The following is a 57671-nucleotide window of genomic DNA, read 5'->3' on the forward strand; positions in this document are numbered from 1 at the left end:
CGTCTGTAGTTGCTAGAATCGAGGGGCTGGGGCGTAGAGCGATTGCAATTCAAGCCGACAGTTCTGATGCTGCCGCAGTGAAACGTTCAATTGAGCAGACCGTTGAGACGCTCGGGGGGCTGGACATTCTGGTAAACAATGCCGGGATCGCACTCTACAATCTGATCGCGGATATCACGCTTGAACAAATCGACGCCATGCTGAAGGTCAACGTGCGAGGCCCGATCTTAGCAGCTCAGGCAGCCATTCCGCACCTGAAAGAAGGGGGCCGCATCATCTCGATTGGTTCGGCTGGCGCAGATCGTATCGTAGGCGAGCCAGGATCGGTCTACTATATGACCAAGTCGGCGCTCCAGTCTATGACACGTGGCCTTGCTCGCGAACTCGGGCCGCGTGACATCACTGTCAATCTTGTTCAGCCGGGATCGACCAACACGGACATGAACCCATCGGACGGGGAGTATTCGGACTGGCAGCGCTCTTTGATGCCGCTTGGACGTTATGGTGATCCATCCGATGTCGCGGCCGCGGTAACTTTCTTGGCTTCTCCTTCAGCGAAGCACATTAGCGGCGTGATCCTCAACGTGGACGGGGGGTTAAACACCTAAAGTAGTGAAAATGAAGCTGTCCGAAGCGCTCCATCGGGGGCGGTTCGGGCAGCATCCGCGCGACAGGGCAACTGGTTCTGCCGCAGCCTTCCCGCCTGTAACACTCGAAGCTGCGTTTACTCACCCTCATACGGTCGTGAGAGTCCGGTGCGATCGGTGGCGCGGCGGCGCGCTTAGAGGCGCATCGACGTGTCTGCACAGCGCCAGATGCGCTCCTAGATCGTAGCCCCGAATGATGTCATGCTGCACCTTTGACGCCAGCTAGCTGCGATTAGAGAGGCACTATGACAACAAACTCTGTGAAGGGTCCTGCTTCCTACTTTCCGTCTATTGAAGCTAAATATGGGCGCCCGATTTCTGAGTGGAAAAGCCTCATTCGTAGTCAGAGTGGGAAGAAGCACATGGAGCTGGTTGCTTGGCTCAAGCAAGAGCACGGCTTGGGCCACGGTCATGCCAATGCCCTTGTCGCAGACACCCTTCGCGAGTGACTGTCTGAAAGTTCGTATGCCGTTTGAAGACTTTGCGACGTCAATGCTCTTGAGCGGATACGAACCCGCGACGTATACGTTCACGAAACAAGCAAGCCACTGAAATCCTAGAGCCGACAGCATAGGTATCTCGCAACTTGGCTGAAAGGTTGACTGCAACTACTCACCACGACCACAGAGTTCTCCTCCTGCAGCCACTAGGTCCTGAACGGTATCAATGTCCTGTAGCGCAGTTTTCCCAATGTCGTCCCCAATTTAATAGGGCACGGCATTTGCTGCGACGCTCGAGCGCCTGTACGCGCATTTCAAGCAAAATCAGCATAGACGTCATAAACCCGCTGTGAAAAAAACATATTAGAACTGTCAGTATCAATGGGAATGAGCTGTAGATCGCAACTCTCAGAGTGCATTGTCGTGTTCCACCGCAGAACATTAAATCGCTCCGTCAAATGCTGGCAAGGTTTGCACTGGCAATCTAACGAAGTAGAAAACAGTCGTGAAAGCGCTCTCTCTGCGTCAACCGATGGGTGAGAGCGACTATTGTGTCTGCTGGTGCGTTTGATCTAACCATGGAATGTTACAAGCTTCCACTGATTCTGTCGCGTTTGGAATGGTCACCGGAATGGGTCTTCGCAGTCTTCCAACTCATCCTCATCTGGCGACTTCGACTCATTTCCTATTGGAAAGCTTTTACGTTCCGGCACTGGCACAATCTACGTCCTATGACCGCGGTGTCGGCTATTTCACATCGGCTTGGCTGCGGCTGACCGCGACAGGCCTCGCCAAATTGGCGGAAAACGGTGGAAAAGCGCGGATAATTGCCAGTCCCATCCTTCATCCCGCAGATATCGCGGCCTTGCATCAGGGAAGCCAAGCAAGAGAAAATGCCGCATTGAAAGATGCGTTGACGGTTGCCATCGAAGCCTTGGAAGCGGAGCTTGCCAATGACACACTGGCTGCGCTCGCTTGGATGATCGCGGATGGAATACTGGATTTCAGGATTGCAATCCCCGCAGTCGGATTGGATGGAGACTTTCACGACAAATTCGGAATCTTCCGCGATGAAGGTGGCGATGCCGTCGCGTTTCATGGGTCCCCAAATGATAGCGAGCGCGCCTTCCGAAACTACGAGTCAATCAGTATTTACTACTCGTGGGTCGACGACCGTGAGTTTGCACGGGTGCGCAACGAACAGGCTCGTTTCGACGCGCTCTGGGACAATCGCGAGATCAATGTCCGGGTCTACAATTTACCCGATGCGGTGCGCCGGAATTTACTATCATTTACATCGCGCTTCGCCCGCCCCTACGCGTTGCAGCCGGCCAGAGAGCGTCGGAAGGAGGATCGCTGGCGTCACCAAAAGGAAGCCGCCGGCGCCTTTCTCTCGCAAGGGCATGGCATTCTCGAAATGGCCACGGGCACCGGCAAGACAAGAACCGCCCTGTCGGTGCTCAACGAACTGTTGGAACGGGGCCTGATCGATACCGCTATTGTGAGCGCCAGCGGACATGATCTGCTTGACCAGTGGTATGGTGAACTCCTTGCCCATACGACATTGCCCGTCTACCGTGCTTATGAAACCCACCGCGGGGCGCAGTCATTTCTAAACGCCCCCGAGAACGCGATACTGCTCACTTCGCCGCAGAATTTAATCCAGGTCGTACCGAGATTAAAGGCAGACACAAAAAAACGTGCGCTGCTTATATGTGATGAAGTTCATAGGCTTGGTTCCCCCGCCCTTGTTGCTGGTTTGTCAGGCAGGCTGAAACCGATCGCATACCGACTCGGATTGAGCGCCACGCCGGAGCGAACCTATGATCCGGTCGGCTCGGCCTTTATCCTCGATGAGATTGGTTCAGTCGTCTTCAGCTTCGGACTTGAGGAGGCTATCGAGCGTGGCATTTTATGCCCCCTCGACTACATCGACCTCCCCTACCAGCTGTCGCCGGACGATAAGACTGCGATCCGCAAAGCAATCCGCCGCCACCACGCGAAAACGCGATCGGCACAACCTGCTGCCGTCGAAGCCCTTTATCGGGAGATCGCTTTTATAAGGAAGACAACAGTCGAGAAAATTACGCCCTTTCGCGATCTCGTTACGGGCCGGCCGGAACTGCTAAAACGTTGCCTGATTTTTGTCGAGACAGCCGAGTATGGGGCTCTGATCCAGCCGATCTTGATGGATCTCAGATGTGACTACCATACGTATTATCAGGATGACGATCGTCAAAATCTTAAGCGCTTCGCTCGCGGGGATCTCGAGTGTCTCATCGCCTGCCACCGCATTTCCGAAGGCATAGACATTCGATCGGTCAACAATATTATCCTTTTTGCCTCAGCGCGCGCACGACTTGAAACGGTACAGCGGCTGGGTCGCTGTTTGCGAACCGATCCGGACAACGAAGAAAAACGCGCCGTGGTGGTCGATTTCATCGATGATCGTGATAAGGAAATTGACGATCCGAGCGGCGAAATGAGCGCCGATGAGGAGCGACGCGCCTGGTTCATTAACCTGGCCTCGATAAAAAAGGAAAGTAAGGGGATCAAAGGAGGGGGCAATGGCGATTGATCCAGCAATTCTCGATGCCCTTGATGCCGTTCTTGCACGTCACCCAGAGCAAAGCGAGGATTTCAGAAAGCGGTTTCGCACGCTTGTGCAACTCGTCGTAGAAGGCAATTTCAAGGATGCCGACATTCGCCGCGTGATGGACCTAGTTGCCGTCGATCTGGAGCGTGAGGACTAATATGGACATACGCCTCACTGGCTGGCGAAGCAAAAACATCCGCGGCGGTCTCCGCGACATCGACATAGACTTGGGCAGTGACCCCGCCCGATGGACCCTAGTGCAGATGCCCAACGGCACGGGCAAGACGACCACGATGGATCTCTTGCGCTGGACCCTTGCGAGCGAGGGGCTTCCTTCGTCGGTCGTCCGGTCATTACGCGCCGATGATGACGTCGAAACGGGTTTGTTCGAGGTCCGCCTTCTTATCAACGGACGTCCGCTGCGGCTGCAACTGGAACTCGACTTTCGCGACGGTTCGGCAACTTACTGGACTGTGCGCGAGCAGGAACGCGGCGGCGGACGCGAAGAAGGTCGTGCGCTTCCAAATGATCTACGGGACTTGCTGAAGCCGGCCCTCACAGAACTGTTTGTCTTCAACGGCGAATTGGCGACACAGATACTCGACCTTAAAAAGGACAAGGCGGCAAGCGCCGTGCGCGCATTATATCGGCTCGACACCCTCGATGCAGTCGAGAGCGTGATCAGGCGTCTTGTCGAGCAAGAACAACGGCGCGCCGCGTCAATCACTACGGCTAAGGAAAAGCGCGGAATAACACAGCTACAGACCGCCTACGACGAAATCCGCACAGTGTACGCTCGTCTGGAACAGCAGGAGAGCGTCACGTCGGCTCGATTAGCCGCGCTTGAGCAGGAACGCCAGAGACTGCGGGCCGAGTTCGAGCGTCGGATCTCGCAGGACGCCGAAATCCGTGGGCAACTTGAAATCATCGACGCAAGCCGAATTGAAGTTGACGCGATTGCCAACGACTTCAGCGGGCGCGCAATGGAGATATTGCGGCGACCGACGCAGCTGCACCAAAGGCTGTTTGACCGGTTGAGCCTGCTTGGAGGCAAGCTCTACGAGTTGAAGCTGCCCGAAACGATTTCCCGTGAGTTTTTCAACGAGCTCGCAGAAAGGAACCTCTGCATTTGTGGCAGGCCAATCGGCCATGAGGAAAAACACACGATCCTAAGGGACGCAGACCGCTTCCTTGCCCAGGATCAGATTGCGGTGATCAACCAGATGAAGTTGGCTTTGCGGGCGAGCACGGATACTCCGGAGGCTCTGTCTGATACCATCGCCGAGCTGCAAAAGCAGTTGAGCGAACGTCAAAGGTTGCTAGCCGAGCGTGATCGGCTGACGGCGAGTAAGGATGGCGAGGACGATGAGATCCTGCAAAGCCTGCAGCAGAAGATCCGAGAATGTGAAGACGAAATCGGACCTCTGTCGACCCTTCTCGAGCGACTGACGACGAAGGACCCCGCGCGCCGTGTTTTGCTGAAACTAAGCTGGGAGAACAATCTGGCGCTCTGTGACGGCGAGGTGAAGCAGCGAAAGCTAAAACTAGAAACTGCGACGAAGACGCGAACTTTTGGACTACAAGGTGAGAGACTTGCTGCCATCATCGACGAGACGGCGGATGCCGCCCTCGACATCCTTCGTGAGCGGGTGCGATTGTCGACCAATGACAAGCTGCACAAAATTCTGAAGAATGAGAAGATTGTTGTAGCCAAGATCGGCGGCGGTCTGGAGCTTCGTTCTGAAACTCTAGGGTCTAAGCGTGGCGCGAGCGAAGGACAAAAACTATCCATCGCCTACGCTTTTTTGACGTCCCTACTCGCAGAGGCACCCTATAAATTGCCTTTCATCGTCGACAGTCCGGCCGTCTCTCTTGATACAGAAGTACGCCGCGAGGTCGGGGACCTGATCCCGGACTTCTTCGGGCAAATGGTGATGTTCGTGATTTCCAGCGAGCGTGCTGGCTTCGCCGATGCCTTTTATGCCCGTCCAGGCGATGTGCACTACCTGACGGTCGTTCCGCAGGGGGGCGGAACCGTGCGTATCGCTGAAGGGATCGATGCCTTCAAGGCGTTTCATGGGCGGGAGAACTAAATGGCGTTCATTCTCCCCAAGGGGGTCCGCGACTACTTTGGCTTCGACAATCAGCGGGCCTTTGCTCGCTCGAGAGGAGCAAGCCGCGATGCCGTGCCGCGATTCTTGATGTTTGATGCATACTATTGCTGTTTGATGCTCGGCCTCGACACAGCAATGCTCGGTGATGAAAGCGCCCTTGAGCCGGTTTCTTTCCTTCCGATTTATCCGGAAACGTATCGCGGACAGGTCGAGTTAATCGCCGCTCTGCTGGTTGATGCCGAACTTCGCCGGCTGCGGATCGATACCGATGACCGAGACGATATTGAAAGACAGATGGTTCAGCTTCTCGACCTCTCTTCCGTGACCCGGCTGAGCAGCGAAGGAGACAGTCTGCTGAACCGCTACGCTGCCTCCGGGTTCAACCGCCTGCGAGACGGTATTCTCAAGGTCGACAATTTGGAAGACTTTCTGGTCGCGTATCACGCGCTTTGGAATGGAGAGACGTGATGCAGGAAGACAATAGCGATCGCTCGCCGGCTTCGATGGTGATCCGCCCATCGCACATCACCGTCGGTTCCCTCCTTTCGAGCACGGGTACATTCCAGGTCCCTCGCTACCAAAGAAACTACGCGTGGCGCGACGACGAGGTGAGCGCCTTCCTCAAGGATCTTGATCTGTGTCTGGCAGGTCGGCACGACAAGCATCGCCGCCATCATTTTTTCGGGGGCGTTGTTACGGCACTATTGCCTGTTGCGGGCAGCACACGGCAGAATTACGAATTGATTGACGGCCAGCAACGCTTGGCGACTTTTCAGATGCTGATCATGCAAGCGCGAAGCACCATGCTACGATTGGCGCATCAGCTGGGCGATGCTTCCCCGGTTCATCAATTTTTGACAGCGAATGCGGAGTTGCTACGGAACCGTTACCATACCTTTCAGGATACGATCGACCTTCGGGTGGTCGCCGTACCGCGCCTGCAGCTCTCGACACCGGACGATGCCTTCTTTGACGCTTTGCTGCGTGAAACACCGATTGTGGGTGATCGGCAGTCGCATCTGCGCCTACAGTCGGCTTTCGACGCGATTGGCGGACACCTCCAAGGGATCATCGATCGCGCGCTGGATGACAATGCCAAGGCAAAAGCGCTTGAGAGCGTGGTGCATATCGTCGAGCAGGACTGGACCATCATCCATATGGCAGCGCAGGAGCGAACTGACGCTTATATGCTGTTTCAGGTTTTGAACGACCGTGGACTAAACCTGACAGAAGGCGAACTTCTGCGTTCGGGGACGCTCGAAACGCTCGATCCGGTGCTGACCGCCAACGAGATGCGGAGAGTGGAAGAATCGTGGGATGAGATCCTGAGTGGCAAACAGCTCGACATTCGGGACGGTCTCAAGTGGGTCTATACGTCGCAAATAGGGGAATGGCCGGGAAAGGCCACCTTCCTTCAGGATCTGATCAAGAACCTTTTTCCAGAACTAAACAGTGGAACATTCGACAAGCAGGCAGCGGAGAGCGTTGTCGGCGCTATCAGGTCGCTGGAAAGTGATTTCGACATTCTTTCCAAGCTATGCGAGGGCGAGTGGCCACTTGCGCCCAATAGCGCAGTGACATCTTGGCAAAAAGACCGTCTGCGCCTGCTCCTGCGACATCTCGGCCAGGAAGACTGCCTGCCGTTGCTCGTTTCCGGTGCGCTGTTGAAAGCTGCCGATTTCGCCGAGCTCGTTCAGCTTCTCGAGCGTTTCTGCTTCCGCTATTTTATCATCGTTGACGGGCCCAAGCTGGATGCGGTCAACATCCTTAACCAGCACGCTGTCACCATTCGCCGCTCGCCAGCGGCATACAGGCTGGCAAGCTTGGTCACCGAGCTGCGCGACCTTGTTGCCCGACATGCTCCGGACGACGTATTCGGAAACCGGCTATCCGAGTTGCGGTATCCGCGTTCTTCAAGCAAAAAGCCACTGAAATACTTTCTGATGACGCTTGAGCATTTCGTCCGTTGGCATGACGAAGGAGCTCAGGGCCGACCTGTTTGCCGCGACCTAATGCGCGTTCTTGATTTTGAGAATGCGACCATTGAACACATCTATCCCGAGAACTTCGCCGACCCCGACCCCGCTCTTGAGCCTCTGATCGATACTCTCGGCAATCTTACGATCCTGAGCCCCAAGGAGAACGACGCAGCAGGTGCTAAGCCTTTCGAGGAAAAGCGGCGGTATCTTGCGGAATCGACGAGTACCCTCAACAACCAGATCGCCGCGGAACCGGCTTGGAATGCCGCGGCAATCGGGCGGCGGCAAAGTCGATTGATCGACGTTGCCTTGAAGGTCTTTGCGATCTAGATGCCGGCACATCAGGCGTGACCTGTTCCAACTCGTAGCCTGTTGATCTCGCTAATCAAAAGCTCAGCAGCGTCGTCAAGATCGCTTTCCGTCGTGAACCGTCCAGGGGCAATCCGGAACGCCTGGCGCGCACGTGCGGTCTCCCCGAACATCGCCAATAACACGTGGGAGGTCTGGATCTTCTCTGTCGCGCAAGCGCTGGAAGCAGAAAAGCTGAGGTCTTGGTTTAGTCTTCGAATCAGCGCCAGGGGCTCGATGCCTGCGATCGACAGTGAGATGTTGTTGGCTAGCCTTGCATCCTCAGGTCCATTTAGGCATACGCCTTCAACATTCGACCTCATCTTGTCCAGAAACCGGCGGCAAAGGCCGCGCAGCCGCTCGCTTTCCGTCGCAGCAGACGAGCGAGCAATCACCATCGCTTCTCCCATACCGACGATCGCGGTGGTGTTGAGAGTCCCGGGCCTAAGCCCGCGCTCCTGCCCTCCGCCGAACATAATGGGAGCGAGCCGCACGCGGGGCTTACGCGATCGGACGTAGAGCGCGCCAATCCCCTTAGGGCCATATGCCTTATGACCCGATATACTGGCGAGATGAATGTTGTCGCGTTCGACATCGATCTCCTGATAGGCCACGACCTGTGCAAGATCGACGTGAAACAGCACCCCTCGTTCGGCGCAAACCTTGCCGATCGCTTGGATGGGTTGTATTGCGCCCACCTCGTTGTTGGCGGCCATGATCGAGACAAGCGCCGTGTTATCCCGGATCGCCGCACCGACGGCGGCGACGCTAACCTGCCCATTCTTGTCTACCGGCAGAAAGCTGACGTTCCAACCCTCTCGTTCCAACATCCGCAAGGGTTCAAGCACTGCGGGATGTTCAATGGCACTGGCGATGATATGGCGCCTTTCCGGGTTGGCTCGCGCCACGCCCAAGACCGCCATGTTATCGGCTTCAGTGCAGCTACCGGTAAATACAATCTCGTTTGGCCGGGCTCCGATGGCAGCAGCTGTCTGCTCGCGCGCCCGTTCTATTGCAATGGACGCGTCGTGCCCATGCTGGTGCTCGACGCTGGAAGGGTTGCCAAAGATTTCATAAAGATAAGGCCGCATGACTTCAATCACGCGAGGATCGATAGGGGTCGTGGCATTGTGGTCAAGATAGATGGCCATGTCGTACCTATCCAGCCGCCGGGACGAGCCGCAAGATGTCGGCTGGAGACTTGGCCCGAACCGACAGCGTTCCAACGCCCCGATGAATGTGAGCCCGCATACGGGCGAGGAGCTCCTCGTTGGCCAAACTTTGCGTTGGGTTTGGTCCTTCCTCCACGAAGCGCAACATGGCTGAAAACATTGCTTCATACTCGCCGGTCAACGTGTAGGCATTAAATTCCGAACCGTCTTCGTCGGGTATGAGTGCGCCGCCAATAGGGCCCTCCTCCAAAGACATTGTCAACGCGATGCGGCAAAGCAAATTGGGTGTAAGACCCGTTCGCTGGCGCAGCGAGCGCAGCTTGCTTGTCGCATCGCCAGATATTCTAAGCTTGCTGTAATGCATTGGCTTCTGCCATTTCCTTGTCGTCAAAATATCCGCGGGAGACCCGGGTGACCCCGGCGGGCGCATCGAAATCGAGCCGATAGGTATGCGAAATCTCCGACCCCAGCTCGTCCCTCATTTCTCCACTGACCTCAGTATCCGTCGACAGAAGGATGACCTGATGGGAGGCCGCACCGAAATACCGTTCGATCAGCCGGGCGCGGTGCTCCGAATCCAGCCTACCCAAAGGTGTGTCGATGATCATCGGCAAAGGTCGCCCGCTTGTTCGGGCAAGCGCCCACAACATTGCAACAGCATAGATTTGCTTTTCTCCCGCCGACAGGGACTGCTTTTCGAGAACCCTTCCATTTGCGTCGAACAGCGTCACCGCGAATGAGGCGGGGTCGATCCGCAAATCCCCAATGATCTGCTCTTTGCGCATCAGGAGCTCCAGGCAAGCCAAAAATTCCGCGCGCAACTGCCCGAGCTTACGTGCCAACAACTGGCCCTCGTAGTCGGCGAGCGCCTCGGCCGCCCGGGCCGCAAGATTGATGCGTTCGTTTTGCTTGGCAGCCTGCGCTTGCGCTGACAACAGGTGCTGACGCTCCCGCATCAGTGTCGTCAGCTGCCCGCGCACAAGCTTGTGCTCTTCTTCAAGCGCATTGAGCCTAGCCTCGGTTACACCAAATTCTCGGTCGGCCACCCGCAATTCTTCGAGCAGGACGCTCGAATCAGCGCTGTCGGCACGCGCCAGCGCTGCTTCGAGTTCACGCGAAAGTTGATGGAGGCGGTCCATCTCGCCAAGCAACGCCAGGGCGCGGGGTCGCACGACAACCTCGACGTCCGCTAGGCGTTCCAACGCGACCGAGCCGTCGCCAAGATCGCGCAGAGCCGTCACTGTTGCCGGCTTCTTGCCGGTCTCCAGAAATTTTCCGATGAACGCTTCCAGGTCAGCCCAATGTTCGCGGCTCCAAGGTGCTGTTCTCTCAGCATCTGTCGCCAAGCGCCAAGCTTGGGCCGACTGCCGGACCTCATCAGCAATTCCGGTCTGAGGACCGGCGGTGGATGCCGAGAGAGCCCCCCGAAACCGAGTGACGAGTTTGGGCGCCATCGCAAAAGGCAGGAGCCGATTGGCCATGTCCCGCAACTCCTGGTCAGCTCGTCCGATAGACTTGCGGATCTCGTCGCGCTCGGCTTCTAGCCTCGAGCGCTGCATCGCCGCGTCGCCGCCTTCGGAAACGAACTGACGGCGGATCCGCTCGCCATGGCGCGCCTGTGATTCACGCTGTGAGCGCAGTTCCGCAACTTTTTCTGCAAGCGCATCAGCGCGCCGCTCGCCACTTTGAATATCCATGGTCACGGTCTCAAGCCGCGAGCCGACCTCCGTGCTCTGGGGATCCTGATGGCGCGCCAGATAAAGGCCAAGGTCGATGCGTAGGCGACCGACGAGCTCTATGCCCAGTAGCCCGCGCATCGCATCGGGGAGCTGGTCTGCATCGTCGGCAGCGTCTGCAATCTCACTAATCCTCTCGCCGTCAAAGAAGAACAGCTGCGAGACCCCAGGCGGAATGAGCTCCTGAAGGAAGGACTGCCACTCGTCCCTGGGCACGGACGTTACGGGCGCGCCGTCTTTTTCCAGTATCAGGCTTTCGACAACGCCCTTGCCTCGCGCGGTCCACTGCCGTCGAACCTCGTACTGATGAACGATGCCGCCTTCTGCGTAATCAAATGTCAGCGAAACCTCGGCCGAGGCGGAAACCGAATTTTTGTTAATGCGCGACTTCAGATAGTCTTCGTATTCGACCTGCGCCACCCTCGTGCCAAGCGCGCGCTTGCCATACAGGGCAAGTCGCACCGCTTCCAGAAGTGTGGTCTTGCCAGCGCCGTTCTTGCCGCCGATCAGGATGATCGGTCGCAGCTTGCCACGACGCTCGCGGGGAATGAGATCGATTGCATTTATCCCGCCGTAAAGTCCAAAGTCGCAAAGTTTCAATTCTCGAAGGATCATGCCTGGTGGCTCTCGCCATACTGCAGCAGCGGCATGTCGTCGGTTATCTCGTCATCAAGACTATCTTCAAGCGGTTCGCGGCCGGCAAGTCGCTCCGCGATGACGCTTTCAAGGTCGCGCCACTCCTGGGTGAACAGTTCTTCGATGCGGGTATGGACCGCGTGACGCCGCTTGAGGCCATGGGCCGCGCGTTCGATATCCAGCAATCGGACGACAAGCTCGGCAGGTACATCATGACTTTCGCATGTGCGGGCAAGCAGAGCCCCATCGTCACCGTCGAAATGGACGGTATCGTCTTTAACCCAGTCAAGATCACGCCCCAAGACGTCTTTGACGATCATAGGAACGCTATCGATCCAATCACCGCGTTCGGTGCGCCAGATCCGGCGGATTTCGTGAAGCTCAGCTTCGTGGATAAGAGGAGTGTCCTCCCCGGGCGGGGCCTCACGCCAAACCTTGATTTGCGTTTCCAGCAGCCTGCGAAGAAGGGTGCGGCTGAATTCCATTGTGTAAGGCCCCGGCACTGGGGTGTCGGTACCGCGAATAAACGAGACCTGACCGCTGCGGCGACGAAAATCGCGATAAAGCCGCTTTTTTTCTGGATCTTGGGTTTCGGCCAGAAGATCGCGATATTCCAACAGAGGTTCTAACCAGTCCTCGCCCGAATCGATCATTGCCTCCATCGAGCGGTCGCGATCTACGACGGTGCATACCCAGCATCCAAACCGAGAATTGCCACAGCTCGGCGTCGTCGTATCGACGACCAGCGGGCATTCGCCGGCTTGCGCATTGCGGTACATAGCGACGAGGTCGCGGTTATCATTCCCCCACGGGGACTGGTGCTGAAGAAGATACGTCCACACGTCATCGGTCGTAAAGGCTTCGATCGGCGGGTATACATACGCATTGGCCAAAAGCGAGTGGCGAGACAGGGGCGAGCCCTTGATCTTATGGAAAGACATCACCTGGGCGCGCGTGGCGCTTTCGGAAGACCGTACCCCGAGGACCATCACAACCTCTCCAAACTCCGCGACGCGGTCCTTGATGAAGTTGTTGGCAGGCTCGATCTTTAGCCGCTCGGTGCACCAGCGAAACCGCCGCGAGGGCGCCGGATAGCCACGGCCGATCAAATTAACCCAGAAGCTTCGGTCCACATTGGGACTTACCTTTTCTGTAGTGAACGGAAGACCTTGCTCCTTTGCAGCACGTGCAATGCGCTCCAGCGTCACGTCGATGTACCGGACGATCACCGGCGTCTCGACGAGCGTGTCAGAACTGATGACATAAATCGGCTTGGTGCGCTGCTCAGGCTTGAGCGCGGCAATTGCGGTCCACACCAGTTGCAAGGCGCAGGTCGAATCCTTGCCGCCGGAATAACCAACCACCCATGGGCGGTTGTCGGAGAGATAGACCTCTCGAATTTCTTGATAACGCTCATCAAGACCACGATCTAAGACGGAGGGAGTAACCATCAGCTGGCGACCTTCATTGGCGGTGCATCTGGAGAATACAAATCTTCCACGCGCTGTGCTTCGACATCGAGGGGCAATTCGAAGGCGCGCATGATGACGTTTGTAATCAGGATAATATTGTTTCGTGACTTGTTGAGCTTGCCGGCCACAAGCGCACGATTGTCCCAAAGCGCCCGATTTCCTCTTGACCAATCGATGTCACGAAGACGAGCCAACCATTGTTTCCAGGTGTCGGGGCGAGCCGCAATCAGCTGCGCTCCGGCTGACGCGATTGCTTGAACCGCTACGCCATGCGCGTGAATATAGTCGCGGCGCATTTCGAAAGCGGTGACGTCCCGCGTACCAATTCGCTGCCAGTCAGGCATCTCCTGAATGACGGCCGTCCAGAAGTCGATCGCAAAGGCCGCGTCCTTCTTTTCGATTTTGCCGGCTTTTTTCTTGCCGATCAGTTCCGCCGTTGCTTGGTGGATGCTGCTCAGCGTAAAGAACTTTACCTCGCGATTGGACAGGCTCGTCCGGTCGAAGCTCGTGAAGTCACGCAACAGCGGCACTGCAGCGACAAGGTCACGTGACAGCCCCGCCAAGGCGTCACGATGATTGTAAAGCAGTTTGATCGACTTTGTCGGCCGGACCGCATGCATGTTGAGATCGGCAAACATCTGTTGCGATCTCTTCAGTCCATGGTCGGCAAAAACCACGACCGAGATGGTTTCATCTCCGAGAGCCGGTCGCTCGCGTATCGCCTCTTCGATCGCGGCTCTGCGATGCTGGCCGTCATTGATGAGAATTGTGGCACCCATATCAATACGGAGCTTCCCGACCCGCCTCAACGGGCCGTCAGCCGCAACCGGCTCAAAAACAATTTCGCCGTCGATAGAAGCGCAAAGTGACGAGAGGATATAATCCGATGGATTATCGACAATATAGCCAGCGATCGACGGAATGCGTGCCTTGTTGAGGATCCTCTGCGCGCGCAGGTCGGGCGGCATACTTTCATCGTCGAACGTGAAAAGACGCGGCACCGTCTTCAGCGGAACCATGATCACATAGTAAGCGCTGCCTGCCTGTATTCCGCGTATAGCCGTAAAGTCAAAACTGTTTCCGTCCATGCAGGGCCTCCATATCGGGTATGGATAGCGACAGAGGGCATGGAAGTCAATTTTTTTGTTTTGGAAGTCTATTCCGGAGAGGTGGCGTTTTGAGTAACTTCCATTTCAGTGCATAACCGATTCGCAAAGGCGTGCTGAGCCTGGCTACGACCTTTTCCCCAGTTGACGCGAACCACGGTCGCGCCGATTGAATCTCGGGCAACGCAGCACCATTATCGGCTGAAGTGGCTAGCTCCAGGAGTCCGGTTGTCCATGATCGGCACTCGATCCACACAAACAGCAGTCAATTCCTTCAGCAGAACTGCTATTTCACGCTTCCGGTGCGGTGTCCGCAGTCGATAAACAGGAGAAGAGAGTGGAAAAAATGGGGCGCTCGGCTGGGTATAGCCACCTGTTAGAATTCCTCAGCGAGAAGATGTCGATGAGCCACATCTATCAGCCGGTTATGCTGAAGACTCTGCTAGAAGGCAATGGCGCTGCCTCTCGCCGAGAAATAGCTGCGGCATTTCTAGCGCAGGACCAAAGCCAGCTCGAATATTACGACGAGATCGTCAAACGTTATCCGACCCAAACCCTGATGCGACACGGGATCGTCGAGCATCGCCGAGGCGAATATAGGCTTCGGGATATTTATGCCGATCTAAATCAGGACGAGTGCGCCACGTTAATTGCCCTGTGCGACGCAAAACTGGTAGAGTTTATCGCGCGCCGCGAGAAAATGATCTGGAAGCACCGCTCTCAGAATTTCGATCCCGTTCCCGGATCAGTCCGGTGGCAAATTCTTCGGCGCGCCATGGGGCGCTGCGAAGCGTGTGGCATAGGTGCAGGCGAACGCGCGCTCCATGTCGATCACATCATTCCGCGCTCCTGGGGCGGCTCAAACGACGTATCCAACTATCAAGCGCTGTGCAGCAAGTGCAATGTCCAGAAGCTCAATAACGACGCAACGGATTTTCGTGGTGCGGCCGAGGCTCTTGCCCATAGAGCCCAAAACTGCCCATTTTGCAATCCGCCTGGGCATATTGCAGCCGAGAATGACCTCGCTTTTGCGATGCCCGTGCCGGGAGAAGTGGGCTGCTTCCAGATCGCCCCTAGGCGCCACGGCGTTGGCTTTTTTTCGCTCTTCCAACCCGAAATCAACGCCATTCGAGCGCTTGAGCTCAAGCTTGCGGACAATGCGCTAGCATGGGGGCTAGACGGCCGCACAGCGTCAATAACCATTGTCACATCGCCGCAATCACATCACTGCGTCATTCGTTGCCTTTTCAACCGCCTGATCACACCGCCAGAATGAAACCGATTTGCACTATGGCTGCGATAACACGACAGTCTGCCATTTTATTTCCGACCTGCCGAGTAAATCCTCACGTTCGCCGAACTCTTGAAGCTCCAACCCTAGGGGCCGGCCAATGTTGCGAAGCTCTTCAACTGTGACTGGGTAGATCTCGCGGATCGGCTCTGGCGGTCCGAGGCGCAGAGTGATGTAAATCTTGCCAACGGGCGCGAGCAAGGTTTTGAGCCGTGTTAGTGCTGCAGGCCGATCTTTGGGATGGACATGCATCCACATCGCGCTGAGCACAATCCAGTCGAATCGTTGTACCGTCATTTTCTCCAGTTTCGGGAGTCGGTCGTCGACCCATTGCACCGGTGAGTTGGGGTGGAGATGAGTAGCGAGGACGCGGAACGAAGCTGTCGGCTCGACTGCGATGACGCTGTGCCCGTTGATCGCCATCCAGTTAACGTCTCGGCCCGTACCAGCTCCCACGTCCAGGATTGACATCGGTGGCTTGCCACCAAGTTCGTTAAACAGCAAGGGATGAGCGTGTTCAAAAGGAATTAGCTCGTAGTTCTCAGCGAGATCTTTCGCTTGACGTTCATAGAACGCGACGGCACGTGAACTACTCGCATCTCCGATCCAGCCAGTGCCTATCATCGTTCCAATCATCAAAACACAACTTGTCGCAGCAGCGAGAAACAGAAGCATCTGGAAAATCGAACGTACCATAAAAGGTCTGGTAAGAAAGCCCCTGCCCGGCGCGTCCACAAACCCATCAGCGTTGAATGTCTCAAGCCATTCAAGATGTCTCTGCATTACATAACGCAGTCTGAATAGTACGGCTAGTAATCCGAGATTTGCTATGGCGGCTAAAGCCAGCAGGCAGACCTGAAAGAGTGGTACGGTCTCAGACTTGGATACTCCAAACCAAAGCCCACCTGTGAGTGTCATGGAAATTAGCGGGATTTGCCACATCTGCTGGTTTTAAAGAGCGGAAGCTCTCGCTGTTTTGGCCATATGCAGCAAGGAGTCTTTGTTCTCCGGGATCAGACAATGGTACGCTCTTCCAAGTTACGCTCTTCCAAAAAGTCGGAATCGCTTGCTCGCCCTGCTGCCATTTATCAGGCCACTCACGCGTTTGGGAAGAAAAAGTGCAAAAGTCACGTCGGCAGCCCAGGTGGTTAGTCGATTCATAGATGAATCAGTCAGAGGGTGAGATGATGAGCGAAGATGACGAAGTAATTGAACACGATATTGAAGCATGGTTTACGCTTGACGGAAAGTTCGCCATTGAGGAGGCCGATGTTTACGCCGGCGGAATGAAATGGAGGGTTCATAAGAATGATGCGGATCCGTTCCCATCTTCCCCGCATGCGCATTGCATCGCGGGACAAGAACGACACGTTGGTTGTAAGCTTCACCTCGGAACAGGCGTGCTTTTCAAAGGCCGTAGCTCGTGGAAGAAGATGGGCGAAGCCGATTTCAATTATCTCATCGGAAAGATCAGGCCCAAATTTCCCGGTGTCGAGTTACCAATTCCCCAAGAGGACAGCTGATCAAAAACGTACCTAGGCGTCGTCAGCGAGGGGCTCAGGGCTCACCTTCCGGTCCGCTCTCAATCTCATCTGAGGCGCCGATGTTCTTTTGAGTTCCAGTTCGGCTGAACAGTCCTGCATCCTCGAGCGCTTCGATGTTCGGAAGATCGCGCAGCGTCTCCATGCCGAAGGCCGAGAGGAAGTGTAGCGTCGTCACATAGGTATAAGGTGCACCCGGCGTTGGACTACGCGGCCCGGAGCCATTGAATCCAGCGCTGCGTGGATTGCCAACGGTGTCGCGGCTGACCTCATTGCCAGAGATCTTCGACAGCTCGCCGCGGGTGACCGGCTGGAAATATCCTACCGCCATCAGCACCATCGCCTCGAATTCAGGCAGTGCCGCCGCCGCCCCTCCCGCGTCGGCGCGGCCGAAGCCCGGATCGTCTCTGCGAACCGCGGGCGCGTTCTATGCTGCCAGCCGCCGGCGACCGACACCAGTTCGTACGGTCGGGAACTTAGTTCCTCCCGCGGATCATCGACGAGCAGATCGATACTGCAGTCTTTCCCCACCCACCCGGGCCAATGACTCGCGGGAGACCGGTTCAGCCGAGGAAAAAATCACCGCCTCGACCCGCAGCATCCATTCCCGCCAACGCATCTCCAGCGGGAACTGATCCAGTTCACGATCAAAAAGTGGCTCCTCTGCAGCGTTTGTCTTTCGACGGGATGGTTTGGTTGCAGCTGATCCCCCCATGATCACAACCCAAAAATCCGGAAGGAGCGGCCGGACAACTCGCGCACTGCCTCGAAACTTTTAAGGCGCTCGAGCAGCCGGTTTGCCGCCCAGCGCGACAGATTGCTGCCGGACACCGATGCAGGCACGGCGTCCTCGTTCAAGAGCTTGCGGATCACCGGCTCGGCGCCCTTTGTCCGGACCTTCGACGCGACCGCCAGCAGCCGTGACGCCCGCCGATCGATCTCGACAGCGGAGCGCAGAGCGGCATCGACCCCGTCAACCAATGCCAGGCAGACCGCTTTCGGATTAGCCGGCTCGCCCGGTCGAACGCGGCCGCGGCCCCCGATCACGCGGAAGGCAGTCCCACAGCGCTAGGGCATCAGCAGTGGTACGGGTTTCGCCCAGTTCAGCTTGTGCGCTAATACTGCTTCTGCAAGCCCGAGCGCCATCGCCTCGGCGTCCGGGCGAATGGTCGTAATTACCGATACAACCTCGGCAAAAGCGAGGGGTGCCGCACGCCCGGACTGGATCGCCGTATCGATCATGTCAGGGACTGAAGCAAGGCCATCCTCCCACCTAAGGCCCAAGAGCGCGGCCAGTTCCTTGACGAATGGTGTGCCGGTTGTCTCCGAACGAGGCGTCAGCATTCGTGCGGCCAAAAACACCTTTCCGGCCGGCCCGGGTTTTTTCAGCGTGGTGCCGGCGGTCGAACCTCACTCCCCTCCCCCCGCATCCGCAAACCGTCGGGCTTTACATTAACGCCTGCGCTTCCGGCACGGCTGAACGGGGTGCAAAAACGAATTCAGTCTCGACCATCGAACGCCGCCTCTCCTCGCTCTCCTGGAACTATGCCCAACGTGGCCTCTCGCTCGATCGCAAAGACCGGCATATCGCCACCGTGATGGCCGGCATCCGCAACAGCCATTCCAAGCCTCCGGTCCAGAAGGAAGCGGTCATGGCTGAGGATATCATTGCTATGGTCGAAACGCTCGATCGCGGCTCCCTGCGCGGCCTACGGGATCGGGCCATGTTGCTCATCGGCTTTGCTGGCGGCCTGCGACGTTCCGAGATCGTAGGCCTCGATCTCAAGGCCGACCAGACTGGGGACGGTCGCGGTTGGATCGAGATCCTCGACAAGGGCATGCTCATTACCCTGCGTGGTAAAACCGGATGGCGAGAGGTCGAGGTCGGCCGCGGCTCGGCTGATGCGACCTGCCCGGTTGCCGCGATCGAGACCTGGATCAGGTTCGCCAAGCTGGCTCACGGCCCCCTCTTCCGCCGTGTGACGGGGCAAGGGAAGGCTGTGGGGTCGGAGCGGCTGAACGACAAGGAAGTGGCGCGGCTGGTGAAACGGGCAGCTATGGCTGCCGGAGTGCGCGGCGATCTCAGCGAGATCGAGCGGGCGTTCAAGTTCTCAGGTCATTCTCTTCGCGCTGGCCTTGCCTCCTCCGCCGAGGTCGACGAACGCTACGTCCAGAAACAGTTGGGGCACGCGTCAGCCGAGATGACGCGGCGGTATCAGCGGCGAAGGGATCTGTTTTTAGTGACCTTAACCAAAGCTGCGGGGCTCTGAAATTTTACTCTACTCTTTAATAGATTGCCTTCGAGATTTGCTGAACTGCCTCCGAAAAAGCGAGACCATGGCAGTCCCTGCACATCAGGTTAGTTGTTGATATTTATTTTATTGTTTCTGCCCGCGGAGTGAATGCCGTATTGATTTTGTGCGCCCGCCCTGAATAGATAAATACAACTGATCCGAGTGGGTGGTGAGCGCATATGCGTGGAAGATATGGTCGCGAAAGGTCTAGCTTTCGAACCGGCGGCGCAACACACGTACCCGCTATCGACAACTGGTTAAACCGCAACATTATTTCTGTGCTCAACAGAAGTGCGCTGGTGAAGCTCGTCGGCTTGGCGATTGCTTCATATTCGCTTCACAGCCTGTACATCACCAACGAAGCTCTCCGGGACGAACTCAATGACCGGATCGAAGAGCGGGAAATGAGAGCTGATGAAAAGCTCCTTCGCGCTGAGGAGAGGATTGAGAGAGCATGGAATTCGCTACTTTTACGTTCAGGCGGGAATACAGGGAAAGGCGAACACATTTCCTTCCTCATAAAAAGTGGGAGAGGCCTGGAAGGTGTTGATCTTTCCTGCGAAGCAATTGGTCAATACAACAGCGAAAATCGCGCTTGCATTAAAGAGCCAATTTTTTCCAACGTCGATATAGCGCGACCTGACAGTATGACGCGCGTGATGATGGAGTCGATGTACACGATGGTCAAGCGTGTAGGCGCAATTCCCGAGATCTCGCAGCCCCCAAGTCCTGTTCAGGCGGAGATAGGTAAGAGCACATTTATAGAATTGAAAGCATTGAGTGCGATCTGGAATCTCGACAGACTCAAGAGCACCACTTTCTTGGGAAGTAGCTTGGATGAAAATTTCTTTTACAATAAACCTGTCGATCTGAATATCGGCTATTCTGATCTGTCATTCTCTTACATGACCACAGATATAATCAATCCAAATGTCTTTAAAACGAATGTGTCCGGCGTCGTATACGAGATTGACATATCGGACGCGCCGAGAAGGTTCGCGCGTCTGGTCAAGTGGAACGCCGCCGGGAACTGGGCATGGGCTGACGTCCCTCCCCTGCAATTTTCGGAAAACGGGCTGACGGCGTCTCCGGCCGGGTTGTTGCGCGGTATAGTTCTTTGTGATCCAGCGTTTCGTGAAAACAAAAGCGCGGTTGAAATTAATAGCGTAGGCACTGGTTATATGGAGCGCCAGGACGTGAAGGGGCATCTGCGACATATGGGTGATCCAGTGTGCGAGCATCAGCTCTCTTTCGCTGATGCAGCGAAGCAATTCCCCAATGTTTATCCCGTAGACGAACTCGCTGGCGAGTAGATGCTGCGCGTTAGGTAAAATTTCCCAGGCTGTGCGTCAGAATTCAAACCCCACGACTTTTGGCGGCATAATGAGCGACTAATCCCCTACCTTGAGAAAAGGGGATACAGGATAGTCGGCGCCGGCGGTAACGAACCCGACATCTGCATGTTTACTGCCGGATGCAGGCATTTGAAAGATGGCGGATGCAAGCTGTTACCCCTCGCCTCCTCCGAACATGGGTGAAATGATTAGCTGGCAATTTCGTTCAGTTTTCAGCCGCTTCAATTGAAGTCGGGAGCAGAAAGCCACAACCGGCGTCGAAGGCCGGCCGCATTAGGGCTGTCATGCTTGTTTTCTCGAGATCGTAAGCCATTGATTTTATGGTAAATGATTTCATATGCGAACTCTATATGAATATTATGGTTCTTCACATGGCATGATTGCTGGATGGTGCTATAACCATCGATAAGTACCTCTTATCGACGCATTGGGCCCTCTAGATGGGGTCATGCCCGTTCTCCATGAGACGGCCGGCACATTGTTGATAATTCCTGATCGTGCACGATCTCAACCAGTTCGCGGGCACTCAGGTCATGAAGTGGCAAGGCAGTGTTGTTCCCAGTCCAACATCATTGCCCGTCTCTGGTCGATGAGGTCGGTTCGGTGATAAGCGGCTTCGACTGCATTTCTGACTGTATGCGCCAGTGCCCTTTCCGCGACATCTCTAGGATAACCAGCCTCAGACGCCCAGTCGCGGAAGCTTGAGCGGAAACCATGTGCTGTCGCAATGCGCCCCGCAGCATCGCTGGCGACGTTCCGGTCGCGCAGAAACTTTGTCAAAGTCATATCGCTGATCGGCGTATTCTTGCGTGACGGAAACACCAGCCCACGGCGATCATCCGAGTGCTGCAGTTGAGTCTCGAGTATGTGTACGGCTCGAGGCGTCAACGGCACCCTATGCTGTGCCTTTGCCTTCATGCGAGCGGCTGGAACAATCCAGGTCGCCCCGCCGAAGTCAATTTCTTCCCATGTCATCTGACGCAGCTCTCCAGAGCGGCACGCCGTTAGAATCAGTAGCTCAAGCATCAGCTTTGTTCTTGTAACCTCTCCTGCGTGCAGGAGATCACGAAAGAGCTTGGGTAGCTCACGCCAGGGCACCGCGGGTTGATGCTCGACGCGCTCGCGTTTGCCTGGTTGCTTGGGCAGCAGCTTTTCCACCACCCGAACCGGGCTAGCCATGATGAACCCGTGAGCAGCACACCACTCCATGACAGCCTCACAGCGCTGCTTAACTCGGGAGGCTGTTTCGGGCGTCTTCAGCCAAATCGGCTTAAGACAGGCAGCGAAGTCGCCCGGACCAAGCTCATCAACCCGCCGCTCGCCCAGCTTCGGAAAGACGGTCGCCTCAAGCGTACTAATCCATTGGCGCGCGTGTTTTGCATTCCTATAACCTGGTGAGAGGTCGGAGTGGACTGAGCGCGCTGCTTCCTCGAAAGTCGGGATGCAAGCTTCTTTCCTGGCGTTCCTCGCCTCTGCACGCCGATCGTCTAAAGGATCGGCACCTTCTTCGATCTTTGTCCGGGCCTCGAAAGCCTTTGTCCGTGCATCACGTATGGATACGGCGGGATAGCTACCCAGGCCCATGTCACGACGCTTTGAGCTCTTTGGTGACACATATCGAAGTATCCATTTCCCGGTACCAGGTGTTTGCGCCGGGAAAAGGTAGAGCCCTTTTACCGTACCATCGAGCACAGGCTTGTCATCCGGCTTGAGCTTCCGGGCCTTTGCATCACTCAGCATCTGGTCTCCTCGCGTTCCTTACGAGGCACCCCTAGCCCATCATTCAGCCCATCACAATACGTGAGATAGCCTGAGATAAGATGCGACCAATTGAGACCTTCTTCTCTTACAGAGATCATATTTTATCATTGTAATCAAATACTTATTACATCCCATACAGGATCATGCAGGAACTTCAATAGCGGACGCTCTGTCCGCCATACCCTGTGACCAGGCCCGGTTATGCCGCAGCCGTTCTGATTTGTCTCCGAGCTCACCCTGCAGCAATGCCCTGAACAGATCCCGCTCCGGGAGCTGCGCGTTACCGCATGGTGCGCTGGTCGAAGGGCGATACCGCGATGCGAATGAACTCGACGAGCTTTTCCGAGGCGAGGGATGGCGGGCGACTGCCAGGCGTCAGCAGCCACACGTCCATGAAGGTTTCCGGCAACAATGGCCGGCGGACCAGGCGGCTGTCCGGATAGTCAAGGCCGACGAAGGGCGGCACGATGGAGATCCCCACACCATTGGCAACGAGGCTGCACGCCGTCTCCGACAGCGGCACCTCGATACGATTCCGCTTCTGGACGCCGCGCATCTGAAATGCCCGGTCGACCGTCATCAGCGAGCAGTCGTCTCGCGGCAATGAGACGAAGGACTCGTTTCGAAGGTCATCGATCTCGATCACCTGCTTTTCGGCCAGTCGATGAGCGGCGGGAAGAACGCAGATCATCGCGAACCGCATGATGATCTCGGAGCGGACGTTCGACTGTTCGAACGGCAAGACGCTCAGGCCGATATCCACTTGGCCGGCCGCCACCAGTTCTCCAATGCGCGGCGAGTTGCGGCTTTGCAGTGTCAGGTGAATGTCCGGCTGTTCAGCGAGAAACGGTGAAAGCGCCTGCGTCAGGTAGCGGGTCGCCAGCGCCGCAGGTGCCGCCATCGTCACCTCACCCCATTCGCGGTTGCGGACGGCTTCCGCCAGCCTGGCAATGCGCTTGGTACCGGCAAACATCCGATCGACCTCGACGGCCAGCATCCGCGCTTCCAGGGTCGGCACCAGTCTGCCGCCGGCGCGGGTAAACAGCTGGAACCCGCACGTTTCCGAAAAGCTCCGCAGCAGCTTGCTGACCGCCGGCTGCGATATACCCAGACGTTCACCGGCAAGCGTCACCGATCCCGTTTCGATCGTCGTGTGGAAGGCTTCTAGCTGCCGAATGTTCATCGTGCGTCCCTCATTCGAGGCGGCGGGGTCATGAGTTTTGGTTATAATGATCGGACAAGAAGCAATTTGACAATCATGTTGTCAAGACGCTCTATTCGTCGGGCAGTGCTCCCCAGCACCCGCGCGGAAGATGCAAATCCGCCGACGGAACCGGGTGGGCGCTCCGAAATCAAAACCTATCTCGCTGGGCAAACGCCCTGCGGACGGTCTCGTCGAGGCCGGCTGGAGAGTATCCGCGCCAAGGCTGCAGAAAGCAGCCAGCAAAAAAGGGAACGACGACATGAACAAGACATTCGCCCTCTGCCTCCTTGCGTTAGCGGCGGCGTCAGCGCCCGCCAAGGCATCGATGTTGTCCGTCTGCATCGAGGGCTCCCCGGAAGTCTTCAATCCGCAGCTGACCAGCAATGGCACCACATCCTATGTGCTTGGGCAGATCTACGATGGGCTGGTGTCGGTCAAAGCAGGTTCTTCCGACATCGAGCCGGCGCTTGCCGAGAGCTGGACCATCTCCGAGGACGCCAGGACCTACACGTTCAAGCTGCGTCGCGGCGTCAAGTGGCAAGCAAATGACCTGTTCACGCCGAGCCGGGATTTCAATGCCGACGACGTGATGTTCACGTTCGAGCGGATGATGAAGAAGGATCACCCCTTCGCCAAGATCAACGGCGGCACCTTCATCACCTTCAACACCAAGCTTGCCGATGCCCTGGAGGGGCTGAAGAAGGTGGACGACTATACGGTCGCCTTCACCCTCAAGCAGCCGCTTGCTCCCTTCATCGGCATCATGGCGCATCAGTCCCTGGCGATCACCTCTAGTGAATACGCCGATACGCTGATGAAGGCCGGAACCGCGGAACTCATCGATCGCCAGCCGATCGGGACCGGGCCGTTTCAGCTGCAGGCCTATCAGCAGGACGCGGTGGTCCGGCTGGTCCCGTTTGCCGAAACCTGGGGTGCTGCTGCCGGCCAACCGGCTCGCACTCCAATGGTCGACAGCATCGCGATGGCGATCAGCGCCGATGCTTCGGTGCGACTGCAGCGGGCGATGGCCGGCGAGTGCCAGATTGCCCTCTACCCGAACCTCGCGGATCGGGCGATGATTGAAAAAAGCGGCGCGCTTCAGGCAGTTCGCACGCCTGTCGCTTCGACCGGCTTCATCACCTTCAACTTCCGGGACGAGAAGTTCAAGGACAAGCGGGTGCGGGAAGCCCTCGCTCACGCCATCAACATCAAGCCGCTCGTCGACCTCGTCTACGACGGAATGGGGACAGTGACCGGCGCGGTCATCCCGCCTTCGCTCTGGGGCCATGACAAGGACGCGGGCGGTTACAGCTACGATCCGGAACTGGCAAAGAAGCTGCTCGCCGAAGCCGGCTACAAGGACGGATTTTCGACGCAGCTTTGGGCGATCCCCGTGGCACGTCCCTACATGCCGAACGGCCGCCGCGCGGCCGAGATGATCCAGTCTGACTGGGCCCGGATTGGGGTTAAAGCCGAAGTCATCTCCTACGAGTGGGGCGAGTACATCACCCGCGCCCGCAACGGTGAGGCACAGGTTGGAATGTTCGGCGGGATCTACGATTTCCCGGATCCGAGCCAGATCCCGAACAACTACTTCACCTGCGATTCAGCCGGCAAACCGAGCCCCTCCAACATCGGCGCCTGGTGCGACAAGGAGTTCATCGGGCTGATGAACCAGGCCGGCACCGTCACCGGACAGGCAGAGCGCATTGACCTCTACAAGAAGGCGCAGGAGGAGTTCCATGCCGAAGTGCCGGCGGTGATCCTCGGCGGCGCCGATACGATCACCGCCGTTGCCAAGACCGTCAAAGGCTATGTGCCGGCGATCTTCGGCACCAGCCGGCTGTCGGGCGTCACTGTCGAATAAGTGTGATGAGCCGGCCGCAGTCAGCACCTGTGGACTGCGGCCCTGGCTGTTGGAAATGCAATCCAGGAACTATGAAATGCGTGTCTTGATCATTGGCGCCGGTATCCTCGGCTCCAGCACCGCCTATCACCTTGCCCGTCAGGGTGTGGATGTGGAAATCGTCGATGAAGCTCATCCGGGCAAGGCCACGATGGCCGGCGCCGGCATCGTCTGCCCCTGGGCCACCAAGGCCGACGAGCCGGAATGGTACCGGCTCTATGCCGCCGGGGCCCGTTTCTACGACGAACTGATCTCCGGGCTGCAGGCGAGTGGAGAAACTGATCTCGGATTCGGCAAGGTCGGCGCGCTCGTCGTCGCCGAGGACCGTGTCGAGTTTGACGCTGCGGCCGAGCGCATCGCACGCCGCGTCAAGGACGCGCCCGAAGCCGGCGACGTGCGTCACCTGACGCCGGCCGAAGCACGCGCACTCTTTCCGCCGTTGCGTGAGGATTTCGACGCCATCTACATCCCAGGTGCCGCCCGTGTCGATGCCCGGCTTCTGTCGGCCGCAATGGTGCGCGCGGCAGTCGCCATGGGCGCCAGGTTCCGCAGCGACTACGTGACGTTGAAGACGGACGGCGATCGCGTCCGCTGCCTCGACAGTACCGGATCGGACATCGCGGCCGACGAGATCGTCGTCACGGCGGGCGCCTGGGCATCGCAGATCCTTCGACCGCTTGGCCTTGATCATCCGATCGTGCCGCAGAAGGGCCAGATCGTCCACCTGCGTCTTCCCGGCATTGCCACGGCAAGATGGCCGGTGGTCCTGCCGATGAGCAGCCATTACATGCTCGCCTTCGATGACAGCCGTGTCGTCATCGGCGCGACGCGGGAGAGCGGTTCAGGCTTCGACTACCGGGTCACAGCCGCCGGCGAGCTCGAGGTGCTGGCTGCCGGGCTCAACATTGCACCAGGCCTTGCCAATGCGACGCTGATCGAGACGCGTATCGGCTTCCGACCGGCCGGGGACACGATGAACCCCATTCTCGGTCGCATGCCCGGCTACGCGAACCTGACGATCGGCAACGGCCTGGGGGCTGGTGGACTGACGATCGGACCCTTTGCCGGCAGCCAGCTGGCAAAGCTTGCGATCGGACAGCCAACCGATCAGCCGCTCGACCAGTACGCCCCGAAAGCCGTCTGACCCACCTCTCTGCTCAACGGCCGCACATCCCGTCCGTTGCAACCCGCGACGGCCAACTCTCCTATCTCGCAAAGGAAAAACGATCATGATTACCCGCCACCGCAAGCACCGCATCATGCACGGCGTCGTCGAACACAACGGCGTCCTTTATGTCGGCGGGCATGCCGCCTCCGATATTTCGGTCGGCATGAAGGAGCAGACCGAGCAGACATGCGCAAAGCTCGAAGACGTGCTGAACGAGTGTGGCTCCGACAAGCATCATATCCTGTCCGCCCGCATCTATCTGTCCGACATGTCCGGCAAGGAAGCCATGAACGAGGCCTGGCTCGCTTGGCTGGACGGCGACGACTTGCCATCGCGTGCCACGATCGGCGTCGCCGACCTTGGCGATCCGAAGCGGCTGATCGAGATCGTGCTGATCGCGGCCAAGAAGGACGCTTAATCGAAGGCGCGGGCGGGCGCCACGGCGCCTGCCCCTTTCGCAGGGGGGACGGGGATGACGGACAAGCCAGAGCGGATCGACGACCGGTACGCAACACCCGAGAAGTACACGACGCTGCGCGGCATCTACCATGACGCAAGACGCCGGCTTTCGGACATCGACTGGAACTACCTCTCCTGCGGCACCGGGGATGAAGTGACGCTCCGGGAAAATACGGCCGTCTTCGACCGGATCAGATTTGAAGTGCCGCTGTTTGCCGGAATTGACAATCCGGATACGCGGACAAACGTGCTCGGCTTCGACCTCAGCTTTCCTGCCTTCATCGCGCCGTTCGGCGGGGGTGAAGCAGTCTTTCACCCGGAGGGCCACCTCGCGATTGGCCGGGCCGCATCCTCGGCTGGCATTCAGCAGATGGTGCCGGTGGCTGCCTCCCATTCCCTCGAGGATATCGCCAAGGCATCTCCCGTCGCGTCGGTATTCCAGATGACTTTCGTCGGAGAGGAAGCTGCGGCGCTCGACATGATCGAGCGGGCCAAGGCCGCTGGATACTCGTATATATGTGCGACCTACTCACCGATCCGCCAGTGGCGCGAGCGCATGATGGAAGACCGCTTTTCCTTGCGTAACGAAAACGGTCCATCCAATTTTGGCCCGGGTCGATCCGATCCGGCGGCACTGAAGGAGCTTCTGGCTTTCACGAAGCCGCGCTGGACATGGGCGCAGGCGGCGGATGTCATCAAGCGATCTCCCCTTCCCTGCATCGTCAAGGGCGTCTCAAGCGTCCGCGACGCTCAGGCAGCGCTCGATGCCGGCGCCGTTGGCCTCTACGTCTCGAACTATGGGGGGCGCACCATCGACCGTACGCCGACAGCACTTGAGACGCTTCCTGCCATTCGCAAGGCCGTCGGCAAGCAGGTGCCGATCATCCTCGACTCCGGCATCCGGCGTGGCAGCGATATCGCGGCCTCGATCGCGCTTGGCGCCAATGCGGTCGCCCTCGGTCGTCTGATCGCCTACGGCATGGCCGCCGACGGCGAAGACGGCGTACGGCGAACCCTTGAGCTGCTCCGGCAGGAATTCTGGACGACGCTGGGTCATCTCGGTTGCTCTTCGGTGGACGACCTATGCGAGGCGGTTCTGTCAGACGGCGGGACGAGCCTCAACCTTCAGACATAGCTCTTGAGGTCCAGAGGCAGGATCGACGCGTGCCGGGAGACAACCCGGCAGCTGCAAGGGTTTGCCTCGGCGGACTGCAGCGGCCCTTCCGCCCAGGCGCTAAAGGGAGGGCATTTCCTACAGCGAAGCTGCAGCGCGAGCCGCTTGATCGTAGTGGCCGGACAGCGCCCGAAGCCTTGCCGCCACTTCGGACAAGCTGTCGATCGAGACCTCGGTTGCCAGGACCGATTTGACCAACAGGCTTTCACGCGTCGCTTTGTACCGCACGCACGCCTCGGCGCCGGCCTCGGTCACCATCACCAGCTTTTCCTTGCCGCGTCGGCCGGACTTGATCAGCTTCAGCCGCTCCAGCTTCTTCAGAGCATAGGTCACGACATGGGTATCCTCGATGTTGAGCACGAGCGTGATGTCGGCAAGCGTCTTGGCCTTGTTGCGGCTATTGATGTTGTGCAGGACGAGGATATCGACCGGTGACAGGTCCGGCACGCCGGCCGCCGCCATGCAGCGGACCATCCAGCGACTGAAGGCGTGGTTCAGCATTACGAGGCCGAACTCTATCTCCGAGAGGGCAGGAAGCGCGCCGCTCGCCAGATGCTCCGACGAGACGATCGGACCGAGGCCTTTGTCTTCTTGTGACATGATATCCTCCGGGAACGGAGCGCCGCGGACAAAAGCCGCGGCGCTCTCGCCTCACATCTTCTTGTAGGCGTCGAGGATAGCCTTGCCGTCGGCGCCGGCCTTCTTCGACCAGTCATCGGTCAGCTTGGCGCCGACGTCCGACAGGCCGGTCTTCAGCTCGGCGCTTGGCTCCAGCACCTGCATGCCGTTCTTCTTCAGCGTCTCCATGTAGGAGGCGGTCTTTTCGACAGCGAGCGTCCAGCCGCGCGTTTCCGCTGCCGCGGCGGAATCAGTCACGGCTTTCTGGACGGCCGGATCAAGCGCTGCGAAGGCAGCCTTGTTGACGAAGATGACGTTCTTCGGGATCCAGGCCTGGGTGTCGTAGTAATGAGTGAGCGATTCCCAGATCTTCGAATCCACGCCGGTGGCGCTGGAGGTCATCAGGCCATCGACCACGCCTGTCGCCAGCGCCTGAGGCAGTTCGGCCGCCTGCACGGTGACAGGCTGGGCGCCGACGAGTTCGGCGATGCGCGAGGTGCCGACATTGTAGGCGCGCCACTTGAGACCCTTGAGATCGGCAACGCTGTTGACGTCCTTCTTGGTATAGACGCCCTGCGGCGGCCAGGGCGTGGTGTAGAGAAGCTTCAGGCCCTGCTTGTCGAGCGCCTGCTCGATGGCAGGCTTCGATGCTTCCCACAGCTTCTTCGACTGCTCGAAGCTCGTTGCCAGGAAGGGTACGACGTCGAGGCCGAAGATGGGGTTCTCGTTCTCGTGCAGCGACAGCAGCACTTCACCCGCCTGCGCCTGGCCGGTCTGGACGGCGCGCTTGATCTCCGGTGCCTTGAACAGCGAGGCATTGGGATGAACGGTGATCTTCAGCTCGCCCTTGGTCGCCGCATCGACGTCCTTGGCGAACTGGTTGAGGTTCTCGACATGGTAGTTTGCCGGCGGATAGGCGGAGGGCAGGACCCAGGCGGTCTGTGCAAGCGCGGCACCGGCGCCGGCGACAATGGCTACGGCACTCAGGCCGAGGCGCGCGATGGTTTTGAAATGCATGGTCATATTTTTATTCCCCTTTTCACGTCGTTATCCCGGGTAAACCATTCGTGGCAGGACCAGCACGATTTCCGGGAAAATCGTGAGGATGGCGACCGTCGCCAAGAGCAGGAAGAAGAACGGCAGTGCGGCTCTCGCCACCGTCAGGCTGTCGCGTCCGCTCATCGTCTGGAGAACGAAGAGATTGAACCCGACCGGCGGCGTGATCTGGGCCATTTCGACCATCAGCACCAGGAAGATGCCGAACCAGACGAGATCGAAACCCGCCTGCTGAACCATCGGCAGCACGACGACCGTCGTCAGCACGATCATCGACAGGCCGTCGATCGCGCAGCCAAGCAGGACATACATCAGGGTCAGCACGGCGATCAGCGCGAAGGGGCTGAGCTGGAAACTGTCGACCCAGGCGGCCAGCGCATTGGGAATACCGGTATAGCCCATGGCAATCGACATATAGCCGGCGCCGGTGAGGATCAGCATGATCATCGACGTCATGCGGGTCGCGCCCATGACGCTGTCGATAAAGCTTTTCCAGGTCAGCGCCTTCTGGCAGAGCGCGATGACCAGCGCGCCAAGCACGCCCCAGGCGGCGCATTCGGTGGCCGTTGCCCAACCGAGCATGAGCGCACCGAAGACGGTGAGGATCAGCAGCGCAAGTGGAATGAGGTTCAGCGTCTGCCTGAGCTTTTCCCGCAGAGACATGCGCGGTTCCGGCGGCGGGCTCTGGTCAGGATTGGCAAGATGCCAGACGATGATGGCGCCCATATAGAGACCCATGACGATCACGGCGGGGATGAGGCCCGCCATGAACATCTGGATGATCGAGACATTGGCCGCGACGGCATAGACGATCATCGGGATGGACGGCGGCACGAGAAAGCCGAGCGTACCGGCGCCAGCCAGCGAGCCGAGGCTGATCTTTTCGTTATAGCCGCGCTTCTTGAGCTCCGGCAGGGTGATCTTGGCGACCATGGCTGTGGTTGCGGCAGACGATCCCGAAACCGCGCCGAACAGGCCGCAGCCGAGGACGTTAACATGCACAAGCCGACCCGGCACCCAGTTCAGCCACGGCGAGAGACCGCGGAACATTTCGTCCGACAGCCTCGTCCGATAGAGGATCTCGCCCATCCAGATGAACAGCGGCAGGGCGGCCAGGCTCCAGGAGGCCGAACCACTCCAGGCATTGGTGGCAAGGGCCGCGCCGAGCTGAATCCCGGCGGGGGCGAACTGCATGGCGAGGAAGCCGCAGATCAGAAGCGTGAGGCCGATCCAGACGCCGCCGATGAGCAGCAGGAGCATGGCAGCGAGAATGAGACCCGAGATCTCCACAAGGTGGCTGGCATCCATGGTTACACCCCGCTTTCCATGACGCGTTCGATGATTTCCTCGTCGGTGGTCGCAGGCGGCTTTTCGTATCGCGGGCTGCCGCCGAAGGTCACGTGCAGCAGTTCATCGATGAAGGCGATGGCGAGAATGACGAGGCCGAGCGACATGCCGACCTGCGGTATCCACAAGGGAACAGCGATCACGCCCTGCGAGACGTCGTTGAACACCCAAGAGGTCCAGGTCATGTCGACGGCAAACCAGGCGAAATAGAGCACCGCCACGGTGCCGATAAGCGTGCAAACGATCTCGATGACCTGCCTCGGCTTGCCGGTGATCCGGTCGATTACCAGGCCCATGCGGATCAGCTCGGCTGAACGGAACGTATGGGCGAGCGCCAGGAAGGCGCATGCAGCCATGCACCAGGCGGTAAAATCATCGCCGGCCGGAATGTCGAGGCCGAGCGGCCGCCCGGCGGACAGGGACAGCATGATGACGAAGATGGCGACGAGGAACACGCCGCCGAGATAGCCGGCGCCGAGATACAGCGCGTCCAGCCCCCTGCGGAGCCCATCGGGGAAGACGCTATGGTGCGGATCAGCGGTGGACATGGCTTGCCCTCCGCTCGAACATGCGGAAATCGCTCATGTGGCTTCCCCTCGGTTGCCGTTGCGGGTCCGGCTCTTGCGGCCGTTGTTGCCCGTTCGATAGGCATGATGCAGCAGTAGGCATTTTCCGTCAATCAATCATTGACGTTTTGTCGACGAACTGTTTTCGTTGACACCTTGAGCAAAAAGGGATGGCGGATGTCTGGCAGTGCAACCGGGTCAAGCGACGGCAAATGGGACTTCTGGATCGACCGCGGCGGCACGTTCACGGATATCGTCGGCCGTAAGCCGAATGGCACGCTCGTCGCCCGCAAGGTTCTGTCGGAAAACCCGGAGGCCTATCGCGATGCCGCCGTTCAGGGGATCCGCGAGCTACTCGAAGTTCCGGTTGGTCAGCCCATCGCATCGAGCCTGATCGGCGCGGTGAAGATGGGCACCACGGTTGCGACGAACGCACTTCTGGAACGCAAGGGCGAAAAGACGCTGCTGGTGACGACCAAGGGTTTTCGCGACGCCCTGGCTATCGGTTACCAGGCGCGCGCCGACATCTTTGCCAAGAAGATCATCAAGCCGGAACTGCTGTATTCGGCCGTCGTTGAAGTGGACGAGCGTGTCCGCGCCGACGGTACGGTCGAGGCGGCGCCACGGGAAGCAGCCGTTCGCGCCGACCTGCAGGCGCAGTTCGACGCCGGCATCCGTGCTCTGGCGATCGTCTTCATGCATGCCTACCGCTACCCGGCGCACGAACAGCTTGTCGCGCGGCTGGCGCGCGGGATCGGCTTCACCCAGATTTCCGTCAGCCACGAGGTTTCGCCGCTGATCAAGCTGGTCGGCCGTGGCGATACAACCGTGGTCGACGCCTATCTGTCGCCGATTTTGCGCCGCTATGTCGAGCAGGTTGCGAGCGAACTCGGCGCCGACGCCAATGACGCCGGAGAGGACGGCCCGCAGCTGATGTTCATGCAGTCTTCCGGTGGCCTCACCGCCGCCCGGCTGTTCCAGGGCAAGGACGCCATCCTGTCCGGCCCGGCGGGCGGCGTTGTCGGTGCCGTCGAAACGTCGCGGCTTGCCGGTTTCGAGAAGATGGTCGGCTTCGACATGGGCGGCACGTCGACGGACGTCTCCCACTACGACGGCGAACTCGAGCGCTCGTTCGAGACCGAGGTTGCGGGCGTTCGCATGCGCGCACCGATGATGTCGATCCACACGGTTGCGGCGGGCGGCGGCTCGATCCTGCATTTCGAGAACGGCCGTTTCCGCGTTGGCCCTGACTCGGCTGGCGCCAATCCCGGTCCGAAAGCCTATCGTCGCGGCGGGCCGCTGACCGTTACCGATGCGAATGTCATGCTCGGCAAGCTTTCGCCCGCGCTCTTCCCGAAGATCTTCGGTCCGAACGGCGACCAGCCGCTCGATGCGGATGCGGTGCGGACAGCCTTCGAAGAGATGGCGAAAGTGGTGGGCGACGGTCGCACGCCCGAACAGGTGGCCGACGGATTTCTGGCCATCGCGGTCGAGAACATGGCCAATGCGGTGAAGAAGATCAGCGTCCAGCGCGGTTACGACGTCACCCACTATGCGCTGACATGCTTCGGCGGCGCCGGCGGGCAGCATGCCTGCCTGACCGCCGACGCGCTCGGCATCTCGACAGTGCTGATCCACCCGTTTTCCGGCATCCTGTCGGCCTATGGCATGGGTCTGGCCGACATCCGCGCCACCCGCCAGCGCACGGTCTCCGAGGCGCTAGAAAGCGCGCTCGCGGCGCTTTCCCCGGTGCGCGACGAGCTGACCGCCAGCGTGCTTGCCGAAATGAAGAGCCAGGGCGTGGCCGCGACCGATACTGACATCGCTCACCGGGCTCATCTACGCTATCAGGGGACAGACACGACTTTGTCCGTAACCGTGACCGATGCGAAAGAGATGACCGCCGCGTTTGAGACGGCACACCGCAAGCAGTTCGGTTTCATCTTCGACAACCGCGAGATCATCTTTGAAGCCTACGAGGTTGAAGCCATCGGCGGCGGCGCGGATTCCTCCGAACCCGAGTTCCCGCTGGAGACTGCAGCACCGAAGTCCGACGAAGAGACCAGGTTTTTCTCGAGCGGCGCATGGCGCCACGCACCCATCTACCGCCGCGCCGACATCGCGCCGGGCGCGCGCGCCAACGGCCCCTGCCTGATCATCGAACCGCACCAGACCATCGTCGTGGAAGATGGCTGGGCCTTCGAGATCACCCGGCTGAACCATGTCGTGCTGAAGCGCGTCACCGCACTCTCCCGCGCCATGGCAGTGGGCACGCAGGCCGATCCGGTACTGCTGGAGGTCTTCAACAACCTGTTCATGTCCATCGCCGAGCAGATGGGGGTGACGCTGCAGAACACCGCCTCCTCGGTTAACATCAAGGAGCGGCTGGACTTCTCCTGCGCGGTCTTCGACGAGAGCGGCGCGCTGGTCGCCAACGCCCCGCATATGCCGGTGCATCTCGGCTCGATGGACCGGTCGGTGGAAAGCATCATCGCCCAGAACAGGGGCAGGATCCGCCCCGGCGACGTGTTTGCTCTGAACGCGCCCTATAATGGCGGCACGCATCTGCCGGACATCACTGTGGTCACCCCTGTCTTCGACGAGGCCGGCGAAAAAATCCTGTTCTACGTCGCCTCGCGCGGCCACCATGCCGATGTCGGCGGCACGGCACCCGGCTCGATGACGCCGCTTGCGACCACCGTCGACGAGGAAGGCGTGTTGTTCGACAATGTGCTGCTGGTCGATCGCGGACGGTTCGACGAGGCGGGGATCACCAGACTGCTCTCCGAGCACCCCTACCCCGCCCGCAACGTTGCCCAGAATGTCGCCGACCTTCGCGCCCAGATCGCCGCCAACGAAAAGGGCGTGCACGAGATGCGCAAGATGATCGGCCAGTTCGGCCTCGATGTCGTGCAGGCCTATATGGGCCATGTGCAGGACAATGCGGAAGAAAGCGTTCGCCGCGTGCTGGAAAAGCTCAACGATGCCGAATTCGCCTATGTGACCGACCAGGGCAGCACGATCCAGGTGAAGATCACGGTCGACAAGCAAAAGCGCGAGGCGACCGTCGATTTCACCGGCACTTCGGCTCAGCAGAAGAACAACTTCAACGCCCCCGAACCGGTGACCCGCGCGGCGGTTCTCTATGTCTTCCGGGTCATGGTCGAAAGCTCCATCCCGATGAATGCCGGCTGCCTGAAGCCGATCCGCATCATCGTGCCGGAGGGCTCGATGCTGAAGCCTCAGTATCCGGCCGCCGTGGTTGCCGGCAATGTCGAGACCTCGCAGCATGTCACCAACGCGCTGTTCGGCGCCTTGGGTGCGATCGCCGCAAGCCAGGGCACGATGAACAACCTTACCTTCGGCAACGCCACCTACCAGTACTACGAAACCTTGTGCTCTGGTTCGCCGGCAGGTCAGTTCAACGACGGCACAGGCTTTGCCGGAACTGATGCGGTCCACGTCCACATGACCAATTCGCGCCTCACCGATCCGGAGATCCTGGAAACGCGTTATCCGGTGCTGCTCGAGGATTTCCACATCCGCAGGGATTCCGGCGGCAAGGGCATGTTTTCGGCAGGGGACGGCACGACGAGGACGATCCGCTTCCTCGAAGGCATGGACTGCGCCATCCTCTCCTCGCACCGGACGATCCGGCCGCACGGACTGGACGGCGGCGGTGAAGGCGAACTCGGCCTCACCACCGTGCGCCGTCTCGATGGCACTCTAGAGGAACTTCGCGGTTGCGATCAGACCTTTATCCACTCCGGCGAAGCGGTAAAGGTCGTGACGCCTACGGGAGGAGGCTACCGAAAAACGGCCTAGCGGCGTTGGAGCCGGCGGGCCGAACAAGGGAACTCCTCAGCTGCCAAGCATGCAGTGCCCGCTTCCCAGCAGGTATCAAATCTCGGCCAGTATCATCCAAACCTCATCCGTCCCCACGCCCCGAGATTTGGCGGGACAGCACGGATGGGCTCAAAGGGGGGTACCGGACCGAGCCTGCAACTTCCGGCTCCGGCCGAAGTTGCAGAACCTGTAGACTTTCCACCCCGCTGGCGAACCAAGGACGGTGCGTATGGATGACGAGTTGGCCGACACCCGCACGCACCTTGCTGCCGCGATCCAGCATGCTCGATCCCTGCGCGCGGAACTTCGACAGCAGACGGCAAGAACCCGGACGACAATGGAGAAGATCGAGATCGAGCGCGACCGACTTCGCGACCTGATCAGGACCAGCAACGTTCTGTTGAACTATCGTGACGGCGAGTAAGCGCAGAACCGCGCGGGTCGCGTTTCGACCACCAGTGCCAACGCAGCGATCCTTGATCGAGGAGACCAGCACCGCAGGCCGGAAGGTCACCTTTTCAGCAGGATCAGACGGCCAGTCGACGAGCGTCGATCTTGAGGCTCACCAGCGCGCCCGCCGGCGTCCAGTCATAGGCGATCGAGCCGCCCAGATGTCCCGCCATGGTGCGCTCCAGGAGCTTGCTGCCATAGCCGCCCGGCCCTGTCGGCGGGACGACACTCGGGCCACCCTGCTCGATCCATGAAAGAGTGACATAATGCTCGTCGACGGTCCCGGAGACGTTCAAGGTGCCGGCCGCGGATGACAATGCACCATACTTGAGGGAATTGGTGGCGAGCTCGTGGATAACCAGCGCAAGCCCGGTTGCCGCGGCCTCACCGACGCCCATTCTCGGCACAGCGACCCGGACGCGTCCCGAATAGGCAGCAGTTTCGTCATAGGGAGCGAGCAGGATGGTGATCAGATCGCCGAGCAAAGCTGCGGTTCCCTGGCCTCCGGGCAAAGGTCGAACAAGGTCGTGGGCACGGCCAAGCGCGGTGAGCCGCTCCGTCAGTTGCGAGGTCATGTCGGCAATCGAACTCGATGAGCGGGAGGTCATCTGCGTCAGCCCCGACGCAATGGCGAGCAGGTTCTTCACCCGGTGGCTCATCTCGCCTGCCAGGAGCTCGTGTCCCTCTTCAGCCTGCTTGCGGCCTGTGACATCGAGGAAGATGCCGGTCATCAGGCGCGCAATAATATCCTCGTCACTTCCCTGGCCGCGGGCCGACACCCATCGGACATCTAGGTCGCTCAAGATCCGGAAATCGATCTCGTAGGGACCGACGACGGCGCGCGTCGCTGCAAAGGCCGCCCGTACCCGATCCCGGTCAGCGGGGTGGATCTTGTCCGAAAGATCCTCAAAAGCGAGAACGCCTTCGCTGGTGATGTCCCAGAGCTCGTAGCCGCGCTGGTCCATCCGGAACGCGTCCGTATCGACGTTCCACGTCCAAAGAGACACGCCGGCGGCCTTGATGGCGCGGCGCAACTGGGTGAGGTTCCACTCAGCCATCCCTGGATGATCGGGCACTGGATTTTCCTTACTTCAGGCTTTTCGAGCTCGCCTTGCGATCAGACCGGCGGAGGCCGTCGCGATCGCCTTGGCTTCTTTCGACAGGCGTGCTTCGCGCAGTCGCATCGTCTTTGCATCACGTGCCTGGGTGATGGAGTCCATCTCTTCTACGGCGTGACCGCGGGCGAAGAACTGCGTCTGTGTCAATGCGAGGGCAAGCTCGGCCTTCTGCCGAGATTTGGACTGTGTTTGCGTCATGTGAATTCCGATCCATTCGCGTGCGGAGCATCAAAAAAGGCCAGGCAATTTGCCCGGCCTCGTAGCTGAATAACGTGTTCCGTCAGTGCCGGTACATCCATGGTCAAGGACGGAACCAGTTAGGATCAGGCTGCCTGCAGGTTGCAGGCCGACATCTTGCCCGACTTGTTGTCGCGCTCAAGTTCGTAGCCGAGCTTCTGGCCTTCGACGATTTCGCGCATTCCAGCACGCTCGACGGCCGAGATGTGAACGAAGGCGTCAGCGCCGCCGTCGTCAGGCTGAATGAAGCCGAAGCCCTTGGTGGAATTGAACCATTTTACTGTGCCGGTGGTCATGATGATGAACCCTCTCAAAGCATTGTTGATCGACCGCGCAGCGGGAGCGGCGCGGATGGTGACAGCGATGTTTTTGAAAGGAAGGTTCGTTCAAGGCACGGATGAAACCGCGCGGTAACCAAAGCTCAGCAAGCAAAATATCGATAAACCATAAATAGAAACTGCCCCACGCAAAGTCAACCTTTAGTTTTTTACCGGGCATTGAAGGTGGCAGCCACGCTGCCGTATCAATTATATGGAAAAAACTCAGATAGACGACATCAACGCCCAGATCATCAAGCTTCGCGCGGCCCGGCCGATCTGGGGCGTCGAGGCAAACGACCTGGTGGAGCTTGCCCAGAATGCAGAGCGGGCAGCGGCCAAGCCGGATGAGCGAACGATGCAGCGCGTTCGCGGCCTGATTGAGACGACGACCGGGTGGCACAATACGCTTCTCTATTGGGAGGAGCAGGATGCGGCTCCCGCGCTCAGCGCTGAATTCCGGGTCCTGCGCGGTTCCCTGGATGCGATGCGCTCCGAAGTGGCGAATGCCACGGGCATGTTTCACTCGGAGTGATTATCGACTGCTTTTGACCATGTCGAAGGCAGGTTAGCGGTGCGGAGTCGTCATGCGTACGGATGACAGTCATGTGCGGATGATTTCCGGCTCAAGGCACGCGAGGCGGCTTACGTATCGCTCCATTCGGCCCGTGCCGGATGTCGAGCACTGGTCACGACGCAGTCCGATGAAGCTGCCCTTCATCAACACCAGACTGGATGCGGCTGTCACCTACCGGCTCCACCCGATTACGCCCCTGACACTCTGTGATTGCGAGAGATCAGCGCGGGCAGCGCTGCAGGAACTTATTTTGCGCTGGAGCATTCTTTGCGCGTCGCAAGGAGGCTTTTTCTATGACCCAGACCAAGCAGAAGCCCACGCAAGAAACAGTCAACTACACTGTCGAAACGTTCCAGGCTGCCTATGATCTGCCGCTCGCCAAAGCGGCCGAACTCTTCAGCAGATTTGGGCCGTCGTCGCATGACCTCGATCCGCTTATGAAGGCCTTCAAGAACAGGCGTGCCTTCGATCCCTGATGCCTGAGGCCACGCCGCCTTCTGCAAGCCCCCCTGCCCGCATCCAAAGAGACGGGCAGGGATCAAGTCGTTAAGCAACTACCTTTTGGAAGAGGGTTTTGCCTTGCTGCCCTGGCTGTGTGCGCCGGTGGTCTTAGCGTCGTAACCTTGGCCGTGGTTCGTCCCGCCGAGATGGCCGCCGCCGCTCGTGTTGGCAACCTGCCGCTCGGCCCGCTTGATCTGCTGGGTCGCATCTGTCTTTTTCATGGTGTGCTTTCATCGTGGCAGAGATGAGAAAAGGCCGGGCGTTGCCGCACCGACCTCAATCATCGCCGTCTTCAACTGGTCAGATCACATGTGATCGACGGTGAAGCGACGGCGGCACTTGCGAACATCGAGTATTTTCAACGTTCATCAGCAATGCCGATGTCATCGATATAGGACCAATCGCCGGCCAAACAAGCGCAGCACAAGCGCCACACTGTGGCGCCTCGACCTGCCATGGGACGCAGCGTGTCGTGATGCGAGGCCCCGGTTCGTCTGGGGGCCTCGTTCCGTTTCTTGCTTCTGGTCGAGTTATCTCGACTTCTTGTAGAGCTTCTGGGCGATCTCGAACATTTCTTCCGGCGCGTAGTCGGGCGTAAATGCCGAGGGGACGCCGACGAGCTGATGGATTTTTCCGCCTTCGGGCATTCCGTCAATAACTTCAAGTTCGCCCGGCGGATCATTCGGAAGAGCGACTTCGCCATTGCCCCAGATGCCCGACATCTCCTTGTAGTCGTTCGGGCTGAAGGTGTAGAGGCGGCGGTGCGATCCTTCGTCCAGATATTTCTGGCACTCCGGGATCTTGCTCAGCGGGATGTTCGGCGTCGGCAGAAATTTTTCGATCTCGACGCCGGTGATCTTCTTGAGAGCCAGCGCATAGGCATGGGCGTGAACCGAGCCGCGCACCAGAAGATAGCCGCAGACTTCGCGGCCGGTCGGATCGGTCAGGGTCTCGTAGACGCGCAGCTTATGCAGCCGCGCCCCGCACTCCAGATGGAAATTGTGCAGGAGATCGATCACGACGTTGCCGGTCGTGGTGATGAAGTCGTTGTTCCAGGAGATGCCGTTGCTGTTGACCGGCATGGCACCGCCGCCGCCCGACAGGAAGGCTGCAGCCAGGCGTATGTCCTTCATGTCCTCGAACGGCGCTCCGGAAATATCGCCGCCGTCACCCGTATCGCCCTTCGGCTTGTCTGGACCGTTGTTGAGCATGGCGACACCATTGCTGACAAGCTCCACATGGCCGAGTTCCTCGGCGGTGATGCTCGCGACGAGGCTGTAGAAAGGCTTCAGTTTCTCCTTCGATCGGAAGTTGAAGCTTTGAAACATGTAGTTTCCAAGCGTCGACATCTCACCATACTTGCCGCCGAGGAGCTCCTGCAGCGCGGCTGCGGCATTTGGGTCTGCACGTTTGGGAGCCGGCAGGGAAGCCTGCAGCTGGTCGACTCGCATAAACATATTGATGTCCTTTGGTTGGAGGCGAACTACAACCCTCGTACAGAGCCATTGTTCCTGGATGCTCCGAACGCCTTCGGTGTCACACCGCAGCACAACTCCCGCCAAATAACGGCGCTGCTCAGCCCTCGCGACCCCGAAAACGGCGTCTTCTTTTTGCTCCCTAGGGTTGTGTCTCCTTGGTTTTGGCTCTGCGACTGAGATCATCAGGCACAGAGCCCGCTGCCGCGTTGGACTAGGCGGATAAGGCTGCCATGACGGTCAGTGTCGTGGATGCAGACGGCAGGACCGTCAGCCGCGCAGCCTCGCTCGAGCCGATGATCGGCTCTTCACTTGCAGTCTGACCGATCGGAAGGAAGCCTTCCTTTAGAGGCCGGAGCCCTTATGCGAGGCGGTAGATGTCGGCATTGTCCTGCCTGTCGCGCAACCCCTTGTAGGACGCGTGGCGCAGGCTGCCGTCATTCGTCCAGCCGCGATACTCGATCTCGGCAATCAGCGTCGGGCTGGTCAGCACCAGCTGCTTTCCCGGCAGCCGGATCGCCGGTGTCCTGGTCTTCAGCAGGTCCAGCGTCTGCTTGAGCTCGCGCGCAACAGCCCGTGTGAAGCCGGTGCCGACGCTTCCGACATGCACATAGTCCGAGCCACGCAGAGCCGCCAGCACAAGACTACCGACGGCTCCCCTGTCGGTCGTTGATGGTTCGTAGCCGACGACCACGAAGGCGTCGCTCTCGACGCACTTGATCTTCAACCAATCGCCCGTGCGGCCCGACCGGTAGGGTCGGTCGCGATGCTTGGCGATGATGCCTTCAAGACCGTGCTGGCAGGCTGCCTTTAGGAAGGTCTCCGGGTCCGCTTCGATCTCATGCGAAAAGCGGATCGCGCCATCATCGTCGGTCAGCATCCCCTCGAGCAGCTTTCGACGTGAACTGCATTCCACGCCGGTCAGATCGTGACCGTCGAGATAGAGCAGGTCGAAGGCATAAAGGATCGCAGCGCCCGCCGGCTTCTTGCCGCCTCGACCACCCAGCGAGTTCTGCAGCATGCCGAAGTCCGATCGTCCCTGATCGTCCAGGACAACCGCTTCGCCATCGAGGATGGCCGAGAGCGGCAGCATCTCTTGCGCGGCTGCGACGATCGATGGGAACCGGTGGGTCCAGTCATGGCCGCCGCGCGTCAGGATACGGATCCTGTTCGTCTCGAAGTGGATGGCAAGGCGATAACCATCCCACTTGATCTCGTAGGACCAATCGTCGCCGGCAGGAGGCTGGCTGACAAGTTTGGCGAGGCACGGTTCGATGCGATCGGGCATCGGATCGAAGGCAAGCTCGGGCTGACGGGGATCGCGCCGCCGGATCCGGCGGCTCTGGACCGGTGCATCGTCGGTAAGCAGCGGGCGGCTGGGCTTGCGAGGACGTTTCGTCATCCGCGCACTTCAGCAGGCAGGTCTTAACAAGTCGTAGGCTGCACGTCACTTTGAAGCTGCGTCCGGCACATCCAGGTTCCGGTCTCCAGATAGGTGCGTCCACGCCCGCATTCGCAGGCGATCCCGATCACCTTCGACTACAGGAAGATCCTGAGCTCAAAGCGGTCTGATTCATTCGTCTTTTGCGGGAGTACCTGATAAAGCAGACTGCTGGGCATGACGGTCGACATCATCTTCAGAGTTCCGGAACCATCGATCGACACTGGAGAGCATCTTGGGTTGGAAATCGCCGAAGTTTGAATATGTGAACGGATACAAGATCGTCGAAATCGACGGGCCCGCTTTCCAGGTCTACGATGGCGTACGTCAGATTGGCGAACAGTTCCCCTATTCAGGCGAGGCTGCTGCTTACGCAAACTCGCTTCCGAAGCGCAGCTAGTCCGGCGTCTTGGCGCATCATGATCAAAGTCTGTAAGCCAATGCGAGCGCGAATTTGACGAACGTCCGTCCTCACTCCCCTTTGGAACTGCTGGGTTGGTCCGATTTTTTCGCAGATCAGATCAAGCAGGGCCAGGCGGACCTGATTCCGATGCGCATTGCTTCGGTTCACCGGGCGCGCATCGACACGATCGGCGTTGCGGGGCCGATCGAGCTGCAGCTCGCATCCGACGCCAACACGGGTGATTTTGCGGTCGGTGACTGGGTGCTTGCCGATCCACAGTCGGATATGCTTCTCAGCCGGCTCGAACGGAAGACCGTGTTCCGGCGGCGCCCGGAAGTCGGACGCGGGCAGCAGCTTGTGGCTGCCAATATCGACACCCTGTTGATTGTGACGTCGTGCAATGCCGACTTCAATGTCGAGCGACTGGAACGTTACCTGATCATGGCCAATGAGGCCGGCTGCACGCCAGTTATCGTGCTGACCAAGGCTGACACCGCTGAAGACGTCGGCTCATTCCAGGCCCAGGCGGAGGCATTGCAACGCGATCTGCCAGTTGTTGCCCTGAACGGGCAATCCGCCGATGCGATCACATCCCTGCGTTCGTGGTGCGGCGTTGGACAGACGATCGCGCTTGTGGGATCCTCCGGGGTCGGGAAGTCGACGCTGGTCAACACTCTGACTGGAGCTGCAGCTGGTTCGGAGCAGAAGACCGGGACTATCCGTGAACATGACGCGCAGGGTCGCCACACGACGACTGCGCGGTCGCTGCACGCCATTCCGGGCGGTGGCTGGGTGATCGATACGCCCGGGATCCGAACGCTCTATGTCAGCGACGTCACGGACGGGATCGACACGCTGTTTGCCGACATAACCGAACTGGCACCGCTCTGCCGCTTTCGCGACTGCACCCATGCGCATGAGCCGGGCTGCGCGGTTCAGGCCGCCGTCAAGACGGGTAGTCTTGCCGCCGACCGGCTTGAACGGTGGCGCAACCTCGTATCCGAGAATCGTGATCGAACACCAGTGCTCAGCGGCCCTCGTGGCAACAAGACCTTTCGCAAGAAGAAATACTGACGGTTGGCACGTCAGGATTAGGTCGACGGTTCGGCGAACGGCGGAACATTCGGTATCCAAGCGGATTGACCCGTGCGTTCGCCGCTATCTCCTGCAGCCCAGCTGAAGCGCGCCCTGAAGTGTGACGCTGGGTCTTCATAACGGCGCCCACCGCGTGTCAGAAACGCCGGCAACGTCCCCTCGCATCGCCCCGACACAATAGGCTCGTCAGGCGCTTGAAGCCTGGCTTCACTACCCTAGATTCCACGCGTTGGAAGGGCGCCGGCAACAGCGTATCTACGGCCTGCAAGGTGCAGAACCGGGAATGATGTCGAAGGTTCCATCCCCAGTCGCAATACTGAGGCTCAAGTCAACCTGATACCGTCGTCGTCATCCATTCTGCTTTCCTCTTCCATCGGGATCCTTATGAACAAGCGCATAGCACCGGCATCCAGCCGGCGTACAATCGGCCTCGACCCGGCCGTCCTGTTTGGCCTCCTGGGCGCCACGGCATTTTTCCTGCTGAGTGGCGCTATCGCCTATTTCAACCTCGATACGCTGCGCACCAACAATAGCCGCGTCATTCATTCGCACGAGGTGATCGTCGCGCTCGACGGGCTGATCTCGAGCGCCCAGGATGCCGAAACCGGGCAACGAGGGTTCCTGCTGACCAACAGCGAGCGCTACCTCGACCCCTTCGAGGCCGCACGGATGGCGATCCCCAGGCAGCTGGAGAAGATTGCCCAGCTCACCCAGGACAATCCTTCGCAGCAGGAGCGGATCGCGCTGCTGAAGACCCATGTCGAAGGAAAGCTCGCCGAACTCAACGAGACGATCGTGCTTCGGCGCACGCAGGGCGTCGAGGCAGCGCTGGCGGTCGTCAACTCGGATCGCGGCAAGGCGGAGATGGACGCGATCCGCACGCAGCTGAACGCGATGCGCCAGGAAGAAGCCAAGCTGCGCGCCCAGCGGCTGCTCGAAATGGACGGCGCCTACAAGACCGCCTTCGTCAGCAGCGTTCTTGCCGCCTTGCTCGGTGTGTCGCTGACGCTCGCCATAGGCTTCCTGATGCGTCAGGCGACGATCAGCCGTCGGCGCGAGGATTGGCTGCAGTCGGGACAGGTCGGGCTCAGCGCGGCGTTGATGGGCGACCAGCGAACCGAACAGCTGGGTGAGAGCATCCTGCAGTTCCTGTCCCGCTATGCCGGTGCAGTCGCGGGCACGATCTACGTCAAGGAGCTGGACGATTTCAGCCGCGCCGCCGCCTATGGCGTGCCTGACAGCGCTGCCATTCCCGCCCGCTTCGGGCCGAAGGAAGGGCTTCTCGCCCAGGCCGTTGCCGAAGCACGCACCGTTCTCATCAACGACGTTCCGGACGGCTATCTGACGTTCGGCTCGTCGCTCGGCCGCGACAAGCCGAGGCACCTGGTCATCTCGCCGGGGATCGTCGACGAAGGCGTGAACTCCGTAATCGAGCTCGGATTCCTGCAGCCGGTCGACGAAAGCATCCTCAGCCTGCTTGAGCAGGCGTCTGCGTCGATCGCCACCGCCATCCGCTCGGCAAAGTACCGCAGCGATCTCCAGAACCTGCTGGAGGAGACGCAGCGTCAATCCGAGGAACTCCAGGTACAGGGCGAAGAACTGCGCGTCTCCAACGAGGAGCTGGAGGAGCAGGGTCGTGCGCTGAAGGAATCCCAGGCGCGGCTGGAGCAGCAACAGGTCGAGCTGGAACAGACCAACTCGCAGCTGGAAGAGCAGGCGCAGCAGCTGGAGGCGCAGCGCGACGATCTGGAGCGCGTCAACTCGTCGGTGCAGCTGAAGGCGCGCGAACTGGAACAGGCAAGCCGCTACAAGTCGGACTTCCTTGCCAACATGTCGCACGAACTGCGCACGCCGCTCAATTCGTCGCTGATCCTGGCAAAGCTTCTTGCCGACAATCCGGACGACAACCTGACGCCGGAACAGGTGAAATATGCGCTGACGATCCAGTCGTCCGGCAACGATCTCCTGAACCTCATCAACGACATTCTCGACCTCTCGAAAATCGAGGCCGGCCATGTCGACATCCGCCCCGAACCGGTTTCGATCGAGCGGATGACCAATGGCCTGCGTCAGCTGTTCGAACCGATCGCGCAGAACAAGTCGCTGTCGTTCGAGGTGACAAGCGCGCCGGACCTGCAGCCGATCATCGAGACCGATCCCCAGCGCCTGGAGCAGGTGTTGAAGAACCTGCTGTCGAACGCCTTCAAGTTTACCGAACGCGGCAAGGTGACCCTGTCGCTCGGCCGGGCCGCGGATGGCCGTATCGCCTTTGCCGTTTCCGACACCGGGATCGGCATCGCCGAAGAACAGCAACGCAAGATCTTCGAGGCCTTCCATCAGGCCGACGGCACGATCAGCCGCCGCTATGGCGGCACCGGTCTCGGCCTGTCGATCTCGCGGGAACTGGTCCGGCTGCTTGGCGGCTCGATCGAGGTTGAAAGCCGGCACGGCCAGGGAAGCACGTTCACCGTCATCCTTCCCGAGGCCTATGATCCGTCGAAGGTCGAATCCCGCGACATCCTCAGCGCAAGTGCCCCGACCGTTGCTGCAGCGGCACCGGCCGCGGAAGACAAGCAGCCGCGTCGCGCCGATCGCCACCGCATCGTCGAAGACGATCGCGCGGCCGCCTCGGACGACAAGCGAATCCTGCTGGTGGTGGAGGACGATGATACGTTCGCCGCGATCCTGCGCGACGTGGCGCGGGAAATGGGTTTCCGCACGCTGGTGGCCGGAACCGCCCAGGAGGCACTGGAACTCGCCCAGCAGTTCATGCCGAGCGCGATGGTGCTCGACGTCGGTCTTCCAGACCAGTCCGGCCTGTCGGTTCTTGACCGGCTGAAGCGCGACGTGCGTACGCGGCACATCCCGATCCACATCGTTTCGGCCGACGACTACACCGAAACGGCACTGTCGCTCGGCGCCGTCGGCTACATGCTGAAGCCCGTACAGCGCGAGCAACTCGTCGAGGTGCTGCAGCGGCTTGAGGCAAAGCTGATGCAGGGCGTCCACCGCGTCCTGATCGTCGAGGACAACGAGGTGCAGCGCGAAGCGGTAGCCAAGCTTCTGACCTCGCACGACGTCCAGACCGTCAGCGCCGGAACCGCTGCCGAGTGCCTGACGCTTCTGAAGGAACAGACGTTCGACTGCATGGTGCTCGACCTGTCGCTTCCGGACGCCTCGGGATACTCGCTGCTCGAGACGATCAGCCAGGACAACAGCCATTCCTTCCCGCCGGTGATCGTCTATACCGGACGGGTGCTATCCGCCGATGAGGAGCAGCGGCTGCGCCGCTATTCCAAGTCGATCATCATCAAGGGCGCCAAGTCGCCCGAGCGGCTGCTCGACGAAGTGACCCTGTTCCTCCACCAGGTGGTTTCCGAACTGCCGGCCGAACAGCAGAAGATGATCCGCAAGGCGCGCAACCGGGATGCGCTGCTCGAGGGCCGCAAGATCCTCATCGTCGAGGACGATGTGCGCAACGTCTACGCTCTCACCAACATCCTTGAGCCGCGCGGCGCGATCATCGAGATCGCCCGCAACGGCCAGGAGGCGCTTGACAAGCTTGCCAAGTCGCAGGGCGAGCCGGATGCGGCGATCGATCTGGTGCTGATGGACGTGATGATGCCGGTGATGGACGGCCTGACCGCTACGCGTGAGATCCGCAAGAAGCCCGAGTGGCGCAAACTGCCGATTATCACGCTGACGGCGAAGGCGATGCCCGACGACCAAAGACGCTGTATCGAAGCCGGTGCCAACGACTACATGGCCAAGCCTCTCGACGTCGAAAAGTTGCTTTCTCTGGTTCGAGTCTGGATGCCGCGGTGACCGAAACATTCGAAAAGATCGAGGACATCGAGATCCGGCTTCTGCTGGAGGCTCTGTATGTCCGTTACCACTACGACTTCCGCAACTATGCGATGGCGTCGGTGAAACGCCGTCTTCGGCAGGCACGCGAGCACCTGGGCTTCCCGACCATCTCGGCGCTCCAGGAACGGGTGCTGCACGACGAGACCATGCTGCCGCGCCTGCTCGGCTACCTGACCGTGCAGGTGAGCGAGATGTTCCGGGATCCCAGCTATTTTCGCGCCATCCGCGAGACGGTCGTGCCACATTTGAAGACCTATCCGTCGCTGAAGATCTGGATTGCCGGCTGCAGCGGCGGCGAAGAGCTCTACTCGTTCGTCATCCTGTTCCGCGAGGAAGGGCTGGAAGAACGGACCATCTTCTATGCGACCGACATCAATCAGGATGCCCTGCGCACCGCCGAGGCCGGCGTCTACGGTCTCGACCGGCTGCAGCTGTTCACCGAGAACCACCGGAAGTCGGGCGGCAAGTCCTCGCTGTCCGACTATTACTCGACGGGGTATAACCGGGCGACGTTTGACCGTTCGCTGAGGGAACGGGTGGTATTTTCCGACCACAGCCTGGTGACGGACGCCGTGTTCGGCGAGATGCATCTCGTCTCGTGCCGCAATGTGATGATCTACTTCGATCGGCCCCTGCAGGATCGCGCCATCGGCCTGTTCAAGGACTCCCTGTCCCGGAAGGGGTTCCTCGGCCTCGGCGCCAAGGAGAGCCTGCGGTTTTCCGACCATGCCGGCGCATTCAACGAGTTCGTCCGCGAGGAGAAGATCTATCAGAGGATCGGCAAATGACGGGTCCGCGCACGAGCGCCATCGTCATCGGCGCGTCCGCCGGCGCCCTGGACGCGCTGTCGGTCATCCTGCCCCGGCTTCCCGCCGACTTTCCGCATCCGCTGATGATCGTCGTGCATGTGCCGCCGGACAAGCGAAGCGTGCTCGCCGACCTGTTCGGCAAGAAAAGCAGGATCAGCGCCGTCGAAGCGGAAGACAAAGAGCCGATCAAGCCGGGAACGGCCTATTTTGCACCCCCGGACTATCATCTTCTGGTCGAGGCGGATATGACACTGGCACTGACGAACGAGGAGCCCGTCCTCTTCTCTCGCCCCTCTATCGACGTGTTGTTCGAGAGCGCGGCAGACGTATTCGGGACGGCGCTTACGGCGATCATCCTGACCGGAGCCAACCAGGATGGCTCGCAAGGTTCGAAAGCAGTCGCCGCGGCGGGCGGCAATGTCATTGTTCAGGATCCCGAGGAGGCGTTCGCGTCAGCCATGCCGGAGGCAGCCATCAAAGCGTGTCCGGGCGCCAGAGTCATGTCGCTCGATGCGATCGCTGACCATCTACGGAGCATCGTATGATCATGAGCCCAGTCACGTTTCTATTGGTCGACGACCTTGAGGAAAATCTGCTGTCGCTCGAGGCGCTGCTGCGCCGCGACGATCTGAAGCTGCTGAAAGCCCGCTCCGGCGATCAGGCACTGGAACTGCTGCTCGAGCACGACGTAGCGCTGGCGCTCATCGACGTGCAGATGCCGGGCCTCAACGGCTTCGAACTCGCGGAACTGCTGCGCGGCAACGAACGAACGCGCCGGGTACCGATCATTTTCGTCACCGCCGGCAGCACCGACAGCAAGCGGCGGTTCCAGGGGTACGAAGCGGGTGCCGTCGACTTCATCCAGAAGCCGATCGAGGCGGATATCCTGCGCAGCAAGGCTGACGTGTTCTTCGAACTCTACCGCCAGCGACAGCAGATTGCCGCACAGCGCGACGAACTGCAGCTGCAGGCCGAAGCCTTGAAGGACGCCGATCGGCGCAAGGATGAATTCCTGGCGACCCTCGCCCACGAGCTTCGCAACCCGCTGGCCCCTCTGCGCAACGGTCTCGACATCCTGCGCCGCAGCCCCGACGGCGAAAACGCTTCCGACATCCGCGAGATGATGGACCGCCAACTCGTGCATCTCGTGCGGCTGATCGATGACCTGCTCGACGTGTCGCGCGTCAGTCAGGGCAAGATCGAGCTGCGCAAGGAGCCGATCATGCTGGCAGATGTCATCCGGTCGGCGGTCGAAGCGAGCCGGCCGTCCATCGATTCGGCGGGGCATTCCCTCACCGTCGACGTCGCCGACGACCAGCTCTATGTCGACGGCGATCAGGTGCGTCTATCACAGGCGATCTCCAATCTCCTGAACAATGCTGCAAAGTACACGCCGCCAAAGGGCAGGATAAACCTCGCCGTCAACCTGCAGGGAGAGACGGCCGTCATTGCGGTTTCAGACAACGGCTTCGGGATCCCGCCCGACATGCAGTCGAAGGTCTTCCACCTGTTTACGCAGATCGACGATCACCTGCAGAAGGCACAGGGAGGGCTCGGCATCGGCCTTGCGCTGGTGAAGCAGCTGATCGAGCTTCACGGCGGCACCGTCACGGCCTACAGCGCCGGCCAGGGTCGAGGCAGCACGTTCACCATTCGGCTGCCCGTCATCGCCTCGCCGCGACTGGCGGAGACAGCCGAAACGACAACACCGACGGGTCCATTGAGACACAGCCTGCGAGTACTCGTCGTCGAGGACAATCCGATCATCGCCGACACGCTCGGCATGCTGCTTGAAGATATCGGGCACCAGTTCGAGGCTGTGCATGACGGCCGCCAGGCGCTCGACGCCGCGCGGCATTATCGACCCGATGTGATCCTTTTGGATATCGGGCTCCCCGGCATGGACGGCTACGAGGTTTGCCGGGCGCTGCGCAACGACCCGGAGTTCGAGAAAACCACCATCATCGCGCAGACCGGATGGGGCCAGAGCCGCGACAAGGATCTGGCGTCGGAAGCCGGATTCGACTTCCATCTCACCAAGCCGGTTCCGCTCGAGCATCTTCAGAAAGTCCTGGCGACCGTCACGTCGCAGGGCTGATCCAGCCCGTCCCGCATCGACAGCGGCGCTCGCCATCCTGCAACCGGAAGCGGTCGGCTCGCTTGCCCAGACGGCGCGGGCGCACAGCGTCGTGCGGTCGGTTTCGGATGATGAAGGCCGGCACGCTTCAGGCTGCCGATCGTTGCCGTCAACTGTCGACAATCCGCGGAGCCGTACAACGTGCCCGCGAGCCTGCAGAAGCTCTCCGGTCCCGCCGCTTCTCCTTTTTCATTGGCCTCTGTGCTCCAAAGGCCGTGTTTTGCGAGGGGTGGATGCAAAAACCTGCCAGGCTACAACCCCCACCTTGTAAAATCCCTTCATTGATGATTAAGGTCTAATATGAGATAGTCCGAATATACGAGCCACTGGTTGTGTCTGGTTGCGCATCTTGCGTCGCCCCGGTCTCGGAGTTCGGTTGCGTTAACAAGGAAGGATCGGGAATGCTCTCATTGAAAGGCCCTGTTGCGGTCGCCGGTATCGTCGTCGCCCTGACCCCTGCACCCAGCTTCTCGCAGACCTCGACTGCCAACTTCAACGTGCAGATCACCATCCAGGCCGAGTGCCAGATCAACTCTGCGACCAACCTGAACTTCGGCACGAGCGGCGTCATCGACACCAACATCGATGCTGCCAGCGCGATCGCCGTCCAGTGCACGCAGGGCGTCCCCTACGCCATCAGCCTGAACGGCGGAACGACGCCGGGCGGCACCGTCGCGGCCCGTCTGATGGCGGGTCCCGGTGGCGCAACGATCGGCTACTCGCTGTTTACCAATGCCGAGCGGACCGCCGTATGGGACGAGACCAATACCGTGCCGGGCACCGGCACCGGCGCTGAACAGGTCTATCCCGTCTATGGACGCGTCGTGCCGCAGGCGACACCCGCCGCAGGCGTCTATCAGGATACGGTCACGGCAACTCTCACCTATTGATCAGGAGGCTGAACATGCGGATCACTCTGCTGATGGCGACCCTGATTGCGGGCTTGCAATTGTCTCCTGCCACCGCGGCATCGCTGCGCATCGCACCTGTCCTGGTCGATCTCAGCGCACCGACTTCCGCGACGACGCTACGGATCTGGAACGATGCGCAGAGTCCGGCGAATGTCCAGGTGCGTATCTTCCAGTGGAGCCAGAATGGCGGCAAGGACGTTTTCACGCCCGCCACGGACGTCGTCGTCAGCCCGCCGATCACCAAGCTGGAAAGCGGCGGCGAAAACATGATCCGCATCGTTCGGACGTCGAAGACGCCGGTCCGCGGCGAGGAAAGCTACCGGGTGGTCATCGACGAATTGCCGCAGGCCGCCAACCGGCAACCGGCTGGAACGGTCAATCTCGTCGTGCGCCACTCGATCCCGGTGTTCTTCTCCTCCGGTTCCAACACGGGTGCCGAGCCGGCCTGGTCGGTCCGCCGCACGAAGGGCGGTTATGAGGTAAATCTCGCAAACAGCGGCGGCAAGCGCATCCGGATTGCCAATCTCGCACTTCTGGATGCCGGCGGCACGGCCGTGGCGAAACAGCAAGGGCTGGTCGGGTACGTCCTCGGCCGCTCGAACGCAACATGGTTCATTCCGGCTTCAGGTGGCAAGGCTGGCGGCAACTCTCTGACCATATCGGCCGAGAGCGACATTGGAAGCATCAGTGCCAGGGCGAGTGTCAGGGGCGGCTGACGCCTTCGGACTGACGATACTGGCTCTTGCAGTCATGACATCGAGCTTTGAGAGCGCGGCGCAGGGTTTGCCACCTCCGTCGGTGGCGAATGCTTTGCCCATCGGCGGCCCTGTCGAACTGCAGCTCGAAGTCTATGTCAACGACGTCTCTTCCCAGCTCGTCGCGACCGTGCGTCAGGATCTCGAAGGCAACCTGTTCATCGAGCCCAGCCAGTTGAAGAATGTCGGCATTCTCCCCGCCAGGAGCGCAGTGGAGAAGGATGGCTGGGTAGCGATCTCTCGTCTGCCGAACGTCGCCTGGGAGTATGACGAGGACAACCAGATCCTGCGTTTCTCTGCAGTCGAAGCCGCGCGTGCGGCGAAGGTGATCGACGTGGCTCCAACCCCTTCCACGGCGCTGGCCGAGGCAGGGGACGGCGAGGATACGCAGGCGGGATCAGGGACCGGCGCCCTGGTCAACTACACCCTCTATGCCTCCACCGGCGGCAATGGCTGGTCGGACCTTGCCGAGTTCCAGGGGCTCTCGGCCCTGACGGAGGCCCGTGCCTTCAGCGGGCTCGGTGTCCTGTCCTCCTCGCAGATCTTCGCGACGAGCCTCGACAACTCCTTCGACATGACGCGGCTGGACACGACCTGGTCCTATTCCGACGAAGCCCGGATGATGACCTATAATGGCGGCGACATCATCACCGGCGGGCTTGCCTGGACACGGCCGGTCCGCATGGGCGGACTTCAGGTGCAGCGGAATTTCGCGCTGCGACCGGATTCCGTCACCATGCCGATGCCGATCTTTGCCGGGTCGGCCGCCGTTCCCTCGACCGTTGACGTCTATGTCGACAATACGCGCCGTCTGTCCGAACAGGTGCCCGCCGGGCCGTTCGCCATCACCAACATGCCAGTCGTCACCGGCCACGGAACGGCGCGGATCGTCGTGCGCGACAGCCTCGGACGCGAGACGATATCCGAACGGCCATTCTTCGCATCCGCCGATCTGCTTGCCGACGGTCTCTTCGATTTCTCGGCCGAGATCGGCTATGCCCGCCGGTCCTTCGGTATCGACAGCTTCAACTATGACGAGGCGCTGGTCGGATCGGCTACCGCCCGCTACGGCGTGACTGACCGCCTGACCCTGGAAGGCCATGCGGAGGCCGGGCAAGACTTCTACACTGTCGGCATCGGCGGGGTCTTCAACGTCGCGGACTATGCGCTCGCCTCGCTTTCCGGTGCCACCAGCCGCTTCGCCGGAGAGACCGGCTTCCAGGTTGCCGGCAGCCTTGAGACCGAAATCCTCGGCGCCAAGGTTTTTGCCCGCACCCAGCGGACCTTCGGCGAGTTCAACGATATCGCCTCGGTCACCGCGGAGCGTTCGGATGCGCGCATCCCCGGCGACGACCAAGGCGTCCTCCCTCCAAAGGCCCTCGACCAGATCTCCGTCTCAACGCCTCCGCTGTTCGGCGAGACGACGCTCAACCTGTCCTTCACCCAGATCGAGAGCTTCGACGACACGCGCTCGCGGATCCTCGGCGTCACGGCCAACCGACCGATCGGCGATAGCGCCAATCTGTTCGTCACCGCCTACAAGGATCTCGGGGAGGAGAACAGCTACGGAATATTCGCCGGACTTTCCTGGTCGTTCGGCAGCAACCTGTCGGCTTCGGTCGGAGCATCGCTCGACGACAAGCACTACGCGATCACCACCGACATCAGCAGATCCGAAGGCCAGGAGATCGGAAGCTACGGCTGGCGGCTGCGCGGATCGATGGGCAAGGACGCGATTGCCGCCGCAAGCGCCAGCTACCGGGCTCCGGCGGCGCGGCTCGAAGGCGGCGTCGAGACGATCAATGACAACACGCGCACCTATGGCCAGGTTGAGGGATCGATCGTTGTGGCCGGTGGTGACGTGTTTCTTGGCGAGCGCGTCGATGACGCTTTCGGCATCGTCGATGCCGGCGCACCGAATGTGTCCGTGATGATCGAGAACCGTCCGATCGGCCAGACGAACCGGCGCGGCAAGATCCTCCTGCCGAACCTGCGCTCCTATGACAAGAACAGGATCTCGATCGACCCCACCAACCTGCCGCTCGACGCCAAGATCGATACGACGAAGCGCATCGTTCGACCGAAGGATCGGGCCGGCGCGATCGTAGACTTCCAGGTCGAGACCGGGCTGCAGGCGGCGCTGATCACGCTCCGGAACGAGAGCGGCGAGCACATCGCCGTCGGCGCGGCAGGCACGACGCCTTCCGGCACTGAACTCCTCGTCGGCTATGACGGCCAGATCTTCCTCGACGACGTGCAGGCGGCTCAGACGATCGACTTCGTCCTGCCGGGAGGCGGCGCCTGCCGCGCAACGATCCCGGCCATCGCGGTCGCCAGCAACAGCATGGGAACAGGAGAGGCCGTATGCAGCGCCACCCGCTAAGAAAGATCGTCCGTTCTCTGCTGCTGGGCGTGCTCCTTTCCCTGTCGCCGGCACTTGCGCAGGCCGCTTGCAGCTTCACGATCAGCGACCTCAATTTCGGTAGCGTCAATCTGCTCGGTGCAAGCACCTACGACAGCACGGCGACCGTCAACATCTCCTGCACCAACACCGATCTGCTGTCGCTCACCTACCGGATCTGCCTCAACCTCAATGCCGGCGGGGTGCCGGCCACAGGCTCGACCCGCAATCTCGCCAATGGGAGCAGCCGGATCACCTACCAGCTCTTTCAGGACGCCAACCGCACGGTACCGTGGGGATCGAATACGTCGACGGGCTTCGGCAATCCACCTCAGGTCAATATGCTGGTTCTGCCAGGAGTGACGCTGAACGCGACACGAACGATCTATGGCCGCATCCTGGGCCCGCAGGCGACGGCACCCGGCGGCCTGTACACCTCGTTGTTCTCAGGTGCCGGCGGCGCCAACTTCACCTACGCGCCTCTCGCGCTGGCAACCGCATGCAGCAATATCAACCAGAACCCGACACGACCGCAGTTCACCGTACGCGCCAATGTCGACCGCACCTGCAACGTCAACGCCCTGCCGATGAACTTCGGTACGCACGGCGTGATCGATAGCGTGGTGGATGCGACAAGTTCACTATCGGTGACCTGCTCGACCGGGTTGCCATACACGATCGCGCTCAACAATGGGGAAACGGGAACAGCGCCCGATCAGCGGCGAATGACCCGAGGAAACCAGGCGGTCATCTATGGGCTTTACCAAAATGCGGCGCGGTCGCGTGTCTGGGGGCCGGCAGCCGATCAGGGGGTGGGATCCGTCGGCACGGGCGCCGGTCAGACTTTTCCGATCTACGGCCGCATTGTGCCGCAGACGACGCCGTCGCAGGGCGTCTACAACGACACGGTCGTGGTGACCGTCACCTATTGAACCTCAAGGCAGATCGACGGTTTCTTCGCGCGCGACGGCCTCTATATGTTGAAGAATGCCAACCACATACTTCACCAGCGATACGCATTTCGACGACCCCCGCGTCCTCAGGATAGATCGGCGGCCGTTCGCCAATCTCGACCTGCACGACGAGACGCTGATCCGCAACTGGAACGAACGCGTCAAGGAAGACGACGAGGTCTTCCACCTGGGCGATGTGATGTCGACCCGCCGCAGCAGTCCTGAAACGCTGCTTGCCCGGTTGAACGGCCGCAAGCACCTCATCGTCGGCAACAACGATCCACAGATGGTGCAGGATTGGCCCGGCTGGGCCAGCGTCCGCTCCTACCTCGAGATGGAGCTGGACGGCCACTTCCTCATTCTCTGTCACTATCCATTTCGCACCTGGAACCGGATGGGCAAGGGCGCCGTCAATCTGCATGGTCATTCGCACGGCCGGCTGAAGCCGATGCCGCGTCAGTTCGACGTGGGGGTCGATCCGCAGGCGCTCTATCCGGTGACGCTGGCTGAGATCCTCGCTTCGCGAACGCGCGGCAGGAAGGCCACACCTCCCGCACGACCCGATCCGGGCCCGGACTCTGCGTAAGGCACAGTGACCTGAGCTTCACCCATGTCCACCGCCGACGCGCATCAGCGGCCGACGTGCCGCCAGATCGTTGCGGATGGCCGTCGCCGCGACGGCGCCCTGGCCCATGGCATTGACGATCTGGTCGAGCCCGGCCACCACATCGCCGGCGGCGTAGAATCCGTTGATCGTCGTGCGCTGGTGGCGGTCGACAATCGGACAGCCGTCCTTCGACATCCGGGCGCCGAGCGACGTCGCAAGACGGCCGCGTACTTCCGTGCCAAGGCCGACATAGAGCGATGCGAACGTCAACGACGTCTCCGGCAGGTCGAGGCGGATCTCGTCGCCATCGATGGCCATGGCGTGCGGTACCGGCTCCAGGCAGACGATCCCCGCCGCCGTCAGACGCGCGCGGTCGTCGCCGCTCAGCCGATGGCCGCCCACCGGCGGCACAAGCGTCACGCGATCGGTGAAGCCGCGGATAAAGGTGGCCTCGTTGACTCCGTGCGTCCCGGTGCCGACTACCGCGACGGATTTGTCGGTAACTTCGAAGCCGTCGCAGATCGGGCAATAGCGCAGCAGGCCGCGAAACAGAGCCTCGTCATGCATTGCCTCATCCATCGTCGGGCGGTGGTTGATGACACCCGTCGCCAGAAGCACGGTGCGGGCGACCTCCTCCACGGCGCCGCCGACCGCGACGAAACGGTCGCCATCGCTGCGCAGTTCCTGCACTTCGATCTGCCGCCGCGCCACGCCGAAACCATCCACCTGGGTGCGCATCCGGGCCAGTAGATCCTTGCCGGAGATGCCATCCGGGAATGCCGGCTGGTTGTGGCTGAGCGGAATGAGGTCGGCGCGGCTCTTGCCCGCATCCAGAAGCAGCACCGACATGTGGAAGCGTGCCAGATACAGGGCTGCCGTCAGCCCGGCCGGACCGCCGCCAATGATGATGCAATCGTACAGGTGACGCATGTTTCTCCGAGCGTTGTTACGCGCGCGGTACTTGCGGCAGCCGCCAAAGTTCCACAGGTGGCTGAGGGCATCGCGACCGGTCAGTCACGCGGGTCGGGATCTGAACCTGCGACCGATGCCTCCGGCTCCGGCCGAGCGGAAATGTAGCGCCGGGCGAGCATCCAGCACGCCAAGGCCCAGGTGGCGCCGGCGCACCAGCCACCCAGGACGTCGGTGGGATAGTGGACGCCGAGGAAGACCCGGCTCAAGCCGACGAGCAAGGTGAGGAAGACCGCAGCGCCGATCATGAAAAGCCGGGTGCTGCGTGTCGACTGGGCCCTCGACAGGAGCGCCCCCAGGGTCAGATAGGTCACGGCCGACAGCATCGCATGCCCGCTTGGAAAACTCAGATCGCTGACATCCACCAGATGCGGCACGATATCCGGACGCGGTCGGGCGATGAGGATCTTCAAGAGGCTGCTGGCGGTCCAACCGCCCAGCACCGAGCCTGCGGTGAAAACGGCGATCTCGAAGCGTCGCGAGAGAACGAGATAGCCGACGGTGATGATGGTCATGATCGACAGCACCGTGACGCCGCCAAGTGCGGTGATATCGCGGACCGCGTGGTTGAGCCAGGCCGGGCCGATCGTTTGCGACGGATCACCGGCCTGGCGCAGCGCCAAAAGCATGAGCTCGTCCAGGGCGAAAGCTTCGCCCTCCAGCACTTCGCTCGTCAGCTTGGCAAACAGGAAAAGACCACCGGCAAGCAGCGCAAAGAACAGCAGGCTCGCCTGCTCCATGCTGACGAACCTCTGCGCGGCACGTCCGACAAGCCTGCGATAGTTCATCGATCGTCCTTCTTACTCGTGCGTCATG

Annotated in this window: 49 protein-coding genes and 2 pseudogenes (1 of these 51 running past the window's edge); 29 read left to right on the forward strand and 22 right to left on the reverse strand. The window is 60.0% G+C overall.

Annotation, left to right across the window (positions count from 1 at the left end):
* The 7 genes from AAIH46_RS13250 to AAIH46_RS13280 form a co-directional block, all read left to right on the forward strand.
* Positions 1 to 608: the 3' portion of an SDR family NAD(P)-dependent oxidoreductase gene (locus AAIH46_RS13250; protein WP_430306565.1), read on the forward strand. It extends 133 nt beyond the left edge of the window; 608 of the gene's 741 nt are visible here — the last part of the coding sequence; the start codon falls outside the window, past its left edge; it ends in the stop codon at positions 606 to 608.
* A gap of 284 nt (positions 609 to 892) precedes the next feature.
* Positions 893 to 1096 carry a DUF4287 domain-containing protein gene (locus tag AAIH46_RS13255; RefSeq protein WP_430306337.1) on the forward strand — a complete coding sequence of 68 codons (204 nt, stop codon included), beginning with the start codon at positions 893 to 895 and terminating at the stop codon, positions 1094 to 1096.
* A gap of 622 nt (positions 1097 to 1718) precedes the next feature.
* Positions 1719 to 3665: a DEAD/DEAH box helicase family protein gene (locus AAIH46_RS13260; protein ID WP_430306338.1), complete on the forward strand. Its 1947-nt coding sequence runs from the start codon at positions 1719 to 1721 to the stop codon at positions 3663 to 3665.
* Entirely contained in the window at positions 3655 to 3840 is a 186-nt protein-coding gene (locus tag AAIH46_RS13265) for a hypothetical protein (RefSeq protein WP_430306339.1), read from the forward strand. Before AAIH46_RS13260 ends, AAIH46_RS13265 begins: the two co-directional genes overlap by 11 nt.
* 1 nt (position 3841) lies before the next feature.
* A complete protein-coding gene (locus AAIH46_RS13270) occupies positions 3842 to 5776 on the forward strand; it encodes a hypothetical protein (RefSeq protein ID WP_430306340.1) in 1935 nt (644 codons plus the stop codon).
* A complete protein-coding gene (locus AAIH46_RS13275) occupies positions 5777 to 6265 on the forward strand; it encodes a hypothetical protein (protein ID WP_430306341.1) in 489 nt (162 codons plus the stop codon).
* Complete coding sequence (locus AAIH46_RS13280; RefSeq protein WP_430306342.1) at positions 6265 to 8106, forward strand: DUF262 domain-containing protein; 1842 nt, start codon at positions 6265 to 6267, stop codon at positions 8104 to 8106. The genes AAIH46_RS13275 and AAIH46_RS13280 overlap by 1 nt, the downstream gene beginning before the upstream one ends.
* 11 nt (positions 8107 to 8117) lie before the next feature.
* Here AAIH46_RS13280 and AAIH46_RS13285 read toward each other — a convergent pair whose 3' ends face one another.
* The 5 genes from AAIH46_RS13285 to dndB are packed head-to-tail and all read right to left on the reverse strand — an operon-like array spanning position 8118 to position 14228.
* Positions 8118 to 9275, reverse strand: a complete 1158-nt coding sequence (locus tag AAIH46_RS13285) for a cysteine desulfurase family protein (protein WP_430306343.1) — start codon at positions 9273 to 9275, stop codon at positions 8118 to 8120.
* 7 nt (positions 9276 to 9282) lie between these two features.
* Entirely contained in the window at positions 9283 to 9660 is a 378-nt protein-coding gene (dndE, locus tag AAIH46_RS13290) for a DNA sulfur modification protein DndE (protein WP_430306344.1), read from the reverse strand.
* Positions 9641 to 11647, reverse strand: coding sequence for a DNA sulfur modification protein DndD (gene dndD / locus AAIH46_RS13295; protein WP_430306345.1), 2007 nt, complete (start codon positions 11645 to 11647; stop codon positions 9641 to 9643). The genes dndE and dndD overlap by 20 nt, the downstream gene beginning before the upstream one ends.
* Positions 11644 to 13119 (reverse strand): DNA phosphorothioation system sulfurtransferase DndC, encoded by a 1476-nt coding sequence (gene dndC / locus AAIH46_RS13300; RefSeq protein ID WP_430306346.1) that lies wholly within the window; start codon positions 13117 to 13119, stop codon positions 11644 to 11646. Before dndC ends, dndD begins: the two co-directional genes overlap by 4 nt.
* Complete coding sequence (gene dndB, locus AAIH46_RS13305; RefSeq protein ID WP_430306347.1) at positions 13119 to 14228, reverse strand: DNA sulfur modification protein DndB; 1110 nt, start codon at positions 14226 to 14228, stop codon at positions 13119 to 13121. Before dndB ends, dndC begins: the two co-directional genes overlap by 1 nt.
* 421 nt (positions 14229 to 14649) lie before the next feature.
* Here dndB and AAIH46_RS13310 point away from each other — a divergent pair, with 421 nt between their 5' ends.
* Positions 14650 to 15522 (forward strand): HNH endonuclease, encoded by an 873-nt coding sequence (locus AAIH46_RS13310; protein WP_430306348.1) that lies wholly within the window; start codon positions 14650 to 14652, stop codon positions 15520 to 15522.
* 12 nt (positions 15523 to 15534) lie between these two features.
* On the opposite strand, the gene AAIH46_RS13315 is transcribed toward AAIH46_RS13310, so the two are convergent.
* Positions 15535 to 16455, reverse strand: a complete 921-nt coding sequence (locus AAIH46_RS13315) for a class I SAM-dependent methyltransferase (protein WP_430306349.1) — start codon at positions 16453 to 16455, stop codon at positions 15535 to 15537.
* Positions 16456 to 16724: 269 nt separating this feature from the next.
* Here AAIH46_RS13315 and AAIH46_RS13320 point away from each other — a divergent pair, with 269 nt between their 5' ends.
* Complete coding sequence (locus AAIH46_RS13320) at positions 16725 to 17060, forward strand: hypothetical protein (protein ID WP_430306350.1); 336 nt, start codon at positions 16725 to 16727, stop codon at positions 17058 to 17060.
* Positions 17061 to 17094: 34 nt separating this feature from the next.
* Here the strand turns inward: AAIH46_RS13320 and scpB are convergent.
* Together scpB and AAIH46_RS13330 are read right to left on the reverse strand one after the other, a co-directional pair.
* Positions 17095 to 17793: pseudogene (gene scpB, locus AAIH46_RS13325) on the reverse strand (SMC-Scp complex subunit ScpB).
* Between the two features lie 2 nt (positions 17794 to 17795).
* Positions 17796 to 18458 (reverse strand): annotated as a pseudogene (locus AAIH46_RS13330) (DUF1403 family protein); the annotation flags it as partial.
* Between AAIH46_RS13330 and AAIH46_RS13335 the strand changes: the two are divergent.
* The gene (locus AAIH46_RS13335) at positions 18425 to 19348 is read left to right on the forward strand and encodes a site-specific integrase (RefSeq protein ID WP_430306566.1); all 924 of its coding nucleotides are present in this window, start codon (positions 18425 to 18427) and stop codon (positions 19346 to 19348) included. The pseudogene AAIH46_RS13330 and the gene AAIH46_RS13335 sit on opposite strands and share 34 nt — an antisense overlap.
* Before the next feature lie 203 nt (positions 19349 to 19551).
* Positions 19552 to 20685 carry a hypothetical protein gene (locus AAIH46_RS13340; RefSeq protein ID WP_430306351.1) on the forward strand — a complete coding sequence of 378 codons (1134 nt, stop codon included), beginning with the start codon at positions 19552 to 19554 and terminating at the stop codon, positions 20683 to 20685.
* 573 nt (positions 20686 to 21258) lie between these two features.
* Here the strand turns inward: AAIH46_RS13340 and AAIH46_RS13345 are convergent.
* Together AAIH46_RS13345 and AAIH46_RS13350 are read right to left on the reverse strand one after the other, a co-directional pair.
* The gene (locus tag AAIH46_RS13345) at positions 21259 to 22467 is read right to left on the reverse strand and encodes a tyrosine-type recombinase/integrase (RefSeq protein WP_430306352.1); all 1209 of its coding nucleotides are present in this window, start codon (positions 22465 to 22467) and stop codon (positions 21259 to 21261) included.
* A 301-nt stretch (positions 22468 to 22768) separates the two neighbouring features.
* Positions 22769 to 23671, reverse strand: coding sequence for a LysR substrate-binding domain-containing protein (locus tag AAIH46_RS13350; RefSeq protein ID WP_430306353.1), 903 nt, complete (start codon positions 23669 to 23671; stop codon positions 22769 to 22771).
* Positions 23672 to 23951: 280 nt separating this feature from the next.
* On the opposite strand from AAIH46_RS13350, the gene AAIH46_RS13355 reads away from it, so the two are divergent.
* The 4 genes from AAIH46_RS13355 to AAIH46_RS13370 all read left to right on the forward strand — a co-directional run bounded on the left by AAIH46_RS13355 (position 23952) and on the right by AAIH46_RS13370 (position 28360).
* Positions 23952 to 25559: an ABC transporter substrate-binding protein gene (locus tag AAIH46_RS13355; RefSeq protein ID WP_430306354.1), complete on the forward strand. Its 1608-nt coding sequence runs from the start codon at positions 23952 to 23954 to the stop codon at positions 25557 to 25559.
* 76 nt (positions 25560 to 25635) lie between these two features.
* On the forward strand, positions 25636 to 26742 hold the full coding sequence (locus AAIH46_RS13360; RefSeq protein WP_430306355.1) for an NAD(P)/FAD-dependent oxidoreductase: 1107 nt from the start codon (positions 25636 to 25638) through the stop codon (positions 26740 to 26742).
* 85 nt (positions 26743 to 26827) lie between these two features.
* Positions 26828 to 27184, forward strand: a complete 357-nt coding sequence (locus AAIH46_RS13365; RefSeq protein ID WP_430306356.1) for a RidA family protein — start codon at positions 26828 to 26830, stop codon at positions 27182 to 27184.
* Between the two features lie 54 nt (positions 27185 to 27238).
* Complete coding sequence (locus tag AAIH46_RS13370; RefSeq protein WP_430306357.1) at positions 27239 to 28360, forward strand: alpha-hydroxy acid oxidase; 1122 nt, start codon at positions 27239 to 27241, stop codon at positions 28358 to 28360.
* A 117-nt stretch (positions 28361 to 28477) separates the two neighbouring features.
* Here the strand turns inward: AAIH46_RS13370 and AAIH46_RS13375 are convergent, their stop codons facing one another.
* Genes AAIH46_RS13375 through AAIH46_RS13390 form a run of 4 tightly spaced genes read right to left on the reverse strand, consistent with a single transcriptional unit; the run spans position 28478 to position 31968 of the window.
* On the reverse strand, positions 28478 to 28999 hold the full coding sequence (locus AAIH46_RS13375; RefSeq protein ID WP_430306358.1) for a winged helix DNA-binding protein: 522 nt from the start codon (positions 28997 to 28999) through the stop codon (positions 28478 to 28480).
* A 51-nt stretch (positions 29000 to 29050) separates the two neighbouring features.
* Entirely contained in the window at positions 29051 to 30040 is a 990-nt protein-coding gene (locus AAIH46_RS13380) for a TRAP transporter substrate-binding protein (RefSeq protein WP_430306359.1), read from the reverse strand.
* Positions 30041 to 30064: 24 nt separating this feature from the next.
* The gene (locus AAIH46_RS13385; protein WP_430306360.1) at positions 30065 to 31381 is read right to left on the reverse strand and encodes a TRAP transporter large permease; all 1317 of its coding nucleotides are present in this window, start codon (positions 31379 to 31381) and stop codon (positions 30065 to 30067) included.
* Positions 31382 to 31383: 2 nt separating this feature from the next.
* Positions 31384 to 31968: a TRAP transporter small permease gene (locus tag AAIH46_RS13390; protein WP_430306361.1), complete on the reverse strand. Its 585-nt coding sequence runs from the start codon at positions 31966 to 31968 to the stop codon at positions 31384 to 31386.
* Between the two features lie 195 nt (positions 31969 to 32163).
* On the opposite strand from AAIH46_RS13390, the gene AAIH46_RS13395 reads away from it, so the two are divergent.
* Together AAIH46_RS13395 and AAIH46_RS13400 are read left to right on the forward strand one after the other, a co-directional pair.
* Positions 32164 to 35811: a hydantoinase B/oxoprolinase family protein gene (locus AAIH46_RS13395; RefSeq protein ID WP_430306362.1), complete on the forward strand. Its 3648-nt coding sequence runs from the start codon at positions 32164 to 32166 to the stop codon at positions 35809 to 35811.
* Positions 35812 to 36073: 262 nt separating this feature from the next.
* Positions 36074 to 36256, forward strand: a complete 183-nt coding sequence (locus AAIH46_RS13400; RefSeq protein ID WP_430306363.1) for a hypothetical protein — start codon at positions 36074 to 36076, stop codon at positions 36254 to 36256.
* 103 nt (positions 36257 to 36359) lie between these two features.
* Here the strand turns inward: AAIH46_RS13400 and AAIH46_RS13405 are convergent, their stop codons facing one another.
* From AAIH46_RS13405 to AAIH46_RS13415, 3 genes are all read right to left on the reverse strand, one after another.
* Positions 36360 to 37340, reverse strand: a complete 981-nt coding sequence (locus AAIH46_RS13405; RefSeq protein WP_430306567.1) for a sensor histidine kinase — start codon at positions 37338 to 37340, stop codon at positions 36360 to 36362.
* 33 nt (positions 37341 to 37373) lie between these two features.
* Positions 37374 to 37598: a hypothetical protein gene (locus tag AAIH46_RS13410; RefSeq protein ID WP_430306364.1), complete on the reverse strand. Its 225-nt coding sequence runs from the start codon at positions 37596 to 37598 to the stop codon at positions 37374 to 37376.
* 125 nt (positions 37599 to 37723) lie between these two features.
* Positions 37724 to 37933: a cold-shock protein gene (locus AAIH46_RS13415; RefSeq protein WP_430306365.1), complete on the reverse strand. Its 210-nt coding sequence runs from the start codon at positions 37931 to 37933 to the stop codon at positions 37724 to 37726.
* 235 nt (positions 37934 to 38168) lie between these two features.
* On the opposite strand from AAIH46_RS13415, the gene AAIH46_RS13420 reads away from it, so the two are divergent.
* Together AAIH46_RS13420 and AAIH46_RS13425 are read left to right on the forward strand one after the other, a co-directional pair.
* Positions 38169 to 38489: a hypothetical protein gene (locus tag AAIH46_RS13420; RefSeq protein WP_430306366.1), complete on the forward strand. Its 321-nt coding sequence runs from the start codon at positions 38169 to 38171 to the stop codon at positions 38487 to 38489.
* A 335-nt stretch (positions 38490 to 38824) separates the two neighbouring features.
* Positions 38825 to 39007, forward strand: a complete 183-nt coding sequence (locus AAIH46_RS13425; RefSeq protein ID WP_430306367.1) for a hypothetical protein — start codon at positions 38825 to 38827, stop codon at positions 39005 to 39007.
* A gap of 78 nt (positions 39008 to 39085) precedes the next feature.
* Here AAIH46_RS13425 and AAIH46_RS13430 read toward each other — a convergent pair whose 3' ends face one another.
* The 3 genes from AAIH46_RS13430 to ligD form a co-directional block, all read right to left on the reverse strand.
* The gene (locus AAIH46_RS13430; protein ID WP_430306368.1) at positions 39086 to 39253 is read right to left on the reverse strand and encodes a hypothetical protein; all 168 of its coding nucleotides are present in this window, start codon (positions 39251 to 39253) and stop codon (positions 39086 to 39088) included.
* A gap of 309 nt (positions 39254 to 39562) precedes the next feature.
* Positions 39563 to 40489 (reverse strand): manganese catalase family protein, encoded by a 927-nt coding sequence (locus tag AAIH46_RS13435; RefSeq protein ID WP_430306369.1) that lies wholly within the window; start codon positions 40487 to 40489, stop codon positions 39563 to 39565.
* A 379-nt stretch (positions 40490 to 40868) separates the two neighbouring features.
* Positions 40869 to 41909: a non-homologous end-joining DNA ligase gene (ligD, locus tag AAIH46_RS13440; protein WP_430306370.1), complete on the reverse strand. Its 1041-nt coding sequence runs from the start codon at positions 41907 to 41909 to the stop codon at positions 40869 to 40871.
* A 493-nt stretch (positions 41910 to 42402) separates the two neighbouring features.
* Between ligD and rsgA the strand changes: the two genes are divergently transcribed.
* From rsgA to AAIH46_RS13490, 10 genes are all read left to right on the forward strand, one after another.
* Entirely contained in the window at positions 42403 to 43425 is a 1023-nt protein-coding gene (rsgA, locus tag AAIH46_RS13445) for a ribosome small subunit-dependent GTPase A (RefSeq protein ID WP_430306371.1), read from the forward strand.
* A 405-nt stretch (positions 43426 to 43830) separates the two neighbouring features.
* Positions 43831 to 47271 (forward strand): response regulator, encoded by a 3441-nt coding sequence (locus AAIH46_RS13450; protein WP_430306372.1) that lies wholly within the window; start codon positions 43831 to 43833, stop codon positions 47269 to 47271.
* Positions 47268 to 48101, forward strand: coding sequence for a CheR family methyltransferase (locus AAIH46_RS13455; protein ID WP_430306373.1), 834 nt, complete (start codon positions 47268 to 47270; stop codon positions 48099 to 48101). The genes AAIH46_RS13450 and AAIH46_RS13455 overlap by 4 nt, the downstream gene beginning before the upstream one ends.
* Complete coding sequence (locus AAIH46_RS13460; protein ID WP_430306374.1) at positions 48098 to 48667, forward strand: chemotaxis protein CheB; 570 nt, start codon at positions 48098 to 48100, stop codon at positions 48665 to 48667. The genes AAIH46_RS13455 and AAIH46_RS13460 overlap by 4 nt, the downstream gene beginning before the upstream one ends.
* Positions 48664 to 50220 carry a response regulator gene (locus AAIH46_RS13465; RefSeq protein ID WP_430306375.1) on the forward strand — a complete coding sequence of 519 codons (1557 nt, stop codon included), beginning with the start codon at positions 48664 to 48666 and terminating at the stop codon, positions 50218 to 50220. The genes AAIH46_RS13460 and AAIH46_RS13465 overlap by 4 nt, the downstream gene beginning before the upstream one ends.
* A gap of 440 nt (positions 50221 to 50660) precedes the next feature.
* On the forward strand, positions 50661 to 51149 hold the full coding sequence (locus AAIH46_RS13470) for a Csu type fimbrial protein (protein ID WP_430306376.1): 489 nt from the start codon (positions 50661 to 50663) through the stop codon (positions 51147 to 51149).
* A gap of 14 nt (positions 51150 to 51163) precedes the next feature.
* Entirely contained in the window at positions 51164 to 51886 is a 723-nt protein-coding gene (locus tag AAIH46_RS13475) for a fimbrial biogenesis chaperone (RefSeq protein WP_430306377.1), read from the forward strand.
* Between the two features lie 34 nt (positions 51887 to 51920).
* Positions 51921 to 54308, forward strand: a complete 2388-nt coding sequence (locus AAIH46_RS13480) for a fimbria/pilus outer membrane usher protein (protein ID WP_430306378.1) — start codon at positions 51921 to 51923, stop codon at positions 54306 to 54308.
* A complete protein-coding gene (locus tag AAIH46_RS13485; RefSeq protein WP_430306379.1) occupies positions 54290 to 55258 on the forward strand; it encodes a Csu type fimbrial protein in 969 nt (322 codons plus the stop codon). The genes AAIH46_RS13480 and AAIH46_RS13485 overlap by 19 nt, the downstream gene beginning before the upstream one ends.
* A 55-nt stretch (positions 55259 to 55313) precedes the next feature.
* The gene (locus AAIH46_RS13490) at positions 55314 to 55865 is read left to right on the forward strand and encodes a metallophosphoesterase family protein (RefSeq protein ID WP_430306380.1); all 552 of its coding nucleotides are present in this window, start codon (positions 55314 to 55316) and stop codon (positions 55863 to 55865) included.
* A gap of 18 nt (positions 55866 to 55883) precedes the next feature.
* On the opposite strand, the gene AAIH46_RS13495 is transcribed toward AAIH46_RS13490, so the two are convergent.
* Complete coding sequence (locus tag AAIH46_RS13495; protein WP_430306381.1) at positions 55884 to 56816, reverse strand: NAD(P)/FAD-dependent oxidoreductase; 933 nt, start codon at positions 56814 to 56816, stop codon at positions 55884 to 55886.
* An 80-nt stretch (positions 56817 to 56896) separates the two neighbouring features.
* Positions 56897 to 57643 (reverse strand): phosphatase PAP2 family protein, encoded by a 747-nt coding sequence (locus AAIH46_RS13500; protein ID WP_430306382.1) that lies wholly within the window; start codon positions 57641 to 57643, stop codon positions 56897 to 56899.
* Positions 57644 to 57671 lie beyond the last annotated feature (28 nt).

It is taken from the genome of Rhizobium sp. 0TCS1.26 (assembly GCF_050455525.1).
Lineage (GTDB): Bacteria > Pseudomonadota > Alphaproteobacteria > Rhizobiales > Rhizobiaceae > Neorhizobium.

Bases quoted from the DNA above. Each gene is read 5' to 3' on its own strand.
- AAIH46_RS13255 (WP_430306337.1), top strand. From the start codon at position 893: ATGACAACAAACTCTGTGAAGGGTCCTGCTTCCTACTTTCCGTCTATT.
- AAIH46_RS13260 (WP_430306338.1), top strand. From the start codon at position 1,719: ATGGGTCTTCGCAGTCTTCCAACTCATCCTCATCTGGCGACTTCGACT.
- AAIH46_RS13265 (WP_430306339.1), top strand. From the start codon at position 3,655: ATGGCGATTGATCCAGCAATTCTCGATGCCCTTGATGCCGTTCTTGCA.
- AAIH46_RS13270 (WP_430306340.1), top strand. From the start codon at position 3,842: ATGGACATACGCCTCACTGGCTGGCGAAGCAAAAACATCCGCGGCGGT.
- AAIH46_RS13275 (WP_430306341.1), top strand. From the start codon at position 5,777: ATGGCGTTCATTCTCCCCAAGGGGGTCCGCGACTACTTTGGCTTCGAC.
- AAIH46_RS13280 (WP_430306342.1), top strand. From the start codon at position 6,265: ATGCAGGAAGACAATAGCGATCGCTCGCCGGCTTCGATGGTGATCCGC.
- AAIH46_RS13285 (WP_430306343.1), bottom strand. From the start codon at position 9,275: ATGGCCATCTATCTTGACCACAATGCCACGACCCCTATCGATCCTCGC.
- dndE (WP_430306344.1), bottom strand. From the start codon at position 9,660: ATGCATTACAGCAAGCTTAGAATATCTGGCGATGCGACAAGCAAGCTG.
- dndD (WP_430306345.1), bottom strand. From the start codon at position 11,647: ATGATCCTTCGAGAATTGAAACTTTGCGACTTTGGACTTTACGGCGGG.
- dndC (WP_430306346.1), bottom strand. From the start codon at position 13,119: ATGGTTACTCCCTCCGTCTTAGATCGTGGTCTTGATGAGCGTTATCAA.
- dndB (WP_430306347.1), bottom strand. From the start codon at position 14,228: ATGGACGGAAACAGTTTTGACTTTACGGCTATACGCGGAATACAGGCA.
- AAIH46_RS13310 (WP_430306348.1), top strand. From the start codon at position 14,650: ATGAGCCACATCTATCAGCCGGTTATGCTGAAGACTCTGCTAGAAGGC.
- AAIH46_RS13315 (WP_430306349.1), bottom strand. From the start codon at position 16,455: ATGACACTCACAGGTGGGCTTTGGTTTGGAGTATCCAAGTCTGAGACC.
- AAIH46_RS13320 (WP_430306350.1), top strand. From the start codon at position 16,725: ATGAGCGAAGATGACGAAGTAATTGAACACGATATTGAAGCATGGTTT.
- AAIH46_RS13340 (WP_430306351.1), top strand. From the start codon at position 19,552: ATGCGTGGAAGATATGGTCGCGAAAGGTCTAGCTTTCGAACCGGCGGC.
- AAIH46_RS13345 (WP_430306352.1), bottom strand. From the start codon at position 22,467: ATGCTGAGTGATGCAAAGGCCCGGAAGCTCAAGCCGGATGACAAGCCT.
- AAIH46_RS13350 (WP_430306353.1), bottom strand. From the start codon at position 23,671: ATGAACATTCGGCAGCTAGAAGCCTTCCACACGACGATCGAAACGGGA.
- AAIH46_RS13355 (WP_430306354.1), top strand. From the start codon at position 23,952: ATGAACAAGACATTCGCCCTCTGCCTCCTTGCGTTAGCGGCGGCGTCA.
- AAIH46_RS13360 (WP_430306355.1), top strand. From the start codon at position 25,636: ATGCGTGTCTTGATCATTGGCGCCGGTATCCTCGGCTCCAGCACCGCC.
- AAIH46_RS13365 (WP_430306356.1), top strand. From the start codon at position 26,828: ATGATTACCCGCCACCGCAAGCACCGCATCATGCACGGCGTCGTCGAA.
- AAIH46_RS13370 (WP_430306357.1), top strand. From the start codon at position 27,239: ATGACGGACAAGCCAGAGCGGATCGACGACCGGTACGCAACACCCGAG.
- AAIH46_RS13375 (WP_430306358.1), bottom strand. From the start codon at position 28,999: ATGTCACAAGAAGACAAAGGCCTCGGTCCGATCGTCTCGTCGGAGCAT.
- AAIH46_RS13380 (WP_430306359.1), bottom strand. From the start codon at position 30,040: ATGACCATGCATTTCAAAACCATCGCGCGCCTCGGCCTGAGTGCCGTA.
- AAIH46_RS13385 (WP_430306360.1), bottom strand. From the start codon at position 31,381: ATGGATGCCAGCCACCTTGTGGAGATCTCGGGTCTCATTCTCGCTGCC.
- AAIH46_RS13390 (WP_430306361.1), bottom strand. From the start codon at position 31,968: ATGTCCACCGCTGATCCGCACCATAGCGTCTTCCCCGATGGGCTCCGC.
- AAIH46_RS13395 (WP_430306362.1), top strand. From the start codon at position 32,164: ATGTCTGGCAGTGCAACCGGGTCAAGCGACGGCAAATGGGACTTCTGG.
- AAIH46_RS13405 (WP_430306567.1), bottom strand. From the start codon at position 37,340: ATGGCTGAGTGGAACCTCACCCAGTTGCGCCGCGCCATCAAGGCCGCC.
- AAIH46_RS13410 (WP_430306364.1), bottom strand. From the start codon at position 37,598: ATGACGCAAACACAGTCCAAATCTCGGCAGAAGGCCGAGCTTGCCCTC.
- AAIH46_RS13415 (WP_430306365.1), bottom strand. From the start codon at position 37,933: ATGACCACCGGCACAGTAAAATGGTTCAATTCCACCAAGGGCTTCGGC.
- AAIH46_RS13420 (WP_430306366.1), top strand. From the start codon at position 38,169: ATGGAAAAAACTCAGATAGACGACATCAACGCCCAGATCATCAAGCTT.
- AAIH46_RS13425 (WP_430306367.1), top strand. From the start codon at position 38,825: ATGACCCAGACCAAGCAGAAGCCCACGCAAGAAACAGTCAACTACACT.
- AAIH46_RS13430 (WP_430306368.1), bottom strand. From the start codon at position 39,253: ATGAAAAAGACAGATGCGACCCAGCAGATCAAGCGGGCCGAGCGGCAG.
- AAIH46_RS13435 (WP_430306369.1), bottom strand. From the start codon at position 40,489: ATGTTTATGCGAGTCGACCAGCTGCAGGCTTCCCTGCCGGCTCCCAAA.
- ligD (WP_430306370.1), bottom strand. From the start codon at position 41,909: ATGACGAAACGTCCTCGCAAGCCCAGCCGCCCGCTGCTTACCGACGAT.
- AAIH46_RS13450 (WP_430306372.1), top strand. From the start codon at position 43,831: ATGAACAAGCGCATAGCACCGGCATCCAGCCGGCGTACAATCGGCCTC.
- AAIH46_RS13460 (WP_430306374.1), top strand. From the start codon at position 48,098: ATGACGGGTCCGCGCACGAGCGCCATCGTCATCGGCGCGTCCGCCGGC.
- AAIH46_RS13465 (WP_430306375.1), top strand. From the start codon at position 48,664: ATGATCATGAGCCCAGTCACGTTTCTATTGGTCGACGACCTTGAGGAA.
- AAIH46_RS13470 (WP_430306376.1), top strand. From the start codon at position 50,661: ATGCTCTCATTGAAAGGCCCTGTTGCGGTCGCCGGTATCGTCGTCGCC.
- AAIH46_RS13475 (WP_430306377.1), top strand. From the start codon at position 51,164: ATGCGGATCACTCTGCTGATGGCGACCCTGATTGCGGGCTTGCAATTG.
- AAIH46_RS13480 (WP_430306378.1), top strand. From the start codon at position 51,921: ATGACATCGAGCTTTGAGAGCGCGGCGCAGGGTTTGCCACCTCCGTCG.
- AAIH46_RS13485 (WP_430306379.1), top strand. From the start codon at position 54,290: ATGCAGCGCCACCCGCTAAGAAAGATCGTCCGTTCTCTGCTGCTGGGC.
- AAIH46_RS13490 (WP_430306380.1), top strand. From the start codon at position 55,314: ATGCCAACCACATACTTCACCAGCGATACGCATTTCGACGACCCCCGC.
- AAIH46_RS13495 (WP_430306381.1), bottom strand. From the start codon at position 56,816: ATGCGTCACCTGTACGATTGCATCATCATTGGCGGCGGTCCGGCCGGG.
- AAIH46_RS13500 (WP_430306382.1), bottom strand. From the start codon at position 57,643: ATGAACTATCGCAGGCTTGTCGGACGTGCCGCGCAGAGGTTCGTCAGC.